At 41.7% G+C, this 57,671-nt stretch carries 54 protein-coding genes and 1 other annotated feature (2 of these 55 only partly in view); of the genes, 52 read left to right on the top strand and 2 right to left on the bottom strand.

Annotated elements, in window-relative coordinates; genetic code table 11:
• A protein-coding gene (locus tag M1D84_RS11565) for a nucleotidyltransferase (RefSeq protein WP_212048340.1) crosses the window boundary here: on the bottom strand, positions 1-865 show its 5' portion. 380 nt of this gene lie to the left of the window's left edge; only the first 865 of its 1,245 coding nucleotides appear in the window; it begins with the start codon at positions 863-865; its stop codon lies beyond the left edge, outside the window.
• Between the two features lie 206 nt (positions 866-1,071).
• Between M1D84_RS11565 and M1D84_RS11560 the strand changes: the two genes are divergently transcribed.
• The 3 genes from M1D84_RS11560 to gerR all read left to right on the top strand — a co-directional run bounded on the left by M1D84_RS11560 (position 1,072) and on the right by gerR (position 2,463).
• Complete coding sequence (locus tag M1D84_RS11560; RefSeq protein ID WP_019743276.1) at positions 1,072-1,590, top strand: YceD family protein; 519 nt, start codon at positions 1,072-1,074, stop codon at positions 1,588-1,590.
• 21 nt (positions 1,591-1,611) lie between these two features.
• The gene (gene rpmF / locus M1D84_RS11555; protein ID WP_008354700.1) at positions 1,612-1,785 is read left to right on the top strand and encodes a 50S ribosomal protein L32; all 174 of its coding nucleotides are present in this window, start codon (positions 1,612-1,614) and stop codon (positions 1,783-1,785) included.
• A gap of 138 nt (positions 1,786-1,923) precedes the next feature.
• On the top strand, positions 1,924-2,463 hold the full coding sequence (gene gerR, locus M1D84_RS11550) for a sporulation-specific transcriptional regulator GerR (protein ID WP_024426922.1): 540 nt from the start codon (positions 1,924-1,926) through the stop codon (positions 2,461-2,463).
• A 45-nt stretch (positions 2,464-2,508) separates the two neighbouring features.
• Here the strand turns inward: gerR and M1D84_RS11545 are convergent, their stop codons facing one another.
• Entirely contained in the window at positions 2,509-2,988 is a 480-nt protein-coding gene (locus M1D84_RS11545; RefSeq protein WP_007499784.1) for an N-acetyltransferase, read from the bottom strand.
• A 184-nt stretch (positions 2,989-3,172) separates the two neighbouring features.
• Here M1D84_RS11545 and M1D84_RS11540 point away from each other — a divergent pair, with 184 nt between their 5' ends.
• The 49 genes from M1D84_RS11540 to M1D84_RS11300 all read left to right on the top strand — a co-directional run.
• Entirely contained in the window at positions 3,173-4,072 is a 900-nt protein-coding gene (locus tag M1D84_RS11540; protein ID WP_234107762.1) for a 2-dehydropantoate 2-reductase, read from the top strand.
• Positions 4,073-4,137: 65 nt separating this feature from the next.
• A complete protein-coding gene (gene bshC, locus M1D84_RS11535; RefSeq protein ID WP_406846143.1) occupies positions 4,138-5,757 on the top strand; it encodes a bacillithiol biosynthesis cysteine-adding enzyme BshC in 1,620 nt (539 codons plus the stop codon).
• Between the two features lie 128 nt (positions 5,758-5,885).
• Positions 5,886-6,317, top strand: coding sequence for a division/cell wall cluster transcriptional repressor MraZ (gene mraZ / locus M1D84_RS11530; protein WP_003211163.1), 432 nt, complete (start codon positions 5,886-5,888; stop codon positions 6,315-6,317).
• A 66-nt stretch (positions 6,318-6,383) separates the two neighbouring features.
• Complete coding sequence (gene rsmH, locus M1D84_RS11525; RefSeq protein WP_024426925.1) at positions 6,384-7,316, top strand: 16S rRNA (cytosine(1402)-N(4))-methyltransferase RsmH; 933 nt, start codon at positions 6,384-6,386, stop codon at positions 7,314-7,316.
• Between the two features lie 37 nt (positions 7,317-7,353).
• On the top strand, positions 7,354-7,701 hold the full coding sequence (ftsL, locus tag M1D84_RS11520; RefSeq protein ID WP_073205092.1) for a cell division protein FtsL: 348 nt from the start codon (positions 7,354-7,356) through the stop codon (positions 7,699-7,701).
• A gap of 7 nt (positions 7,702-7,708) precedes the next feature.
• Complete coding sequence (locus M1D84_RS11515) at positions 7,709-9,859, top strand: penicillin-binding protein (protein WP_056766876.1); 2,151 nt, start codon at positions 7,709-7,711, stop codon at positions 9,857-9,859.
• 128 nt (positions 9,860-9,987) lie between these two features.
• Positions 9,988-11,907, top strand: coding sequence for a stage V sporulation protein D (locus M1D84_RS11510; RefSeq protein ID WP_024424263.1), 1,920 nt, complete (start codon positions 9,988-9,990; stop codon positions 11,905-11,907).
• A 211-nt stretch (positions 11,908-12,118) separates the two neighbouring features.
• Complete coding sequence (locus tag M1D84_RS11505) at positions 12,119-13,594, top strand: UDP-N-acetylmuramoyl-L-alanyl-D-glutamate--2,6-diaminopimelate ligase (RefSeq protein WP_024424262.1); 1,476 nt, start codon at positions 12,119-12,121, stop codon at positions 13,592-13,594.
• 135 nt (positions 13,595-13,729) lie between these two features.
• Positions 13,730-14,704, top strand: coding sequence for a phospho-N-acetylmuramoyl-pentapeptide-transferase (gene mraY, locus M1D84_RS11500; RefSeq protein WP_003211854.1), 975 nt, complete (start codon positions 13,730-13,732; stop codon positions 14,702-14,704).
• A gap of 9 nt (positions 14,705-14,713) precedes the next feature.
• On the top strand, positions 14,714-16,060 hold the full coding sequence (murD, locus tag M1D84_RS11495) for a UDP-N-acetylmuramoyl-L-alanine--D-glutamate ligase (RefSeq protein ID WP_415475391.1): 1,347 nt from the start codon (positions 14,714-14,716) through the stop codon (positions 16,058-16,060).
• A gap of 59 nt (positions 16,061-16,119) precedes the next feature.
• Positions 16,120-17,220: a stage V sporulation protein E gene (gene spoVE, locus M1D84_RS11490; RefSeq protein ID WP_024424259.1), complete on the top strand. Its 1,101-nt coding sequence runs from the start codon at positions 16,120-16,122 to the stop codon at positions 17,218-17,220.
• A 196-nt stretch (positions 17,221-17,416) separates the two neighbouring features.
• On the top strand, positions 17,417-18,511 hold the full coding sequence (gene murG / locus M1D84_RS11485; RefSeq protein ID WP_332284435.1) for an undecaprenyldiphospho-muramoylpentapeptide beta-N-acetylglucosaminyltransferase: 1,095 nt from the start codon (positions 17,417-17,419) through the stop codon (positions 18,509-18,511).
• Positions 18,512-18,542: 31 nt separating this feature from the next.
• On the top strand, positions 18,543-19,454 hold the full coding sequence (murB, locus tag M1D84_RS11480) for a UDP-N-acetylmuramate dehydrogenase (protein ID WP_034623687.1): 912 nt from the start codon (positions 18,543-18,545) through the stop codon (positions 19,452-19,454).
• A gap of 125 nt (positions 19,455-19,579) precedes the next feature.
• A complete protein-coding gene (locus tag M1D84_RS11475; RefSeq protein WP_024424256.1) occupies positions 19,580-20,359 on the top strand; it encodes a cell division protein FtsQ/DivIB in 780 nt (259 codons plus the stop codon).
• Positions 20,356-21,045, top strand: a complete 690-nt coding sequence (locus M1D84_RS11470) for a DUF881 domain-containing protein (RefSeq protein ID WP_024424255.1) — start codon at positions 20,356-20,358, stop codon at positions 21,043-21,045. The genes M1D84_RS11475 and M1D84_RS11470 overlap by 4 nt, the downstream gene beginning before the upstream one ends.
• Before the next feature lie 20 nt (positions 21,046-21,065).
• On the top strand, positions 21,066-21,791 hold the full coding sequence (locus M1D84_RS11465) for a DUF881 domain-containing protein (RefSeq protein ID WP_151863087.1): 726 nt from the start codon (positions 21,066-21,068) through the stop codon (positions 21,789-21,791).
• On the top strand, positions 21,791-22,159 hold the full coding sequence (locus M1D84_RS11460) for a small basic family protein (protein ID WP_003210988.1): 369 nt from the start codon (positions 21,791-21,793) through the stop codon (positions 22,157-22,159). Before M1D84_RS11465 ends, M1D84_RS11460 begins: the two co-directional genes overlap by 1 nt.
• A 159-nt stretch (positions 22,160-22,318) precedes the next feature.
• Positions 22,319-23,641, top strand: coding sequence for a cell division protein FtsA (ftsA, locus tag M1D84_RS11455; RefSeq protein ID WP_024424253.1), 1,323 nt, complete (start codon positions 22,319-22,321; stop codon positions 23,639-23,641).
• A gap of 33 nt (positions 23,642-23,674) precedes the next feature.
• Positions 23,675-24,820 carry a cell division protein FtsZ gene (gene ftsZ, locus M1D84_RS11450; protein WP_024424252.1) on the top strand — a complete coding sequence of 382 codons (1,146 nt, stop codon included), beginning with the start codon at positions 23,675-23,677 and terminating at the stop codon, positions 24,818-24,820.
• A gap of 302 nt (positions 24,821-25,122) precedes the next feature.
• Positions 25,123-29,439 carry a S8 family peptidase gene (locus M1D84_RS11445; RefSeq protein WP_257802867.1) on the top strand — a complete coding sequence of 1,439 codons (4,317 nt, stop codon included), beginning with the start codon at positions 25,123-25,125 and terminating at the stop codon, positions 29,437-29,439.
• Positions 29,440-29,688: 249 nt separating this feature from the next.
• Positions 29,689-30,618 (top strand): sigma-E processing peptidase SpoIIGA, encoded by a 930-nt coding sequence (spoIIGA, locus tag M1D84_RS11440; protein WP_332284431.1) that lies wholly within the window; start codon positions 29,689-29,691, stop codon positions 30,616-30,618.
• Positions 30,619-30,676: 58 nt separating this feature from the next.
• Complete coding sequence (sigE, locus tag M1D84_RS11435) at positions 30,677-31,396, top strand: RNA polymerase sporulation sigma factor SigE (protein WP_007499746.1); 720 nt, start codon at positions 30,677-30,679, stop codon at positions 31,394-31,396.
• Between the two features lie 143 nt (positions 31,397-31,539).
• Complete coding sequence (gene sigG, locus M1D84_RS11430; RefSeq protein WP_024424250.1) at positions 31,540-32,319, top strand: RNA polymerase sporulation sigma factor SigG; 780 nt, start codon at positions 31,540-31,542, stop codon at positions 32,317-32,319.
• Positions 32,320-32,470: 151 nt separating this feature from the next.
• Positions 32,471-33,409, top strand: coding sequence for a sugar-binding transcriptional regulator (locus M1D84_RS11425; protein WP_216100349.1), 939 nt, complete (start codon positions 32,471-32,473; stop codon positions 33,407-33,409).
• A 244-nt stretch (positions 33,410-33,653) separates the two neighbouring features.
• On the top strand, positions 33,654-34,898 hold the full coding sequence (locus M1D84_RS11420; RefSeq protein ID WP_024426935.1) for an NAD(P)H-dependent oxidoreductase: 1,245 nt from the start codon (positions 33,654-33,656) through the stop codon (positions 34,896-34,898).
• A gap of 12 nt (positions 34,899-34,910) precedes the next feature.
• Positions 34,911-35,342, top strand: a complete 432-nt coding sequence (locus M1D84_RS11415; RefSeq protein ID WP_024424247.1) for a transcriptional regulator GutM — start codon at positions 34,911-34,913, stop codon at positions 35,340-35,342.
• A gap of 18 nt (positions 35,343-35,360) precedes the next feature.
• Positions 35,361-35,891 (top strand): PTS glucitol/sorbitol transporter subunit IIC, encoded by a 531-nt coding sequence (srlA, locus tag M1D84_RS11410; protein ID WP_024424246.1) that lies wholly within the window; start codon positions 35,361-35,363, stop codon positions 35,889-35,891.
• A gap of 13 nt (positions 35,892-35,904) precedes the next feature.
• A complete protein-coding gene (gene srlE / locus M1D84_RS11405) occupies positions 35,905-36,915 on the top strand; it encodes a PTS glucitol/sorbitol transporter subunit IIB (RefSeq protein WP_024426936.1) in 1,011 nt (336 codons plus the stop codon).
• A 26-nt stretch (positions 36,916-36,941) separates the two neighbouring features.
• The gene (locus M1D84_RS11400) at positions 36,942-37,298 is read left to right on the top strand and encodes a PTS glucitol/sorbitol transporter subunit IIA (protein WP_007499733.1); all 357 of its coding nucleotides are present in this window, start codon (positions 36,942-36,944) and stop codon (positions 37,296-37,298) included.
• A 129-nt stretch (positions 37,299-37,427) separates the two neighbouring features.
• On the top strand, positions 37,428-38,204 hold the full coding sequence (locus M1D84_RS11395) for an ABC transporter ATP-binding protein (RefSeq protein WP_024424244.1): 777 nt from the start codon (positions 37,428-37,430) through the stop codon (positions 38,202-38,204).
• 79 nt (positions 38,205-38,283) lie between these two features.
• Positions 38,284-38,520 (top strand): YlmC/YmxH family sporulation protein, encoded by a 237-nt coding sequence (locus M1D84_RS11390; protein ID WP_008344958.1) that lies wholly within the window; start codon positions 38,284-38,286, stop codon positions 38,518-38,520.
• 211 nt (positions 38,521-38,731) lie between these two features.
• Entirely contained in the window at positions 38,732-39,595 is an 864-nt protein-coding gene (gene pgeF, locus M1D84_RS11385; RefSeq protein ID WP_073205108.1) for a peptidoglycan editing factor PgeF, read from the top strand.
• 6 nt (positions 39,596-39,601) lie between these two features.
• Positions 39,602-40,291 (top strand): YggS family pyridoxal phosphate-dependent enzyme, encoded by a 690-nt coding sequence (locus M1D84_RS11380; RefSeq protein ID WP_034623709.1) that lies wholly within the window; start codon positions 39,602-39,604, stop codon positions 40,289-40,291.
• 1 nt (position 40,292) lies between these two features.
• Positions 40,293-40,751 (top strand): cell division protein SepF, encoded by a 459-nt coding sequence (gene sepF / locus M1D84_RS11375; protein ID WP_024424241.1) that lies wholly within the window; start codon positions 40,293-40,295, stop codon positions 40,749-40,751.
• Positions 40,752-40,757: 6 nt separating this feature from the next.
• Positions 40,758-41,039 (top strand): YggT family protein, encoded by a 282-nt coding sequence (locus M1D84_RS11370; RefSeq protein ID WP_073205111.1) that lies wholly within the window; start codon positions 40,758-40,760, stop codon positions 41,037-41,039.
• Positions 41,040-41,092: 53 nt separating this feature from the next.
• Entirely contained in the window at positions 41,093-41,869 is a 777-nt protein-coding gene (locus M1D84_RS11365; RefSeq protein ID WP_073205114.1) for a YlmH family RNA-binding protein, read from the top strand.
• Between the two features lie 26 nt (positions 41,870-41,895).
• Positions 41,896-42,390 (top strand): DivIVA domain-containing protein, encoded by a 495-nt coding sequence (locus M1D84_RS11360; RefSeq protein WP_008344947.1) that lies wholly within the window; start codon positions 41,896-41,898, stop codon positions 42,388-42,390.
• A gap of 59 nt (positions 42,391-42,449) precedes the next feature.
• Positions 42,450-42,687, top strand: a binding site (T-box leader).
• A gap of 59 nt (positions 42,688-42,746) precedes the next feature.
• Positions 42,747-45,512 (top strand): isoleucine--tRNA ligase, encoded by a 2,766-nt coding sequence (gene ileS, locus M1D84_RS11355; RefSeq protein ID WP_044330750.1) that lies wholly within the window; start codon positions 42,747-42,749, stop codon positions 45,510-45,512.
• 160 nt (positions 45,513-45,672) lie between these two features.
• Positions 45,673-46,047: a TraR/DksA family transcriptional regulator gene (locus M1D84_RS11350; protein WP_024424237.1), complete on the top strand. Its 375-nt coding sequence runs from the start codon at positions 45,673-45,675 to the stop codon at positions 46,045-46,047.
• Positions 46,048-46,141: 94 nt separating this feature from the next.
• Complete coding sequence (gene lspA / locus M1D84_RS11345; protein WP_024424236.1) at positions 46,142-46,609, top strand: signal peptidase II; 468 nt, start codon at positions 46,142-46,144, stop codon at positions 46,607-46,609.
• The gene (locus M1D84_RS11340; RefSeq protein WP_024424235.1) at positions 46,606-47,520 is read left to right on the top strand and encodes an RluA family pseudouridine synthase; all 915 of its coding nucleotides are present in this window, start codon (positions 46,606-46,608) and stop codon (positions 47,518-47,520) included. Before lspA ends, M1D84_RS11340 begins: the two co-directional genes overlap by 4 nt.
• A 170-nt stretch (positions 47,521-47,690) precedes the next feature.
• Complete coding sequence (pyrR, locus tag M1D84_RS11335) at positions 47,691-48,233, top strand: bifunctional pyr operon transcriptional regulator/uracil phosphoribosyltransferase PyrR (RefSeq protein WP_024424234.1); 543 nt, start codon at positions 47,691-47,693, stop codon at positions 48,231-48,233.
• A gap of 155 nt (positions 48,234-48,388) precedes the next feature.
• Positions 48,389-49,717, top strand: coding sequence for a solute carrier family 23 protein (locus M1D84_RS11330; RefSeq protein ID WP_025092549.1), 1,329 nt, complete (start codon positions 48,389-48,391; stop codon positions 49,715-49,717).
• Between the two features lie 130 nt (positions 49,718-49,847).
• A complete protein-coding gene (locus M1D84_RS11325; RefSeq protein WP_024424232.1) occupies positions 49,848-50,771 on the top strand; it encodes an aspartate carbamoyltransferase catalytic subunit in 924 nt (307 codons plus the stop codon).
• Entirely contained in the window at positions 50,755-52,041 is a 1,287-nt protein-coding gene (locus tag M1D84_RS11320) for a dihydroorotase (RefSeq protein WP_185854389.1), read from the top strand. Before M1D84_RS11325 ends, M1D84_RS11320 begins: the two co-directional genes overlap by 17 nt.
• Positions 52,038-53,132 carry a carbamoyl phosphate synthase small subunit gene (locus M1D84_RS11315; RefSeq protein WP_185854390.1) on the top strand — a complete coding sequence of 365 codons (1,095 nt, stop codon included), beginning with the start codon at positions 52,038-52,040 and terminating at the stop codon, positions 53,130-53,132. Before M1D84_RS11320 ends, M1D84_RS11315 begins: the two co-directional genes overlap by 4 nt.
• A complete protein-coding gene (carB, locus tag M1D84_RS11310) occupies positions 53,117-56,332 on the top strand; it encodes a carbamoyl-phosphate synthase (glutamine-hydrolyzing) large subunit (protein WP_034623677.1) in 3,216 nt (1,071 codons plus the stop codon). Before M1D84_RS11315 ends, carB begins: the two co-directional genes overlap by 16 nt.
• Positions 56,329-57,105: a dihydroorotate dehydrogenase electron transfer subunit gene (locus tag M1D84_RS11305; protein WP_024424228.1), complete on the top strand. Its 777-nt coding sequence runs from the start codon at positions 56,329-56,331 to the stop codon at positions 57,103-57,105. The genes carB and M1D84_RS11305 overlap by 4 nt, the downstream gene beginning before the upstream one ends.
• A protein-coding gene (locus M1D84_RS11300) for a dihydroorotate dehydrogenase (protein WP_024424227.1) crosses the window boundary here: on the top strand, positions 57,099-57,671 show its 5' portion. Its footprint extends 360 nt past the window's final position; only the first 573 of its 933 coding nucleotides appear in the window; the start codon lies at positions 57,099-57,101; its stop codon lies beyond the right edge, outside the window. The genes M1D84_RS11305 and M1D84_RS11300 overlap by 7 nt, the downstream gene beginning before the upstream one ends.

Raw genomic sequence — 57,671 nt, 5'->3', positions numbered from 1 at the left:
TGGACGCATGTGTGATCGCCTTTTGCATGCGGTGTTCGATGCCTTCTTCAATTTCATAGATGCCTTCTAGTTCTGCTGTATCCATTGTGTGAAACACATGTTTTAAGAAGCTGAAATAGTCTTCTTGCGTATGTAAAAGACCATAAGAAGAATAATAGTCATGTAATTGCTTAAGCGAAGCTTCCGGGAGATAAGAGGCGACAGTTTCAAATGACCCGTTCTCTTTTAAGGCTTTTCGGATGCTTGTCGCGCTTGCAATTTTCTGATGTTTAGGAAGCTCTTGATCATGATAACCGGATGCAATTCTTTGAGAGGTAAAGGGCTCTATGTGAGGAGATCTCTCTAAGATGGCTTTGACATAATGGAAGCCTAAAATGTTATTGGGCTTAGACAGATCCAGTAAGTGTTTAGGATCAATGACTTCCTGAAACGCAGCGGCAGAAGCTGCCGGATAACTAAGCCCTTCTTTGACCTTTGCTTTTGTGAAAAGGTCAATTTCTTCTTTTTTTTCATGCCAAGCGTGAGCTGTTCGTTCAAATGCTTTAATGTCCCCATCCTCGCTTCCGAAAAAAAGGGAGCGGCATTTTAAAGCGTCTAAAATAGACACAGCGCCATTTGCAAAGGTTTCTGCCTTTTGCACTGCATAGATGTATGGAAGCTCACATACGATGTCTACACCGTTTTGCAATGCCATTTTTGTACGTGCCCATTTGGAGACGATAGCAGGTTCTCCGCGCTGGAGGAAAGATCCGCTCATGACGGCAATGGCTACATCTGAGGAGGTATGTGTTTTCGCCTGGCGAACATGATAGGCATGTCCATAATGAAATGGATTGTACTCGACAACGACTCCTGTTGCTTTCAATAGATGTTCCGCCTTTCTTGCTATGGTTAAATGGTCTATGCTACAGTAGCATAAGGGAAAAATGAAGCCCATTTTTTTCAGTGTAGGCATTCCGTGAATTGATGTCAAACAACGCTCTGACATCACAAAGGACTGTAAAGAAAAAATATTGACAAATAGCATGATGAAAGCTATAATCATGTTTGTTGCTCTTAGAGGTGATACAATTGAAATGGACAGTTTATCAGTTACATCAAAAAGCTAAAAACAGCTTCGATTTTCATGAGACGGTTGACTTAAATGAACTTACTAGCCTTCATTCAGATATACGTCGCATTTCACCAGTAGAGGTGAAAGGGACTGGAGTGATCGAATCAAAGCAAGTCGCATTTGATTTAACCATCACAGGTGAAATGACATTGCCTTGTTCAAGAACGCTTGTTGATGTAAATTATCCATTTGCGATTTCAACGAAAGAACTATTTGTACTTCATAAGACAGACGATATAGAAGATGAAGACGTATCTGTTGTAGAAGACGATATCATCGACTTAACGCCTATAGTCAAGGAAGAAATTCTTCTTGAAGTGCCGATGCAAATCTTTTGCGACCAAACAGACGTAAAAGGTGCTGCACCACAGGAAGGGAATGACTGGGCTGTCATTTCGGAAGATGCACATCAAAACCGAATTGATCCGCGTCTGGAAGGCTTGAAGAAGCTCTTAGAAGAAAATAATGAATCTTAACTCTTTAAGGAGGTGGGAATAATGGCTGTACCTTTTAGAAGAACTTCTAAAATGAAAAAAAGATTGCGTCGTACGCATTTCAAACTACAAGTACCTGGTATGGTAGCTTGCCCAGAATGCGGTGAAATGAAAATTTCTCATCGTGTCTGCAAATCTTGCGGAACATACAAAGGCAAAGACGTAAAAAGCAACTAATGCTTGATAAAAAAGCGTAAGGGAATCTTCCCTTGCGTTTTTTTATTTGTCTATTTTTTAGGTTTCTCTCCTGCAAATAGTCTATCTACTCTAGTAAGCGCATATGATGTGGTATTCAGATTCAGGGGGGATGATCAATTGACGATTACAAGGCAGGACGCATGGACGCAAGATGAAGATTTACTTTTAGCAGAAGTCGTCTTAAGACACATTCGAGATGGAGGAACGCAGCTTTCCGCATTTGAAGAAGTCGGAAAAGCGTTGTCAAGAACGGCTGCAGCATGTGGATTCAGGTGGAATTCATACGTCAGAAAACAATATCAGGCAGGCATTGAGCTGGCGAAAAAACAGCGGAAAGAACTGCGTAAAAAGATTGGGATTCATTCCTCGGGTTTACCACAAAATACGTTAACGATAGAAGAAAAGGCAACTTCAGTTCAGGCTGAATTGACCTTGCGAGAAGTGATTCAGTTCTTAGAGCAGCTTGAAAAAGAACCTGCTGGCTCTGCTGATTTACGCGAAGAACTAGCGGACACGCAGCATCAACTGAAGTCGCTCACGGAAGAAAATGAACACTTGAAGCGGCAATTAAAAATGACAGAAGAAGATTACCGGGCACTCATTGGGATTGTTGAAAGAGTCAAACAGAATATCAACTTAAAAGAATATGCTAAATAAGAAAACGCCCCTCACAGAGAAAGGAGGGGCGTTTTGCCATCAGTATTAAGCAGATTCACCTGTATTTTTTTGGATATGGGCAGGTTCCCAGATGAGTGGATTTTCACCTTTGTCGCGTTCCATATCATATTTGACCGCTTCAAAGCCCATTTTATCCCAAAAACCGGCAGATTTGACGCGAGGATTGGTCCGGATTGGCAATCCGAAAGATTTGGCGAAATCAACAAGTGCCTCACCGTACCCTTTACGCTGATACCCAGGAAGCACTTCCAGCTTCCACAGCTCTAAATAATCATGATTGTGGTCAAAATACGTTGTCGTCGAGCCATCCACTTGATAAAGGCTCATACGTGCGACCAGCTTATCTCCAAAATAAATCCCGTAAAATGGAGAATTACTGTCATTTTCAATCATATTACTTTCAAGGTCTTCAAGCATGGATAGTTCTTGTATGCCATATTCTTTAAATTGTTTAAATTCCTCTAAAGTTTTGTAATTGATTAGAAGTCGTTTTACTTGTGTCATATGATCTTCCCCCTTACACACATAATGTCGACAGTGATGTCATTGAAGGCGTTTTCATCCCATCCGCCTTAAAAAGTTTTTACACTTATTATTATAGTTTTTAAATTAAAAAAATTCAATCGCGGCGCGAAACTGTTAAAATGGTTGATATGATGAAGTAAACAGAAAAAGGGAAGTGCGGCAGTTGAACATTGGAATCATTGGCGGCGGTGCGATTGGTCTGCTTTGTGCCAGTTATTTATCACAGCATCATGACATCACTGTTTTGACAAGAAGAAAAGAACAAGCAGAGGAGATTCGAACATCAGGAATTAAGCGAACGGTAAAAGGAGAGACATTCCGAGCGTCTGCGGAGGCAAGGGCAGGGATTACAGGAGTATTTGATCTGCTGATTGTGACAGTGAAATATCACCATCTGCAAGAAGTGCTTGATGAACTATCAACATTACCTCGTCAGCGAATCTTATTTTTACAAAATGGCATGGCCCACTTATTAGATTTAGAAAAATGGGACACGTCGCATTCGATATATATAGGTGTCGTAGAGCACGGCGCCATGAAGGTATCAGACCATGCAGTGAACCATACAGGGATCGGTGTCATCAAGTGGGGAGCTTTTCATCCTGAGGATACAGCTGATGTGAGAAATGCTTTGTATGAAACGCCGGCTCATTTTCAGATGATTTATACGGATGAATGGAAAAGAGTGCTGGAAGAAAAACTGCTAGTTAATGTTTGCATTAACCCGCTCACGGCTTTATTGCATGTGAAAAATGGAGAATTGATCGCAAATCCTGCATATGAATACATGATGAAATGTGCATTTGAAGAAGCATTGTCCATTCTAGGTCTGGCTGAAGAAGAGCGTCTCTGGTCACACGTCGTTTCAATTTGTAAAAAAACGGCCGCCAATCAATCGTCAATGCTTCAAGATATCGTCAAAGGCCGTGAAACCGAAAGAAAAGCCATCGTTGGCTATCTTTTAAAAAAGGCTCAAGCTCAAGAGATAATGACGCCACATCTTACTTTCTTTAATCGAAGCTTGGAAGTATTGGAAAAAAAGCAAACAAAATCTTTTGAGTGAGCTCATTTACATGCTATACTTTTTTCGGGAAACTAACTATTTATTGAAGAAAGGAAGTTCTAAACATGCAATTGACTGAACTTTCCATCCGAAGTCAGAATTTATTCATACGTGATTATATAGAAGAAAAAAAAGAGATGACTGCTTTTTTTGATTATGATATACATTCTGAAGACACATGGAAAAAAAGATACGACGATCTCATGGAAATGAGCTTCCCGCGCGAGGCTTTAGCGGATTATATGAGCACATACCACGCAAAGTTTGAATCGGCAGCGATGCGTCAGAACATTGAAAAGATCCGTGATGAACGGAGTGTCATGGTGGTTGGAGGACAGCAGGCAGGCCTACTGGCAGGACCGCTTTATACCATACATAAAATCATATCCATTATTCAGTTCGCAAAAGAAAAAGAAACAGCGCTTGGCGTTCCTGTGATTCCAGTCTTTTGGGTAGCAGGTGAGGATCATGACGTAGATGAAATTAATTTTGTCTACACATCCGGCGGAAAAGGTCCAGTCAAGCAAAAGCTGCCATTACATAACGTCAAAAAAACTGCGGCCAAAAGAACACCTCTGCATCAAGAAAAAACAGAAAAATGGCTCCGCGATGTGTTTTCAACGTATGAAGAATCTGCGTATACTAATGACTTGCTTGATCAGCTTCTTCGATGTTTACGCAAATCACAAACATTTACGGATTTCTTTGAATGGATTGTATGCGACCTTTTTGAAGAAGATGGACTGCTTCTATTTAATTCAGGAGACTTAGGCGTCAAACCACTTGAGCGTACGTTATTCAAGCACATTGTCGAGACAAATGATGCAGTCACAGCTCGTTTGAATGAAACGCAGGCTGCCATGAAACGAGCGGGATATCAGCCGATCATTGAAGCTGGTGACAATCAGGCGAATCTGTTTTACGAATATGATGAAGAGCGTTTCCTTATTGAAAAAGAAAACGGCCAGTTTTCTATATCAGAAGTGGGGCTTACGTGGACAAAAGAAGAGCTTTTGCAGGAAATTGAGGAGCACCCAGAACGGTTCAGCAACAATGTGGTGACGCGTCCCTTAATGCAGGAAACCCTTCTCCCGACACTTGCTTTTATGGCAGGACACGGTGAAGTCAACTATTGGGGAGAACTGAAAGGAATCTTTGAGCATTTTAAATTAAAGATGGCACCTGTTCTTCCAAGACTGCACGTGACCATCCTTGAAAGACACATCGACAAGAAGCTGCCTGTCAGAGAACTTTCTCTAGAAGAAGTGCTCACAAACGGAGTAAAAGAAAAGAAAGAGGCTCACTTTGAGCAAAGCCTTCCAGACAGCTTTGTTCAAGCCGTTGATCAAGCGAAACGTGAATTAGCGAATGTTCATGGTGTATTAAGGCAAGAAGCACTGAAGGTTGAACCAAACTTCGAGCAGCTGCTAGATAAAAATGCCAAATTTATCGAAGATCAGCTTCAATTTGTTTATCAAAAGGTGGCGCAGCGTGTGGAAGAAAAGGAAGGTTATATCCTTCGAGATTTTGAACGGATTGAAAACAGCTTAAAACCATTAGATGCCCCACAAGAAAGAATTTGGAATATCATGTACTTTTTAAACAAATATGGTCCAGAATTCTTCAAAACGTTCAAAAATCTGCCATTTTCATTTCAAAACAAGCAGCAAATTGTCAAACTTTGAAATAAAGTTTTAATGAACCCTGACTAGTTCAGGGTTTTTTTTTATGTAGAAACAGTGTAAAATAAGTTTTGTGGAGAGAAGTGGTGGATAGTGGAGAGTAAGGGTGAGAAAGTGGGGCTCTGATTATCATGTTCATGGGTGAATACCAACATACGATTGATACAAAAGGGCGCATGATCATCCCTGCTAAATTTAGAGACGGTCTCGGAGAACAGTTTGTGCTGACGAGAGGGCTTGATCAATGTTTATTTGGCTACCCTATGAGTGAGTGGAAACTAATTGAAGAGAAACTCAAAGCACTGCCGCTAACGAAAAAAGATGCACGTGCGTTTACCCGGTTCTTCTTCTCCGGCGCAGTTGAATGCGATCTGGACAAGCAGGGGCGCATTAACATCGCATCAAACCTACTCCAATATGCAAAACTCGAAAAAGAATGTGTGGTCATCGGCGTTTCAAATCGAATTGAGTTGTGGAGTAAGTCGATCTGGGAACAATATACAGAAGAGCAAGAAGATTCTTTTGCTGAAATTGCTGAAAACATGATTGGGTTTGATATATAATAATCCCTTGTGCAGCAAGCTTTCTACACATTCATTTCTATTTGAAAAAGGTGGGACCATAACATCATGTTTCAACATGAGACAGTATTATTAAAAGAAACAGTTGACGGTTTAAACGTCAAAGAAGACGGTACATATGTAGACTGCACGCTGGGCGGAGCAGGTCATAGCTCATATTTACTATCTCAACTATCAGAAAAAGGTACATTGATTGGATTTGACCAAGACGATGCTGCACTGGATCATGCACGAGAGAAGCTCGCAGATTCAAAAGCGAACATTCTTTTCATAAAGAGCAACTTCCGATATTTAAAAGAACGTCTGAATGAACAAGGCATTACAAGCGTAGACGGTGTGATTTTTGACCTTGGGGTTTCATCTCCTCAGCTCGACACACCAGAGAGAGGCTTTAGTTATCACCATGATGCACCTCTTGACATGCGAATGGATCAAACAGCCGCATTGTCGGCAAAACAAGTGGTGAATGAATGGCCATTTGAAGATCTAGTTCGGATTTTCTACAAATATGGGGAAGAAAAATTCAGCAAGCAAATCGCACGCAAAATTGAAGAAGCTAGAAAAAAAGCGCCAATTGAAACAACAGGTGAGCTTGTCGACATTATCAAAGAAGGAATTCCCGCACCTGCAAGACGAACAGGCGGACATCCAGCAAAAAGAGTGTTTCAAGCGATCCGAATTGCTGTCAATGATGAATTAAAAGTTTTTGAAGAAGCACTAGAACAAGCAATAGAGTTACTCAATCCGAAGGGGAGAATTTCTGTCATTACATTCCATTCACTTGAAGACCGGATTTGTAAAAGTACATTTAAAGAAATGTCTTCTCTTCCAGAACTTCCGCACGGACTACCAGTGATTCCAGAAGGACTTGAACCAAAGCTGAAGCTGATCACGAGAAAACCAATCGTTGCATCAGAACAAGAGCTGGAACATAACAACCGTGCCCGTTCAGCGAAGCTCCGAATTGCAGAAAAAAAGTAAAACGACACCATAGATGATGATAAAAAGGAGGTTTCTTATGAGTAATTTGGCTTACCAAAGAGAAGTAAAACAATATCAAACAGAGCAGCAAGGCCAATCGGTTGTTATTAAAAGAAGAGGTTCTATCACACTTGGTGAAAAAATCTTACTTGTCATGTTTGTCATGGCTCTTATGTGCAGCTCCATTCTCATCATTTCTAAAGCCTTTGCTGTCTATCACGCCAATATCGAAGTCCAGAAATTAGAGCAGCAAGTATCTTTAGAATCGAAGAAGATCACTGAGCTTCAAAAAGAAAAAGACTTGCTGAGTGAACCAGAGAGAGTCATTGATACTGCGAAAAAAGCAGGCTTAAGAATTTCGAAAGATGTTAAGAAGGTCGATTAAGATGGCGATGCCTAAAAAGAATAAAATGATGAACAGAGGCGCGGCAATTGCGAGTATTTGCTTCGCCCTGTTTTTCTTTATCATCCTTGCACGTTTTATCTATATTCAGATTACAGGAACGGTCGATGGCCAAGTGTTAGCCGCAAAGGCAAATGAACAATATCAATCGAAGAAAACACTTGAAGCGAAAAGAGGGTCTATTTTAGACCGAAATGGGAATGTGATTGCCGAGGATACGTCTGTCTATAAGCTCATTGCGATCATGAGCAAGAAAATGACGGTCGATCCAAAGCACCCAATGCATGTCGTTGACAAAGAAAAGACAGCAAAAGAGCTGTCAAAAGTCATTGATATGAGTGAAAGCGAAATTTTAAAGCGTCTGAATACTAAAGGTGCGTTCCAAGTGGAGTTTGGTAAAGCTGGGAAAGACATCAGTTTTTCAACAAAGGAAAAAATTGAAAAGCTAAAGCTTCCAGGGATCGCATTTGAAAAAGACACGAAGCGATATTATCCAAACGGCATGTTTGCATCGAATCTGATCGGTTATGCAAGATTAGATGAGGCAACGAAGGACATGTCAGGCGCGATGGGACTTGAGAAGGCGCTGAACAAATTTTTAAAAGAAAAAGACGGCTATGTGACATATAACAGTGACAGAAGCGGATGGGCTCTTCCAAATAGTAAAGAAGACATTGTCGCTCCGAAGGATGGAAAAAATGTCACGCTGACCATCGATCAAAAAATCCAAGCGTTCCTTGAAGAAAGTATGACGCAGGTTGCCAAAAAATATAAACCGAAGAAAATCATTGCCACAGTCGTTGATCCAAAAACGGGAAAGGTGCTCGCGATGGGACAGCGGCCAAGCTTTAATTTAAATGAATTAGACATTACGAATTATAACAATGATGTCATTTCATATGCGTTTGAACCAGGTTCAACGATGAAAATCTTTACACTTGCTGCGGCAATCCAAGAAGGGGTCTATCAAGGCAATGATAAATATCAATCTGGTACTTATAAAGTAGGAGGCGGCCTTGTAAGAGATCACAACAATGGAAATGGCTGGGGAAAAATTGACTTTCATGAAGGGGTTCTCCGTTCGTCTAACGTAGCTTTTGCAAAGCTGGCAAAAGAAAAATTAGGCTTCACGCGCTACGAACAATATTTGCAGAAGTTCCATTTCTATGACAAAACAGGTATTGACTTACCGAACGAAGCGTCTAGTAAAATCAATTACAGATACGAATATGACAAAGCATCGACGGCTTACGGTCAAGCGTCTGCCATTACACCGATTCAACAAATCGAAGCAGCGACAGCGATAGCAAACGGCGGAACGATGATGAAGCCATATGTCATTGATCATATTACAGACCCGAACACAAACAAAACGATTTTACAGCACGAACCAACAGTAGCTGGAAAACCAATTTCCTCTGATACAGCAAAGCAAGTCCGTGACATTTTAGGTGAGGTGGTTTCCTCGAAGATTGGAACAGGCCAGCCTTACCAAATCAAAGGATTTGATGTTGCTGGGAAAACAGGAACAGGACAAATTGGCGGTGCCGGCGGTTATCTCAAAGGAAGAAACGATTACGTCTTTTCATTTATGGGAATGGCGCCAAAAGATGATCCGAAGCTGCTCGTTTATGTAGCTGTACAGCAGCCGCAGCTGTCTGATACAGAAACTGGCTCTGCCCCAGTTGCACAAATCTTTAACCCAGTGATGAAAAATAGTCTGCTATATTTAAATATTGCACCAACAAAAACAGACGATAAAAAATCAGGCGAACAAAAAGTGAAGCAAGAAACAATGCCTTCATTCTTAGATTTAGAAGTGAAGCAGGCGGAAACAGAAGCCAAAAACAAAAACTTAACGCCTGTTGTCATCGGCGACGGCCTCTCCATTAAACGACAGTGGCCAAGTGCAGGCTCTGAATTCTCTGAAAGCCAGAAAGTTTTCTTGAAAACAGCAGGAAAAACGATAAAAATGCCTGATATGACAGGCTGGTCGAGACGGGAAGTCCTTCAATATGCATCCATTTCCGGTGTGCATATCGAAACAAAAGGACAAGGATATGCTGTCAAACAAAGTGTGAAAAATGGAGCGGAGATTTCAGATAAAGTCGTCACTGTGACATTTAAAAGCCCGAATTAACTGCAAAACCTAGCAAACGACTTGCTAGGTTTTTTCTTTTGCCGAGCGGGATAGACGAGACGTTCTACATAAGGACGGGCCTGCATATGATGGAAACAAGCCATATGTATGTAAGGAGTGAACCGGGCGTGCGAGTATCAAGTGTAACAGTGAGAAAACGATTGCTTTTCGTGCTGCTGTTTGGGGTGATCATTTTTTTCATCATAGATACTAGATTAGGATATGTACAGTTTATTATGGGCGAGAAGCTGACAAGCTTAGCAAAAGATTCATGGAGCCGGAACCTCCCGTTCGAACCAGAAAGGGGAGATATTTTGGACCGAAATGGGGTAGAGCTTGCGACGAACAAAAGTGCCCCATCTATATTGGTCGTCCCGCGGCAAATTAAAGATCCGGCAGAAACAAGCAAGAAACTGGCGGCAGTACTGAATATGTCTGAAGAGAAAGCGTACAAGCACGTCACAAAGAAAACATCCATCGAACGAATTTCTCCAGAAGGCAGAAAAGTATCTCATGAAAAAGCAAAAGAAGTCAGAGAGCTTGATTTAGATGGCGTTTATGTTGCGGAAGACAGCATCAGACACTATCCGTTTGGCAGTTTTCTTTCTCATGTGCTGGGCTTCGCTGGAATTGATAATCAAGGGTTACTTGGACTGGAAGCCTATTATGATGATGACCTTAAAGGTGAAAAAGGCTCTGTCAAGTTCTATTCCGATGCAAAAGGGCAGAAAATGCCAGATGAAGCAGATGATTATACACCACCTAAAGATGGTCTTGATATGAAGTTAACTGTCGATGCGAAGGTGCAAACCATTATAGAACGGGAATTAGACAATGCGCAGGCAAAATATAACCCAGATGGGATGATTGCAATTGCGATGAACCCGAAGAACGGTGAAGTGCTTGGGATGTCGAGCAGACCGGATTTTGATCCAGCGGATTATCAATCAGTTGACTCGAAAGTGTTTAACCGAAATCTACCGGTGTGGAGCACATATGAGCCAGGTTCAACGTTTAAAATTATTACGCTTGCAGCAGCACTAGAAGAGAAAAAAGTCAATTTAAAACGCGATCATTTTTTTGACAGCGGATCTGTGACAGTTGATGGTGCAAGACTTAGGTGCTGGAAAAAAGGCGGACACGGATCACAGTCATTTTTAGAAGTGGTTCAAAACTCCTGTAACCCCGGCTTTGTTGAACTAGGCGATCGTCTAGGAAAGGATAAATTATTTTCCTATATTAAAAATTTCGGATTTGGCCAAAAAACAGGAATCGATCTTCAAGGGGAAGGGCGAGGCATTTTATTCCCGCTGGACCGAGTTGGCCCTGTAGAGCAGGCGACAACTGCCTTTGGTCAAGGTGTATCTGTTACGCCGATACAGCAAGTAGCTGCCGTAGCAGCTGCGGTAAATGGCGGAACACTTTACACGCCTTACATTGCAAAAGAATGGATAGATCCAATCACAAAAGAGGTAGTGAAAAAGCAATCACCGATTGCCAAAAAGAAAGTGATTTCAGCAGAAACATCCAAAGAAATCAGGTATGCGCTTGAAAGTGTAGTCGCTCAAGGAACTGGCCGAAATGCATTTGTTGAAGGATATCGAGTTGGCGGAAAAACAGGGACAGCACAGAAGGTAAAAGACGGCAAGTACATGGAAAATAACCACATTGTGTCATTTATCGGGTTTGCGCCTGCTGATGATCCAAGTATCGTTGTATATGTGGCGGTAGATAACCCGAAAGGCACTATTCAATTTGGCGGGACAGTTGCTGCACCAATTGTGGGTCATATTATGCGGGACAGCCTGCCTGAGATGGGTGTGAAAAAAAGAAAAGGACAAATTGAAAAGAAGTACCAGTGGCTGGACACAAAAACCATTGAAGTACCGAATCTTGTAGGGGGATCTGTTTCAGACCTTGAATCCTTACTCATTAACCTTAAGATCGATGCTTCTGGAACTGGCAGTAAAGTGGTGAAGCAATCGCCTGCTGCCGGGACAAAAGTCAAAGAAGGCTCCACCATCAGATTATACTTAAACGATGAATAATAAAGAATGAACAGAGGGTAGCCGCACTCATTCGGCTGCCTCTTTTTGTTGAAAGAGAAGGTCTGTTTGAAAAAAAGAGCCCAAAGTGTGTTTTTTCCAAGAGAAACTTAAGGAATACGCTGGATGTATCCCTTTTTTTACGATAAAATATAGACTGTGTGTTTTTTTCACAAGACATGCACGTGAACGAATTTGAGAGGTTTGATATGAAATGAAATTACAAGAACTCCTTACATATTTTAAAAGTGAAAACAACGAACTAATAAACGAAAATCCTGATATCACTTCCATTGAAATGGATTCAAGAGAGGTGAAAAAAGGAAGCCTTTTTGTCTGTATAAAAGGCTATACAGTAGATGGACACGATTATGCTGAAAAAGCGGTGAAAAGCGGGGCTGCAGCGATTGTAGCAGAACACCCTCTTAACATATCAGATGTACCAGTCATTATTGTAAAACACTCTCAAAGAGCTCTTGCAAGAATAGCTGATGCGTTTTACGAGCAGCCAACTCATAAGCTGAATCTCATCGGGATCACAGGAACAAACGGAAAAACTTCGACAACACACATGATTGAACAAATGATGAGAAAAGCCGAAAAGAAAACTGGCTTAATCGGTACGATGTATATGAAGGTGAATGATGACATTCTCGATGTGAAAAACACCACACCTGAAAGTGTCACACTTCAGAAAACTTTTAAACAGATGCTTGACCAAGATGTAGACACAGCCATTATGGAAGTATCATCACATGCACTGCATCTTGGCAGGGTACATGGATGTGATTATGATATTGCCGTTTTCACAAACCTTTCGCAGGACCATCTTGATTACCACAACACAATGGAAGAATATAAACATGCGAAAAGCTTGCTATTCTCACAGCTTGGCAGTGCCTTTCATCACGATAAGCCGAAGCATGCAATTTTAAATGCAGATGATGACGCTTCGAGTTATTATGAAAAAGTGACAGCTGCTGAAGTCATGACATATGGCTTAGAGCAAAAAGCAGATGTAATGGCAAAGAATATTCAAATCAAACCGAAGGGAACTCAGTTTGATTTGATCACTCCAATTGGCACAAAAAATGTGACAGTTGCCCTCATCGGTAAGTTTAATGTGTACAACATCCTAGCAGCTGTATCAGTAGGGATCGTATCTGGCTTAACATTTGAAACGATTGTAAGTGCTATTGAAGAGCTGGAGGGAGTCAAAGGCCGATTTGAACTTGTGAACTGTGATCAAGATTTCCCTGTTATCGTCGATTACGCCCATACACCTGACAGCTTAGAAAATGTCCTGACAACGTGTAGAGAATTAACAGAGGGCAAAATTTTCTGTGTGATAGGCTGCGGCGGCGACCGTGATAAAACAAAGCGTCCTCAAATGGCCCAAATCGCTGTGAAGTATGCAGATGAACCTGTATTTACTTCAGACAACCCAAGAAGCGAAGATCCTTCAGCTATTTTAAAGGATATGGAAAATGGGGTGCCAGACGCATATTATCATAGTTTTGTGAATCGCAAACAAGCCATCTTTTTTGCAATTGCCAATGCGAAAAAAGGCGATACAGTCTTAATAGCGGGTAAAGGTCATGAGACATATCAAATCGTCGGCGATCAAGTTTACGATTTTGATGATGCAAAGGTTGCTATGGACGCTATTTTAGATCTAAACAAATCTTAAAATGATGAAAAGAGTGTAATGAAATGAAGCATTTTGTACAAAAACAACATACGAAGAACGCGAATGAATACCTTAATAATGAATGTGATTTTCTGATGGAAAACGGCTTTGGAAATTCGGAAGGAGTAAAGAACGATGCTTGAACAGGTGATATTGTTTACAATCATAATGGGATTTTTAATCAGTGTTCTTTTATCCCCGATTTTTATTCCGTTTTTAAGAAGGCTTAAATTTGGTCAAAGTATTAGAGAAGAAGGACCACAGTCTCACCAAAAGAAATCAGGTACTCCGACAATGGGCGGAATTATGATTATCTTTTCTATTACCATTACAACGATTGTGATGATCAACAAATTTTCTGAGATTAGTCCAGAAATGTTTTTATTGTTATTTGTTACGCTTGGCTACGGTCTATTAGGATTTTTAGATGATTATATTAAAGTAGCGATGAAACGAAACCTAGGTTTAACATCGAAACAGAAATTAATTGGTCAAATTGTGATCGCAGTGATTTTTTATGCAGTCTTCCATTATTATCAGTTTGCAACGACGATTCGCATTCCAGGAACAGATGTGAGCTTCGATTTAGGATGGGCTTACTTTATCCTTGTCGTTTTCATGCTTGTCGGAGGTTCTAATGCCGTGAACTTAACGGATGGACTGGATGGTCTATTATCTGGAACCGCGGCTATTGCCTTTGGAGCCTTTGCTATATTGGCTTGGAATCAATCACAGTACGATGTAGCGATCTTTTCAGTAGCTGTTGCTGGAGCCGTTCTTGGGTTTCTTGTGTTTAACGCGCATCCTGCAAAAGTATTTATGGGTGATACAGGGTCGCTTGCTTTAGGCGGAGCAATTGTAGCAATTGCGATTTTAACAAAGCTTGAAATTTTACTTGTCATTATTGGAGGAGTATTTGTTGTCGAAACGTTATCCGTTATTCTTCAAGTGATCTCCTTTAAAACAACTGGAAAAAGAATCTTTAAGATGAGTCCGCTTCACCACCACTATGAGTTAGTTGGCTGGTCTGAGTGGAGAGTAGTTGTCACCTTCTGGACAGCTGGTTTATTACTTGCTGTTTTAGGAATTTACATCGAGGTGTGGTTATAATTGAATAAGATGCAAATGTTAAAAAACGAACATGTACTAGTATTAGGTCTTGCAAAAAGCGGATATGCGGCAGCTTCAATTCTTCATGAGCATGGAGTAAATGTCATAGTAAATGACCAAAAGCCGTTTGAAGAAAATGAACCTGCTCAGCTTCTTTCTGAAAAGGGGATTGATGTCATTTGCGGCAGCCATCCTCTTCGTATGTTCGATGATAAAGAAATTACGATTTTGATTAAAAATCCAGGAATTCCATATGAAAATGTGATGGTTCAAGAAGCGCTTCGCCGACGAATTCCAGTTTGGACGGAAATAGAATTAGCTTATCATTTAACCTCAGCTCCTTTTATTGGGATTACTGGATCAAATGGAAAAACCACTACCACGACTTTGATTTATGAAATGTTGAAACAAGACAGTCAAAAAACTTTAGTGGCAGGTAATATTGGCACAGTTGCCAGCGAAGTCGCTGCAAAGGCAGCTGGCGATGAGTGGATCGTAACTGAACTCTCTTCTTTTCAGTTAATGGGAACAGTTGATTTCAGACCTAAAATCAGCTTAATATTAAATATTTTTGATGCACATTTAGACTATCACCACACTCGTGATGAATATGAAAAAGCAAAGCAGAAAGTATACGCACATCAACTTGAAGATGACATAGCTGTTATTAACCTCGATGATCCATCAGTCGTAAAACTGGCTGAAGCTTCAAAAGCAAAAAAAGTGTTTTTCTCAGTGAAAGAGCAAGTAGAACATGGTGCGTATATTAAAAATGGTGCGATCTACTACATGAATGAACATATCATCGATTTAAAGGATGTTGTTCTTCCTGGTGAGCATAACCAAGAAAATATTTTGGCAGCTATTTGTGTCGTGAAAAATGCAGGCTGTTCAAATGAAGCAATCGCACACGTTCTTACGACATTTAGTGGAGTGAAGCATCGTCTGCAGTTTGTAGATACAATTCAAAGCAGAAAATTCTATAACGATAGTAAAGCCACCAATATACTGGCAACAAGTAAAGCATTATCAGCTTTTAATCAGCCGACCATTTTACTAGCTGGCGGGCTTGATCGCGGCAATGAATTTGATGAATTGAAACCTTTTATGAAAAATGTAAAAGGAATTATCACATTTGGTGAGACGGCACCTAAGTTTGTAAAGCTTGGTGAAGAACTGGGAATACATCACGTAAAACATGTCGATAATGTTGAACAAGCAGTACCTGCGGCGTTTAACATTTCTGAAGAAGAAGACGTGATTTTATTATCTCCGGCTTGTGCAAGCTGGGATCAACATAAAACATTTGAAGAACGTGGAGACATGTTTGTAAACGCCGTGCATATGCTTAAATAAGGGCTTGTCTCTCGTATGACTGACAGCCCAAATGAAATTATGCTTGGGGTGTCGGTCTCTTGACGAATAAGAAAACTTCTCCGGACTTTTTGCTTGTTGTCATTACGTTACTTTTATTGACGATTGGTTTAATTATGGTGTACAGCGCTAGTGCTGTGTGGGCATCGTATAAATTTGATGATTCGTTTTATTTTGCAAAAAGACAGCTTTTGTTTGCCGGAATCGGAGTTATCGCGATGTTTTTCATTATGCGAGTCGATTATTGGACGTGGCGGACTTGGTCAAAGATATTGATTGCTGTTTGTTTTCTCCTTTTGCTGCTTGTACTTATTCCTGGTATCGGTATGGAGAGAAATGGATCAAGAAGCTGGATCGGTGTCGGTGCGTTTAGTATTCAGCCCTCTGAATTTATGAAGCTTGCGATGATTGCGTTTCTTGCAAAATTCTTATCTGAAAAACAAAAAAATATCACATCCTTTCGTAAAGGTTTCGCACCAGCATTAGGCATTGTATTTTCTGCATTTGCCATCATCATGCTGCAGCCAGATTTGGGAACAGGGACGGTAATGGTTGGAACCTGTATTATTATGATATTTGTTTCAGGTGCGAGAATTGCTCACTTTATATTTCTCGGTCTTTTAGGGCTCAGCGGATTTGCTGCACTAGTCTTATCAGCGCCCTACCGCATAAAACGAATTACATCGTACTTAAATCCTTGGGAAGATCCACTAGGCAGTGGGTTTCAAATTATTCAATCCTTATACGCTGTTGGTCCAGGCGGTCTGTTCGGAATGGGTCTCGGTCAAAGTAGACAAAAATTCTTTTATTTACCTGAGCCTCAAACAGACTTCATCTTTGCAATATTGTCTGAAGAGCTCGGCTTTATAGGAGGATCACTCATTTTGCTGCTCTTTAGTGTTCTATTATGGAGAGGCATACGAATAGCACTTGGAGCCCCAGACTTATATGGAAGTTTCCTAGCAGTTGGTATTATTTCAATGGTTGCCATTCAAGTGATGATTAATATCGCAGTTGTTACTGGACTTATCCCTGTGACAGGTATCACGCTCCCATTCCTAAGTTATGGCGGCTCATCACTGACATTAATGCTGATGGCAATTGGCGTACTCTTAAATGTAAGCAGGTACGCTAGATATTAGTGCTGCTAGTTCATGAAACCATGATGACATTTATTTTGCAAAAGTACAAAAAAATGATTTGAAGAGTAGAAATGACAGATTTTGTATTGGAAACATGTTTTTTGACTCTTCTTTACAGGTTTTAACGGAGCCCTGTTGTTTAAAACAGGGTTTATACTTTGTTCAGAGCAGAAAAAAATTGAGGGGAAATGGTATAATGCGTATAGTAATCAGTGGAGGCGGAACAGGCGGACATATTTATCCAGCCTTAGCTTTTATTAAAGAAGTGAAAAGACTGCATCCTGATGTAGAATTTTTATATATTGGTACTGAAAATGGACTTGAAAAGAAAATTGTAGAAAGAGAAAATATCCCTTTCAAGTCCATAGAAATTTCAGGTTTTAAAAGAAAGCTTTCCTTTGATAACGTAAAAACGGTGATGAGATTTCTAAAAGGCGTTCAAAAAAGCAAATCTTACTTAAAGGAATTAAAGCCAGATGCGGTCATTGGAACAGGTGGTTATGTGTGCGGCCCTGTCGTTTATGCAGCTTCTAAGCTGAAAATCCCGACCATTATTCACGAACAGAACAGCCTGCCTGGTATCACAAATAAGTTTCTAGCAAGATATGTTGATAAGGTAGCCATCTGCTTTGAAGAAGCAAAGGCACATTTTCCTTCTGAAAAGGTTGTATTTACGGGAAACCCTAGAGCCTCTGAAGTCGTCTCTATAAAAGAGGGGAAATCTCTGAAGGAGTTTGGACTGGATGAAACGAAAAAAACGGTTCTTATTTTTGGCGGAAGCCGGGGGGCTGCGCCAATTAATAGAGCAGTTATTGACATGCAAGATGGATTAAAGGCTAAGAACTATCAGCTTTTATATATCACGGGTGAGGTTCATTATGAAAAAGTGCTGAACGAACTAAAGGAAAAAGGTGCAGCACCTAATATGATCACAAAGCCTTTCTTGCATCAAATGCCGGAGTACTTGAAATCGATTGATGTGATTGTTGCAAGAGCCGGTGCCACAACGATTGCTGAAGTAACAGCCCTTGGAATTCCAACTATTTTTATTCCAAGCCCATACGTGACGGCAAATCACCAGGAAATCAATGCAAGATCACTAGAAAAGCATGACGCTGCAATCGTTTTAAGAGAATCAGAGCTTTCTGGAGAAAGCCTCCTTCATGCCATTGATGAAATTGCTGGTAATGAAGAAAAATTAAACGAAATGAGCCGTTTAACAAAAGAACTTGGAGTACCAGATGCGGCTGGACGTTTATATAATGTATTAAAAGAAATTACGACTACATGATGGAATGATATTAGGTAAGGCGGAGGGTAATATGGAGAACTTGAAGAATGAATTATTAGAAGCGCAAGTCGGTAAAGTGCTTGAAAATGAGCCGCTTGCAAATCATACGACAATGAAAATAGGCGGGCCGGCAGATCTATTGATCGTTCCTAAAGATATCGATTCAGTTAAAACGATCATGGATCAGATAAAAAAACACCACGCGGACTGGACGGTTATTGGAAGAGGGTCAAATTTACTCGTACTTGATAAAGGAATACGTGGCGTCGTCCTGAAGTTAGGCGCTGGACTTGATCACTTAACTGTAAATGATGAAGAAATTACAGTTGGCGGCGGCTACTCTGTTGTAAGGCTTGCAACGTCTCTTAGTAAGCAGGGTCTTTCAGGGCTGGAATTTGCAGCTGGTATCCCAGGGTCTATTGGCGGCGCTGTTTATATGAACGCAGGTGCGCACGGATCTGATATCAGTAAGATTCTTGTGAAAGCGAGAATCTTATTTGAAGATGGAAGCATCGAGTGGCTAACAAATGAACAGATGAACTTTAGCTATAGAACGTCTGTCCTTCAAAAGGAACGACCAGGCATTGTTCTCGAGGCCGTGTTTAAGCTCAAACAGGATGATCGCGAGAAAATCACAAAGAAAATGCAGCAAAATAAAGACTATCGCAAGGAAACACAGCCTTATAATCGACCATGTGCCGGAAGTATTTTTCGAAATCCGCTGCCTGAATATGCAGGACAGCTTGTAGAAAAAGCGAATTTAAAAGGGTACCAAATTGGTGGAGCAAGAATCTCTGATATGCATGGCAACTTTATTGTGAACGCTGGCGGGGCAACTGCTCAAGACGTGCTGGACTTAATCCAGTACATCCAAAAGAAAATTAAAGATGACTACAATGTAGAAATGCATACAGAAGTAGAAATTATCGGTGAAGCAAAATAAAAGCAAGTCTTATGAATGATGGCATCACAGGAAAACAAACGGCATGAAAGAATGCCGTTTGTTTTCTCATCAAAAGATGACCCAAAGGTGTGGACAAGCAGCTTTGAATGGGGTGAAGAATATATATGCGGCCTGATCATGAAAATGAAAAGATCGTCAATATAGAAGAACGAATTCCTAAAATTAAAGAACAAAGGAAGCAGAAAGCGAATCGGAGACTAATCTCTTTTATTCTACTGTTTTTTATCATGGTTTTAATCATTATTTATTTGCAGACACCAATCAGTAAAATTTCTTCTTTAACTATTACGGGTAATGAGCATGTCCCTACAAAACAGCTTGTGAAACTTTCCCAGATTAAAGAAGGCGAAACAGAGTTTTGGAATTTAAATAAAGATTTAACAGCAGATCATATTAAGCAAAACAAACTGATTAAAAGTGTCAGTATCAAAAAACATTTTCCAAATAAGGTTAGTATTGCTGTCAAGGAATATGCCAATATTGCGTATCTTCAAAAGGGAAATTTATACTATGAGCTTCTTGAAAATGGGACAGCATTACCAGAAGAAGTCACACCAAGTCATGCAGGACCTATTTTTGTTGATTGGGACAATAAAGAGAAGCTGAAGCAAACGGTTAGATCTTTAAATCAGCTGCCAGCCTCTATTCAGGAACTCATCTCAGAAATATATTATGTGCCAACAAGCTCAAACCAGTGGCTCGTTAAATTTTATATGAATGACGGGAACACCGTGATTGCATCAATTAAAACATTCGCTGATAAAATGAAAACCTATCCTGCCATTGTAAAAGAACTTTCGCCATCTGAAAAAGGCACAATCCATATGGAAGTCGCGACGTATTTTGAAGCGTTTAAATCTAAGAAAAAGGAAGATGAACGTTGAGAGGCAAAACAGTTATATTCTCAATTGTCATGCTTGTTCTTGGTTTTCTGATTTCTTTTTCATACCAATATACTAAGCAGCATCAGGCAGATGTCATTCGAACAGAGCAATGGAAAAAAGAATACTCCTTGAAAAGTCAGCTGACAAAGCAAGAAAAGGCGAATCAGAAACTTGAAAAAGAATTATACAGTCTTCAATCACAGGTTCAAGCCACTGAGTCCAATTTGAAAAATGAAAAAGAGCAGTATTTTAATGTATTGGAAGATGTTGAGAAATACAGGATGTTTACAGGAGAGATCGGTGTAAAAGGAAAAGGGGTAAAAGTATCCCTTGAAGATGCATCTTATATCCCGAGTGGACAAAATGTCAATAATTACATTGTTCATGAGAGCCACATTTTTCATGTGATAAACGAACTGTTTATATCAGGGGCCTCTGCCGTATCTATTAATGGACAGAGAATTACACACCAATCATACATACATTGTAACGGCCCAGTTGTCACAGTTGACGGTGTTCAGCATCCAGCGCCATTTGTTATTTCTGCTATTGGTGATCCGGCTGTGTTAATACCTGCATTAAATATTGCAGGAGGAGTAGTCGATCAGCTGACAAGTGATCACATTTCGATGACGATTGAAAAAAAGGATATTCGTATGAATCCTCTTTTAAAACACAAAGATTAAAAGTGAAAAGGTGAGTGGTGTTGAGGAAAAAGAAGCCTTTACTTAGTTTGACAGCCTTAATGGTGATATTCGGCATCATGGTCTCCATCCAATTTAATTCATTGCAAAAGCCCGAAGTTCGTGATACTCGCGATGTGTGGGAGCTAAGAGAGGATTTATCTGCATCTAAAAGTAAAGAATTGGATTTGCTGAAAGAAATTGATAAATACGATGAAATGCTGAAAAAGTATGGTCATCAAGGAGATCAATCAAAAGAAGCTCAACTAACTAAAACATTAAAAGATTTAAAAGAAAAGGCTGGTTTTACAGAAGTGACAGGGGAGGGAATTGAAGTTGACATCTCTCAGCTCTTCTCCAAGGATCTGACCGGGGAAGAAGTGAAAAATATCCCCCCTGATCTTCTGAAAAAGCTAATCAACGAAGCCAATATGTATGGGGCAAAACATATTTCCATTAATGACCACCGTGTGATTAATACAAGTGTGATTCGAGATATTAATGGCACGACGAAAATGGATGGCTACAGCTTAGATGGTGATGAAGTGACCATCAAGATGATCAGCGACCAGGCCGACAAATTATACAGCCGTTTAAATGTATCAGATATTGGTGATTTGTTTGCTCAGGAAAATTTCGGCTTAAGTATTAGCCAGCCGAAGCAGCAAATTCAATTAAAAGCATATGACGGTGCAATTCAGTTAAACGAGTTGAAGCCTCTTGACGATGTAAAGGAGGGAAAATCTTAATGTGGCTTCCTGTACTTGGCTTAATCATAGGAGTTGCGATCGGTTTCTTAACAAATTTTACGATACCGAATGAGTATTCTAATTATCTTTCCCTCGCTGTACTTGCTGCGCTTGATACATTGATTGGTGGAATCAGGGCACATCTGCAAGGGGCATACGATGAACTAGTGTTTGTATCAGGCTTTTTCTTTAATATTATACTTGCAATAAGTTTAGCTTTTCTGGGCGTCCATCTTGGTGTAGACTTGTATTTAGTCGGAATGTTTGCTTTCGGCGTTAGATTGTTTCAAAATATAGCAGTTATTCGAAGAATTCTACTAACAAAATGGACAATTTCTAGAGAAAAAAAGAAAAAAAGTGAGTCATAAAAAAGGATATACATATGATGTAACGAATATTTTCAGTAATCCTAATAAAAAATGTTGATTTTTTAAGTTTTGTTACACACTTGTAAAAACACATTCATTGTATTGTTGTTCAGCAAATAATAGAATAGAAAGTATTGATATGTGAGGAGGTGCCATAGAATGAACAACAATGAAATTTACGTCAGCCTTGACATCGGTACATCCAATATAAAAGTCATCGTCGGAGAAATGGCGGATGATTCGCTTAACATTATAGGTGTTGGAAATGTCCCTTCAGAAGGGTTAAAAAAAGGATCGATTGTTGATATAGATGAGACAGTTCATTCTATTAGACAAGCATTTGAACAGGCTGAGAGAATGGTAGGTTTTCCTTTACAAAAGGCGATTGTCGGAATTAACGGAAACCACATTCATATTCAGAATACGAGCGGCGTGGTCGCAGTATCTAGTGAAAACAAAGAAATACATGCTGAAGATGTGAGACGTGTCTTAGATGCTGCACAGGTAGTATCTATTCCTCAAGAACATCTCGTCGTAGACGTCATCCCGAGACAATTTATCGTCGACGGAAGAGATGAGATCACTGATCCGAAAAAAATGCTTGGTGTTCGGCTAGAGGTGGATGGATCGTTAATTACAGGTTCTAAAACGATTCTACATAACTGGCTCCGATGTGTAGAAAGAGCTGGAATTGAAATTATGGATATTTGCTTGCAGCCGCTCGCATCGGGCTCAGCAGCATTATCGAAAGATGAAAAAAATCTAGGGGTAGCTCTCGTCGATATTGGCGGCGGATCTACAACGATTTCCGTATTTGAAAACGGGCATCTCTATTCTACTCACAGTATCCCTTTGGGCGGAGAGAACATTACAAAAGATTTGTCTATAGGACTTAGAACTTCTACTGAAGAAGCTGAACGAATTAAAAAACAATTTGGACATGCGTTTTATGATGAGGCATCGTCTGAGGAAACATTTGAAGTTTCTGTCATCGGTACCGATCAGAAACAGACGTATACACAGCTTGAGGCGGCTAATATCATCGAGGCTCGGCTGGAAGAAATCTTGCTCTTTGTGGCAGAGGAATTAAGAAATATGGGTGTCCATGATTTGCCTGGCGGATTCGTTCTAACAGGTGGACAGGCAGCTATACCAGGTATCCTTTCTCTTGCACAAACGGTCTTGCAAAACAATGTTAGAATTGCAAGTCCAAATTATATTGGGGTGAGAGAACCTCAGTATATGACAGGAGTGGGTCTGATCCACTTTGCTTATCGCAATGCAAAGATTCAGGGCAGACAAGTTGGATTCCAAATGCCGGATGAGGCGTTTCATGAAGTAGGCGCATCCATGGAGCCGGTTTCTTCTGCACCACAAGTGAAAGAAGCGCAGCCAAGACCGAAAGTAAAACAAAAAGCACAAGAAGAGACAAATAAAAAACCGGGCAAAATGAAAAAACTATTTAATATGTTCTGGGAATAGAATTAGATTTTCGACGGATTAGGAGGATTCAGCATGTTGGAGTTTGAAACAAATATAGACGGCCTAGCATCAATTAAAGTAATCGGAGTAGGTGGAGGCGGAAATAACGCAGTCAACCGAATGATCGAAAATGACGTACAAGGTGTCGATTTCATTGCAGTCAACACAGATGCACAGGCGTTAAATCTATCAAAAGCAGAAACGAAAATGCAAATCGGTGCTAAGCTGACAAGAGGGCTTGGAGCAGGTGCGAATCCTGAAGTCGGTAAAAAAGCTGCTGAGGAAAGCAAAGAACAGATTGAAGAAGTATTAAAAGGCGCAGACATGGTCTTTGTTACTGCTGGTATGGGCGGTGGAACTGGTACGGGTGCTGCACCTGTCATTGCAAAAATCGCAAAAGATTCTGGTGCATTGACAGTTGGAGTCGTGACTCGTCCTTTCACATTTGAAGGAAGAAAGCGTCAGCTTCAAGCAGTCGAAGGAATTGCTTCTATGAAAGAAGCAGTTGACACTTTAATTGTGATTCCAAACGATCGCTTGCTTGAAATTGTTGATAAAAACACGCCAATGCTTGAAGCATTCCGTGCAGCAGATAACGTGCTACGACAAGGTGTTCAAGGGATCTCAGATCTTATTGCTACACCAGGTTTAATCAACCTTGACTTTGCTGACGTGAAAACAATCATGTCCAATAAAGGTTCTGCTCTTATGGGTATCGGTGTTGCGACTGGTGAAAATCGTGCCGCTGAAGCTGCGAAGAAAGCTATTTCTTCACCACTTCTAGAAACGGCAATCGACGGTGCACAAGGTGTCATCATGAATATTACTGGTGGTACGAACCTAAGTCTTTATGAGGTACAAGAAGCAGCGGACATTGTGGCTTCTGCATCTGATGAAGATGTAAACATGATTTTCGGTTCTGTCATTAATGATAACTTGAAGGATGAAATTGTGGTAACTGTTATCGCTACTGGATTTATTGAGCAAGAGCCAGAAGTGACAAAACCACAAAGAAATCCATTAGGACAAGGATTAAAGCAAAATCAATCCATTCCTCAAAAGCGTGAAGTAAAACGTGAGGAACATCAGCAGCCATCATCTCAACCGAGACAAAATACACAATCAAGTGATGATACGCTGGATATCCCAACGTTCTTGCGCAACCGTAATAAACGCTAATCGAGTATCTCTCATCCCCTTCCACCGGAAGGGGATTTTTTCATGTCCAATATATAAAGAAACCCGCATCACTACTAATCAAAAAGTCTTAAATGTGTCTGGGTTACTTTATCCAACATATGTATTTCGACTTAGAGTGATTAAGTAAAAAGAATCATTTTTAAATCCTATTACAAAAAGCGACAAAATGATGAACTTTATTTGACTACATTAAATAGAACACCATGAATCTTGTCATGAACAAAGGAAAGGGAGGAGTTAAACCCATACACTGTTTGACCATTTGAGGAGGAGGGATTTGATTGAAAGTGAAGTTTCGCAAAACCGCCGGCTATCGTTTGATGAGTCTTTTGGTGATTGGTACTTTAATGATGACAAGCTTTGGGATGGTTCAAGCAAAATCGACTTCTACCTCATATCAAGAGGAAGCTGTTTCCTCCAAGAAAACAAAAGCAAAGATCTCATCTAGATTAATGAAACAGTTTCAACAAGAAGACAAGGTGACCTTTTTAGTCAAAATGAAGGAACAAACCAATGTCAAAAAAGTGGCGAAGGATGCTGTGTCAAAAGCCAAAAAACAAAAGTTAACAGCTGCTAAAACGCAGTACACAAAAAGATCAGCTGTCGTATCAGAACTAAGAGCGACGTCTGAAGAGACGCAGGAAGCGCTGCTTGCTTATTTACAAAAAGCCCAGAAGAAAAAGCAAGTGAAGGATATTCATTCGTACTATATTGTGAATGGTCTCGCTGTGACGGGAACGAAAGAAGTCATGGAAAAGATAGCTTCCTTCCCAGAAGTAGATCAAGTGCTGCCAAATGAAATCCGTCAAATCCATCGTCCTGTTGATTTGAAGACTTCAAAGAAAAACAAACAAATCAAAGCAGCAGATGGAATCGAGTGGAATATTTCTCAAGTTCATGCCCCAGAAGCGTGGGCTTTAGGCTATGACGGAACTGGTACCGTTGTGGCAAGTATTGATACAGGTGTGGAATGGGATCATCCTGCATTAAAAGAAAAATACCGCGGATTTGACCCTGCACGTCCGAATGAACCTTCTCATGAATTCAATTGGTACGATGCAACGACAGGTTCTAAAGCGCCATACGATGATTTAGAGCATGGTACACATGTAACGGGAACGATGGTTGGCTCTGAGCCAAATGGAGAGAATCAAATTGGAGTCGCACCAGGTGCAAAATGGATCGCGGTGAAAGCTTTCTCAGAAGATGGTGGATCAGATGCTGATCTGCTTGACGCAGGTGAATGGATTTTAGCTCCAAAAGATGAAAACGGAACCCCTCATCCAGAAAAGGCGCCAGATGTGGTCAATAATTCTTGGGGCGGTGGGCCTGGTCTTGATGATTGGTATAAAGATGTGGTCAATGCTTGGAGAGCAGCGGACATCTTCCCAGAGTTTTCAGCTGGTAATACGGATTTATTTAACCCTGGCGGTGAGGGATCTATTGCAAATCCTGCGAACTATCCCGAAGCCTTTGCGACGGGTGCAACAGATCAAAACAACAAACTGGGTTCTTTCTCTTTGCAAGGCCCCTCTCCATATGGGGTCATGAAACCAGATATTGCGGCTCCAGGGGTAAATATTCGTTCTTCTATTCCTGGGAAAGGATATGAGGATGGCTGGAATGGAACCTCGATGGCAGGTCCGCATGTTTCAGCTGTTGTGGCTCTTCTGCGCCAAGTACAGTCAGATCTGTCTGTTGAAGAGATCGAAGAAATTCTCATTGATACTGCAAAACCGCTGACAGATCAGCAATTCCCGGAATCCCCTAACAATGGCTATGGGGCAGGATTAGTTGATGCAAAAGAAGCCATCACAGCATTAACAGATGGAATTGGCAAGATTGAAGGACAGGTAACAAAAGAAGGAGAAGATACAGAACCACCTGTTTTTTCTCATAAAGGACCGAATGAAATTTTTGCCTCTACGCCAACACCTCTAAGTATTACAGCAGAAGATGAAGTAGCTGTGACAAATGTCTCCTTGACTTATCAAGTGGATCAAGGGAAAAGGGAGACGCTGCAAGCAAAGCGAACGGATGGAAATCATTTAAAAGGGACATATGTTGTTCAGCTCCCAGAACTTGAGGGAGAAAACGTCACGTACCGATGGATTGTGAAAGATTTTGGAGAAAATGAAGCTGCATCAGAACCGTATACGCTTCCGATTAAAACATCCATCACGACTGGCTACTCGCAAGATTTTGAAGCTTGGCCAAGTGGATGGTTCAGTGGTGGAACAAAAGATCCTTGGCAGTGGGGGAAGCCGACCACCGGTCCGAAAAAGGCCTTTACTGGAGATCATGTCTATGCTACAAACCTAGACAGTCCTTATGAAAATCAAACAGATGCTCATTTATCTATGCCGATGATTGCTGTACCTGAGTCAGGCTCCGCCTTTTTACAATATCAATACTGGCATGACCTTGAAGCAAATTATGACTATGTGCATATTCATGTGCAGCCTGAGGGGGAAGATGCTGTCCAAGTGGCAGCCTACACAGGCAAAACAAGTGGATGGACAAAAGGAGAAGTAGATTTATCTGCTTACAAAGGTCAGAACGTGAGAGTTATTTTTCAGCTAAGAACGGATGGCAGTGTGACAAAAGACGGTTTTTATTTAGATGATGTGAAAATAACAGATCAAGCCTTGCCTCAAAAGGCAAAGAAACAGCTTGGCGTCATCAAAAAAGAAAAGCCAGCACAGGAGCAGAAGAAACCCGTCGATCCGAAAAGCGCAAAGCCTGCTAAAATAAAAGAAAAACATGTCCAGATGAAAAAGGAAAAAAGCTTAGATGCCCCATCTATCAAAGCTCTTCCGATGAAGGCAGAAATCAGTGTTCTTGAAAGCGGCAAGTCCACGTACACAGATGAAGCGACAGGGAGATATCAGCTTTCTCATGGTGCAGGGGAATTTACAGTGAAAGCTGAAGCATATGGCTTTGAATCACGCACACAAAAAGTCAATATTTCTGCAAATGATCAAGCAGAGGCAAATTTCTCGTTACAGCCACTAGAAAAACGAACGATATCTGGCACAATTGTCAATGAAACAACGGGTGAAAAAGTAAAAGATGCTACGGTTTATCTTGTAGAGGATGCGAAAATTGAGCCGGTGAAAACAGATGAATCTGGCGAGTTTTCTCTAGAGGCATTGAGCGGTGTGTATACAGTCAAAGTATTTGCGAAAGGGTTTAAAGGATATTCGTTTACAGCCGATGTGACAGAAAAGCCGCTTGAAAAAGCAATCAAGCTGGAACCTTTCATCGGTTTTGCTAGCGAAATTGGCTACGATGACGGAACAGCTGAAAATGCACGGGCGTTCTATGATCCTGGTAATGGCTGGGCGGTGAAATTTTCATTAGAAAAAGGGAAGAAACAAGCACAGGTCACAGGGGGGCTTTTCCGTTTCTGGACAACAGAGTGGCCAGCCCCTGGCGGGAATGAATTTGCGGTTGAAGTGTATGATGCTTCTGGGAAGGACGGCGCTCCAGGTGAGAAAATTGCGGGACCTTTTAAAGCGAATGCGCTGCGTAATGGTGAATGGACAAAAGTAGATTTAGAAGATCAAGCCATTACGGTGGATGGAGATTTCTATCTTGTCTATATTCAAACGAAAAAGAATACGGAATCTCCAGGCCTTGCAACAGATGAAGATGGACCAAATGCTGAAAGAAGCTGGCAGCTGACAAGCGGTGCCTTTTCTCCTTCTCCAAAAGAAGAGGGAAATTATATGATTCGTGCGCTTGTCCAATATGAAGCAGATGTGCCAGAAATAACATCTCCAAAGGCTGGAACGATCACGAACAAAGATGAACTGGAGATTGAAGGGAAAGCCTCTCCAGGGCTTGATGTAGCGATCTATCAAAACGATAAAGAGATTGCTAAAGTGAAAGCAGATCAGTCGGGTGCTTTCAAAGAGAAGGTTACAGTGTCAAGCGGAGAGCATGTATTCACGGCTGCTACTGTTACGGATAAAGGCGCAACGAAAAAGTCCAAATCAGTCAAGGTGATCATTGATCAAACAGCCCCAGTGTTAACGATAGATACACCAAAAAAAGGGGAAAAGTCTAACAAAGAATCACTCACTGTAGAAGGAAAGGTATCGGATGATCATCTTGATCAAGTCACTGTGAATGGAAAAAAAGCAGCAATAAAAGATGGGAAATATTCTGCAAGAATCTTGCTTGAAAACGGGAAAAATACGATCAAAGTAACAGCAAAAGATGCAGCAGGAAACAAAACGACTAAAAAAGTCGATATCGATGTTCAATACGAAGCGCCTGAGATTTCTGAGCTGACACCAGCAGAGAATGTCAATCTATCATCAGGTGAGTCTGTTAAAATTTCATTTAACAGCAGAGAAAAGCTAGACGCAACGTTTGTCATTCACATGCCGCTGACAAACGCGAGATCAAAGCTGCAAAATACAACAGAGCTGCCGCTTCGCGAGGTAGCCAAGGGAACATATGAAGGTTACTGGACAGCTACTTCTACCGCCAAAGCAAAAGGTGCAGTCATTGAAGTGATTGTGCGGGATGATTATGGAAATGTTACTCGACAAAAGGCCCCAGGCACATTAAATATCAATGTAAAATAACACTTAAAAAAGGCACGACTCCTTGGAGCGTGTCTTTTTCGTTTCGAATGATTGTTTGTAAGCTTGTCCGGAAGCACACTCTCTTTCTTTGTGCTCTCATTCCTCGACAAAAACAATAACAATCCACCAAAAGTTCTCTATCATCCCCAACAAGAATTGACAGACTTCCATCTCTTGGCTGTTTTATACTGGTACAAACAAGTGCAAGTACTGCTTTTGATTCTTTGTTTCAGATGAAAGGAGCAGAAGGTGGTCATTTATTTAGATGTGATTTGGCTGTTAAACTTTTGTTTTGATCTATTGCTTCTCTTACTCACTGCATTTATTCTCAAACGACAAGTAAAAAAACGGCGATATATGTTAGGAGCTCTGATTGGATCGAGCATTGTTCTCTTGCTCTTTACACCATTTGCAATGTTTGTGTCACACCCTCTAGGCAAACTGCTTTTTTCTGTCTTGATCGTGCTTGCAACTTTTGGATTTCAAAGATTTCGATTCTTTTTTCAAAACCTGTTTGCTTTTTACTTTGTCACATTTTTGATGGGAGGAGGCATGATCGGGGTTCATTCGTTTTTACAAACCAATACTGTTATTCAAGACGGGCTGCTGATTTCACAAAATGATGGCTTTGGTGATCCCATTAGCTGGCTTTTCGTTTTAACCGGCTTTCCTGCGATTTGGCTGTTTTCAAAGAAACGATTAGGAGAGGTCGGTGCGAAAAAAAGACAGTTTGATGAACAAGTCCTTGCGGAGATACACATTCAAGGAGAGACCATCCGCTTAAAGGGACTCGTCGATTCTGGCAATCAGCTGTATGATCCTATGACGAAAACACCTGTGATGATCGTTCAAGCAGATCAACTCATGTCCATTTGCGGAGAGCCATTTATAGAGCTTATGAAGCAGTCTCATCCTGTTGAAGTGATGCAAAAGCTCAATGATCAATTTCCGCTTCTTGACCGTTTAAGACTTGTTCCATATCGAGCGGTCGGTCATGATCACGGGTTTCTTCTATGCTTAAAACCAGATACGGTCATCATTTATTCAAAAACGCATATGATCCAGCCAGCCAAGTGTTTTGTAGGCATGAGTCTGAGCGGTTTATCAGCAGATCAGGAATTTCAATCCATCATTCATCCAGATATGTTAGACGGAAAAATCATCCAAGGGGTGTCTTAAGTTTTGGTGATGTCTTTTATCTTACGAGGTCAACTTGACATTTAGAAGGGAGAAGAAGATGAAAAAATTAAAATTTAAACTCACTTACTACTGGTATAAACTCCTCATGAAGCTAGGTCTTAAGAGTGATGAGATTTATTATATTGGTGGTAGTGAGGCGCTGCCGCCGCCATTATCAAAGGATGAAGAGCAGGAACTGCTTGTCAAATTACCAAAAGGTGATCAAACAGCAAGGGCTATCCTGATTGAAAGAAATTTGCGGTTGGTGGTCTACATCGCAAGAAAATTTGAAAACACAGGGATTAATATTGAGGATTTAATTAGTATTGGAACTATTGGTCTAATTAAGGCAGTCAATACATTTAACCCAGAAAAAAAGATCAAGCTTGCGACATATGCTTCGAGATGTATTGAAAATGAGATTTTGATGTATTTGCGCCGAAATAATAAAATTCGTTCAGAAGTGTCGTTTGATGAGCCGCTCAACATTGATTGGGACGGAAATGAACTGCTTTTATCAGACGTACTTGGAACAGATGATGATATTATCACACGGGATATTGAAGCAAATGTAGATAAAAAACTTTTGAAAAAAGCGCTGGAACAATTAAATGACCGCGAAAAGCAGATCATGGAGCTTAGATTCGGCTTGGTTGGCGGTGAGGAAAAAACCCAAAAAGATGTCGCTGACATGCTAGGAATTTCTCAATCGTATATTTCGAGGCTTGAAAAAAGAATTATTAAACGATTACAAAAAGAATTTAACAAAATGGTCTAAAAAAATTTTTTTGAAAGCTCTGTCCCTTTGCTGTCAAAGGAATCAACTTCTTTTCTCATGATTCTCATCATCACTCGTGCATATTTTTCCATCCCAAGGAGATACTGAACTTTGTACAACAGCTCCTGTAGGGAGGGAAAAAAGTGTCCAGAAATAAAGTGGAAATCTGCGGAGTCGACACCTCCAAACTGCCTGTTCTGAAAAACGAAGAGATGAGAAAATTGTTCAGACAGCTGCAAGATGAAGGTGACGATACAGCAAGAGAAAAGCTAGTCAATGGCAATTTGCGGTTGGTTTTAAGTGTGATTCAGCGTTTTAACAACAGAGGCGAGTATGTGGATGATCTCTTCCAAGTAGGCTGTATCGGATTAATGAAATCAATTGATAATTTTGATTTAAGCCACAATGTCAGATTTTCAACTTATGCGGTCCCTATGATCATAGGAGAAATCCGTCGATACTTGCGTGATAACAACCCGATTCGGGTGTCTCGTTCACTAAGAGATATTGCCTATAAAGCGCTTCAGGTCCGTGAGAGGCTGATTAGTGAGACAAGCAAGGAGCCAACGGCAGAAGACATTGCCAAAGTGCTGGAAGTGCCTCATGAGGAAATTGTCTTTGCCCTAGATGCGATTCAAGATCCTGTTTCTTTGTTTGAACCGATTTATAATGACGGAGGAGATCCGATTTATGTGATGGATCAAATTAGTGATGATCGGAACAAAGACACACAATGGGTAGAGGAATTAGCCTTAAAAGAGGGAATGCGCCGATTGAATGATCGAGAAAAAATGATTCTCCGCAAACGTTTCTTCCAGGGAAAAACGCAAATGGAAGTCGCTGAAGAGATCGGGATTTCTCAAGCACAAGTCTCAAGACTTGAAAAAGCAGCCATCAAACAAATGAATAAAAATATCTTTTAAAGCCGCCGCTTCATGTGCGGCTTTTTTCATTCTTGTGAGAGAGCACGTCTCTAGTATTGACTCTGTTATTTTTTTCATTTAATCTGTTTTTAACAAATGTTATTTTAGATATCATTTGTTAGGGAACACTTAAGCGGAAAGAAGGGTTATTATGACATTCCATGATGAAAGAAGGCTGCTCATAAAGGTTGCGCATATGTATTATGAAGAAGGCGCCACTCAATCTAAAATAGCAGAAGCTGTTGGGGTTAGCCGTTCGCTCATATCGAAATATTTGGCAAAAGCACGTGAAGCAGGAATCGTGGAAATCATTATTCATGATGAAGTGAATCAACAATATGGATCATTAGAAAGAAAAATAGAGCGGAAATATGGGCTGCGAGAAGTCGTCTGTGTGGAAACGCTCAGCCAAGAAACAACCAAAAGCCGAATCGGCGCTGCGGCGGCAGGCTTTTTATTAAAAGTCATGAAGGATGGACAAGTCATCGGTTTTTCCTCAGGAACGACTTTGCATGAAATGGCGAAAGCGCTTACGTCAGTTCAGCACTACCCATCCGTGACATTTGTTCCGCTTGTCGGGGGTGTGGGAAACGAAGATGTTGATATCCATGCCAATTATATTATTGCGAGATGCACAGAGGCACTCAAATCTAAATGTGAGTTTTTACATGTGCCTGTCATGCTTGATACGAAAGAAGCGAAAGATGTACTGATACGGCAGCCGTCAATCAAAAAAGTGATTGAATTAGGAGAAACATCAAATATTGCGGTTGTCGGGATTGGCGGAGTTCCGCAGCATTCAACGATGGTGAAATCTTATATGACAAGCGGTGAGGAGGATATTCTTCAAGCGAAGGATGTAGCGGGTGACATTTGCTATAACTTTATTGATCACCAAGGAGAAGTGTATCCCCACCCATGGAACGACAGGGTAATGGGCATAAGCCCGCAAAAGTTGAAAGAAATCCCGCTAGTCATTGGTGTCGCTGGAGGAGAAGAAAAAATTGAAGCGATCCGGGCAGCATTAGAAGGTGGATTAATTCATGTATTAATTACGGATGAACGAACAGGAGATGCCTTATTAAAGTAACTACCTAATATGATTAGGTAGTTTTTTTGAGTCTTTAGACTCAAAAAGATTGAAAATTTTATCGATTTTATCTTGACACAAAGTTGACACATCATATAAACTAAGTTCATAACAAATGATAAATAAAATAACAAATGTTACAAGAAACAGATTTTTGTTAATTTTTATAACATTTGTTAAAAGTTTCAGATTATTTTTCTAGCAATCTACGCGAGAAGCAAGAAAACCTGAAAGGATGATTTAGATGTCAATCTATCAACAGTTGTTAGCTCGAGAACGCAGTGGAGATCCAATCAAAGTAGGAATTATTGGGGCAGGCCAAATGGGCTTTGGACTTATTTCACAAATTTCTAAAATTCCAGGCATGATTGTAGCAGGTGTTTGTGATATTCACCTTAGTGCAGCAGAGAAGGCAGCGAATTTTTACAAGCAGCATGCGAAGCCGCATCAAATGGTCGTCACAAATGATTATAGAGAAGTGATTCAATCAGATTTTGTGGAAGTTGTCGTAGATGCAACAGGAGTGCCAGAGGTCGGAGCAAACATATCTTTGGAAGCGCTTAATTCAAAGAAACATCTCGTTCTTTTAAATGTAGAAGTTGATATTACCATTGGTTTGGTGATGCATAAATTATTCACAAATGCAGGACTTGTTTATTCTGGATCAGCTGGAGACGAACCGGCAGCAACACTAGAATTATATGAATTTGCAAAAACAATGGGACTTGAGGTGCTCGTTGCTGGGAAAGGCAAGAACAACCCATTCTTCCCAGAAGCAAATCCAGATACGTGTAAAGCAGAAGCAGATAGTAAACATATGAGTGCACATATGCTCGCTGCCTTCCAAGACGGAACAAAAACAATGGCAGAAATGAACTTATTAAGTAACGCGACAGGGCTTTTGCCAGATAAAGTCGGTATGCACGGAGTCGAAGCAAATTTAGAGAATGTAGCAGATAAATTGAATCAAAAACAACAAGGCGGCGTGCTCGATAACTTCGGAGTCGTTGAATATGTAAATGGACTTGCTCCAGGCGTATTCGTTATCGTCAAGAGTGATCTAGAGCCAGTAGATGAAGAGCTTCGTTACTTAAAAGTTGGAAAAGGTCCTCACTACACGCTTTACCGTCCTTTCCACTTAGCGAGTCTTGAAACACCTGTTACCATCGCAAAAGCGGTCTTACAGCATGATTCATCGATCCACCCGATTGGTGTACCAGTGTCAGAAACAGTCGCTGTTGCGAAAAGAGATATTAAAGCAGGGGAATCACTTGACGGAATTGGCGGATACTCCGTAAGAGGTGTACTTGAAACGCATCAAGACATGAAAACGAACGGTCACATTCCAATTGGCTTAATCAGCGGAAAAGTCGTAGCGAAAAAAGACATCAAATTAGGACAGTTCCTGACTCATGATGATGTAGAGCTTGATTCAAACACAACCGTCTGGAAGCTGCGTTCATTACAAGATCACTTATTTCAATCATAAGGACGTGAAGCTATGGAAAAATTAGCAATCGTACTTTGTATCATTCTCATCGTGCAGTATGGGTTATCTTTTATTCAAATCAAGTATTACCGCAAAAGCATGGACTCACTGATTGATGACTACAGAGGGAAACAAGGCTATCACTTATTTTCAGGAATGGAACGGCGCAAAGTTGGCCCTGGGGCCATTGCGCTCATCATTGTGGATGAATCCTATATCATTCAAAAATGCCATGTGCTTGGCGGCGTGTCGATCTTATCTAAATTTAAAGAAGTCCCTGCATATGAAGGCAAGCATGTAGGGGCTGTGCTGGACGAGCACCACATGATGAAGAAAACGTTGAAAAAGCGTAAAAAGGCGCCAGCTGTCATGCAAGCACTTTCCATGGCGGCTGAGCAGGCACTTGTCTCGATTTCGAAAAAAAATATAACAAATGTGAACTAAAGAAAGGGGAGATGAAACATGGAATGGATTCAATGGTTTGGAGAGCACTTTATCGGAATGTTTGAAGCCGGCGGAAAGCAGTTCATGGGTCTGATTACAGGTATCGTTCCAACGCTTGTTGTGTTACTTACTTTCACTTATGCTGTCATGAAATTTATTGGAGAAGAGCGAGTGAATAGAGCCATTCAGTTTGCAGCGAAATATACCATTTTGCGCTACACGTTAATGCCGATCTTATCTGTACTTATTTTGACAAACCCAATGGCTTATACGTTTGGCCGCTTCTTACCTGAAAAACAAAAACCAGCATTCTATGATTCAGCTGTTTCATTTGTTCATCCGGTGACATCACTGTTCCCGTATGCCAACGCAGGAGAACTATTTGTCTACTTAGGAATTGCGAACGGGATTAAAGAAGCTGGATATTCAATGTCAGAGCTTGCTGTTCGTTACTTCTTAGTCGGGATCGTCGTCATTTTACTTCGCGGAATCATTACTGAATGGATTACAAAATATTTAGCAGGAAAAATGAAAGCGAATTCACAATAGGGGAGGGTTAGACATGACAAACCACAAAGTATTTGTTGCAAAAGGTGCTGGCGGATGGGGAGAAGGCTTAGAGCTTGAACCAACTGGTAAAAGAAGAAAGGTCGTTTCCATTACAGGGGGAGGCATTCACCCGGTTGCACGTAAAATTGCAGAAATGACAGGGACAGAAGCATGTGACGGCTTTAAAAACTCTATACCAGAAGATGAAATGATGTGTGTTGTCATTGACTGCGGGGGAACAGCGCGAATTGGACTTTATCCAATGAAACGCATTCCAACTGTAGACGTTTTGGCATCCTCTCCTTCTGGGCCGCTTGCTAAACATATTACAGAAGATATCTTCGTATCAGGCGTAACAGAAAAAGATATTTCCTATGCAGAAGCATCTGATGGTGAGGCGAAAGCAGAAGGTCAGGAAAACAGTGAGTCGATTGATAAAGAGAATTTCAAAGAAACGTATGCAAAGCTGAAAGAGGAAAATATTGAGCGGCAGGAAAAAGGCAATTTCCTGATGAGATTCTCACGCGGAATCGGGAAAGTCACCGGTACGTTCTACCAGGCTGGCCGTGATTCTGTTGATATGCTTTTGAAAAACATTATTCCATTCATGGCATTTGTCAGTATGTTAATTGGAATTATCAATTATACAAAAATCGGTGATCTGATTGCCCATTTTCTATCACCTTTGGCAGGATCTCTTTGGGGGCTCTTACTGCTTGTTGTGGTCTGTACACTGCCGTTCCTATCACCTGTCTTAGGACCTGGAGCAGTCATTGCCCAAGTCATCGGTGTTCTGATTGGTAGTCAAATTGCACTAGGTAACATTCCGCCTCAATTTGCACTTCCTGCACTATTTGCCATCAACGGTCAAGTAGGGTGTGATTTTATTCCAGTGGGGCTGTCACTTGGTGAAGCGAAGCCGGAAACGGTACAATATGGGGTACCAGCTGTTTTGTATAGCCGTCTTATTACAGGGGTTCTATCTGTTGTGATCGCATACGTTGCCAGCTTCGGTATGTATTAAACGTATTAAAGGAGGAATCGAGATACATGGTAACACAATCTGTCGTAAAAGAAATTGGGATCTTAGTCCCGCAATTTAAAGAAGATAAGCTGATTGTTTTATTTGGACCCGCAGCGCCGCAGGAATTAAGAGATATGTCTGTCATTCATGAGTTCGAACATCTAGAAGAAGAGCCGCTGAAGCTAGGCGGAACCATTCAAGTGGGCGATCAAACGTACACGATCACAGCCCTAGGCAATAAAGCAAATGACAACTTTAAAGAGCTCGGCCATATTTCGATCTACTTCCAAGAGCCGTTTGATGATGTATTACCAGGAGCTGTATTTGCATCCCCGCACACGTTTCCTGATATAAAAGAAGGCGTACGAATTGAAATTTCGTAACCTTGTAAAAAAGCTGTTCCTAAATTGGAGCAGCTTTTTTATATGAGGTTTACCAGAAAGAGCATTTACGATATGCTGTAAACATTCATTATTTGTATATTCAGAATTTTTACTCAGGAGGAAGTTATGGTGTCACTTGAATTGAAGAATGTTTCATTAAAAAGAAATGGGAAATGGCTGCTGCAGTCTGTTGACTGGCAGGTAAATAAGCAGGAACACTGGGTGCTTTACGGTTTAAATGGTGCGGGGAAAACCGCTTTATTAAATATGCTCTGCTCCTATTATTTCCCCACGTCAGGCGAGATGACAGTGCTGGGGCATGTCTTTGGCAAGGAAGCTCTTGGTGAAAAGCTCAGGAGGAAAATTGGTCTCATCTCAGCGGGACTTGAAAAGAAATTGCACAGAGACGACAATGCTTTTGAAATTGTTTTAAGCGGCGCATTTGCTTCTATCGGGCTTTATGAAACCCCGACAGATGAAATGAGAGAGAAAGCCATTGATCTATTAAAAGCGTTTGGTTCATTCAAATATGCCAACAGAACATATGAAACCCTCTCACAGGGAGAGAAGCAAAAAGTCTTGATTGCGAGGGCTTTAATGAATGATCCGCAGCTCTTGATTTTAGATGAACCTGTGACGGGTCTTGATTTTTTAGCAAGAGAGCAAGTGCTGGAGACCATCTCATTTATTGCAGCTAAACCTGATGCGCCTACTTTGCTCTATACGACCCATCATGCAGAGGAGATTCTGCCTGTTTTTCAGCATACCTTATTATTAAAAAATGGATCGGTTTTTGATCAAGGAGAAACAAAAGAGATGATGACAAGCGGCCTGCTTTCTTCTTTTTTTGAATGTCCGGTAGATGTCATGTGGAGAAATGGCCGTCCGCATTTAAGCAAATTGTAGATAAAAGAAACTATTGGTCTGCGTCCCTGCTTTTCCATCATACATATTATAGTAGAAAACGAAAGGCGGGGAAGGACAGATGATCAGTATTTCTGAATTCCAAATCAAGGATGTCGTCGATGTATCCAGCGGGAAAAAACTAGGCACCATTGGGGACATTGATATTAATGTCACAAGCGGTAAAATCCAAGCGATTATTATTGGCGGCACAGGTAAAATGATGGGATTTTTCGGAAAAGAAGAGGAAATGATTGTCCCATGGCGAAATATAGTAAAAATTGGCGAAGATGTGATACTTGTCCGCTTGTCTTCTTAATTCGTATAATTCCTCAATGAATCATTCAATTTTTCCTTAAAACAAACTCTTCATTCTTAGCAAACAATGTCTTTTTCGGGTAAAAAGATTACGTTTTCATATCAATTTGTAAAAAAACCTGCAGAAAGGGCACATTTGAGTGTAATATTTAATGAATCCCACTAACTGTCTATGCATGTCTTGTGGTAAAATAGGAGCGAAATAAAGAGAGATGAATGAAAGGTGGGAGGCAGCTTTGACATACAAATATGACCCCTTTCAGCAGAAATCACCATATGCAATGACCATTCATGATTGGACGAACATGACATGTTCTGGTAAAGAGGTATTGGCCGGGTTTACCACAAAAAACGGCGGCTTCAGCCTACCTCCATATCAATCATTGAACACTGGACTCCATGTAGGAGATGATGCTTCTAGTGTTCAAATGAATCGTCAAGTCATAGCAGATGCTGCTGCTGTGCCGCTCTCTGATTGGGTGTTTGCAGACCAAACACACGAGGATCGCATCCTGAAAGTCACCAAGGAGCAAAGAGGAAGAGGAAGTCTTCATTATCATGAGGCACTGCCTGGTACAGACGGTTTATATACGTCTGAGACAAACATGATGCTCGCTCTTTGTTTCGCTGATTGTGTTCCGCTTTATTTTCTAGCTCCGCAAAACGGATTAATTGGAACGGCTCATGCCGGCTGGAAAGGAACCGTCAAGCAAATTGGTGCAAAGATGGTTGATGTATGGGTCAGCCAAGAAGATGCCAAGGCCGATCATATTCAAGTCGTCATTGGACCATCCATTGGCAGCTGCTGCTACATAGTCGATGACGCAGTCATGGATCAAGTGAAACAGCTTCCTTTTTCAACAGAGGATGTGTATTCCGAGATTTCACCAGGACAATATAAAATTGATTTGAAAACATTAAACAAAAACGTATTGCTTCATGCAGGAATAAAGGAAGAAAACATACATGTCAGTTCGATGTGCACAAGCTGCAATGATCAGCTTTTCTTCTCACACCGGCGTGATCAAGGGAAAACAGGACGTATGATGTCTTTTGTCGGGTTTAAGGAGGCATAAGTGCAATTGAATGTACGAGAGAATCTCAGACAAATAAATGAACAAATAAACGAAGCATGTAAAAGAGCCGGTAGACAACCAGCAGATGTATCGGTCGTCGCTGTGACAAAGTATGTCTCAATTGAACGAGCACAAGAAGCCAAGGAAGCAGGAATTATGCACTTTGGTGAAAATCGCGACCAAGGGTTACTTGAAAAGCAGGCGGCCATAACCGATGAAAACATTAGCTGGCACTTCATCGGCAGTTTACAGACGCGAAAAGTGAAATCTGTCATTCAGTCAATTGACTACTTACATTCGCTCGACAGGATGTCTCTTGCGAATGAAATTGAAAAAAGAGCGGATCACACAGTTCGCTGTTTTGTACAAGTGAACACATCACTTGAGGAGTCAAAACACGGCTTGAAAAGCGAAGACGTCATTCCATTTGTAAAGCAGCTAGCTGATTTCAAACAGATTGAAATTGCTGGACTGATGACGATGGCTCCATTTACAGATGATCACACTGTGATTCGCAACTGTTTTAAAACATTAAAAAATCTTCAAGAAGAAGTAAAACATCTTAACCAAGTAAATGCACCTTGTCAGCATTTATCGATGGGCATGTCAAATGACTTTGAAATCGCAATTGAAGAAGGTGCGACATTCGTTCGGATTGGCTCTTCACTTGTTGGAAATGAAACAGGAGGTGCGTGACATGAGCATAAAAAATAAGTTTAAAAGCTTTTTCACTCTCGACGATGAAGAGTATGAGTACGAATATATTGATGAAGAAAGAGAACCCGTTCAAGAAGAAAAAGGAACGAAGGACAAAGCAGCATTTCAAGATCGCCCGCAGACAGGAAAACAAAATGTCGTCAGCTTGCAAAGCGTGCAAAAATCCTCTAAAGTGGTGTTAAGTGAGCCGCGTGTTTATGCAGAGGCGCAGGAGATTGCAGACCATATTAAAAACAGACGTGCGGTCGTCGTGAATTTGCAGCGCATTCAGCATGATCAAGCAAAGCGAATCATTGACTTCTTAAGCGGAACCGTTTATGCAATCGGTGGAGACATCCAGCGTATTGGCTCGAATATATTCCTCTGCACACCTGATAATGTAGATGTATCTGGTACAATATCAGAGCTATTGACAGAGGAAGAACCTCAGAGGTGGTAAATCATAGTGATTCTATATTACATTTTCCAGTTTTTACAGACTGTATTAACGATTTACTCATTCGCAATTATTATTTACATCTTTATGTCATGGGTGCCATCTGCAAGAGAAACTGTGATTGGCCGTTTTCTGACAAATATTTGCGAACCGTATTTAGAACCATTTCGTAAAATTATTCCGCCAATCGGCATGATTGACATCTCGCCGATTGTGGCATTGCTTGTGATTCGTTTTGCATCATCATATGGACTAACGGGTCTTTACAATATGATTGTGCGCTTCATGTAAACAGGCTGCCGGGCTTGGCACTGCCAGGCTCTTTTACATAAGAGGGGAACAAAATGAGCGATATCTATCAGCATTTTAGAAAAGACGAACAGCCATTTGTCGACCAAGTGTTAGGCTGGAAAAAAATCGCACTCGACCAATATCGAATGAAATTAACAGATTTCCTTGATCCGCGTGAGCAATTTATTACTGAGTCCGTCATCCAGCATGGCGAAGAACTTGGGATCATGTTTTTTGGCGGGTATGAGGGAGCTGAGCGCAAAAGAGCCCTCATTTATCCTGATTATTTAGAACCTTCAATTCAAGATGTTGAGCTGTCATATTTTCAGGTGAACTATGCGAAAAAGTTTATTTCCTTAGAACACCCGAAGCTTCTCGGCTCATTGATTGGGACAGGCTTGAAGCGTCAAAAATTCGGAGATCTATTATTTTCAGAGGAAGATGTGCAGTTTATTTGTACAAGTGGTGTCGCCGATTTTGTGCGGGCGCAGCTGACACATGTCGGCAGAGCAGCCGTTTCATTAGAGGAAATCACGCAGGCAGAAATAAAGCCAGTGATCACGAAGACTGATATCAAAGAAGATACCATTTCTTCACTTCGGCTTGATGCTGTATGTGCTGCTGTCAGCCGTCAGTCTCGGCAAAAAGCACAGCTTTTAGTCAAAAATGGGCTTGTCAAAGTCAATTGGAAAGTCACAGAGGACCCTTCCTTTACAATCGGTGAAGGCGATCAGCTCTCTGTTCGGGGATTTGGCCGCTTTAGCCTCAAAACGATTGATGGGAAGACCAAAAAAGATAAATTCAAAGTAACATTTGAGCTTCTGACATAACGAACTTGAATCTGGAGGTGGCGAGGTTGCCATTAACACCTAATGATATTCATAATAAAACGTTCACAAAAAGCTTTCGCGGCTATGATGAAGATGAAGTAAACGAGTTTTTAAGCCAAGTACGTAAAGACTATGAGATCGTACTTCGTAAAAAGAATGAGCTTGAAGACAAAGTAAACGAGCTTGACGAAAGACTAGGTCATTTTGCAACAATTGAAGAGACATTAAACAAATCGATTCTTGTGGCGCAGGAAGCAGCAGAAGACGTAAAGCGCCATTCGGATAAAGAAGCAAAATTGATTATTCGTGAAGCAGAGAAAAATGCAGACCGTATTATCAACGAAGCGCTGTCAAAATCAAGAAAAATTGCAATGGAAATCGAAGAGCTGAAGAAACAGTCGAAGGTCTTTAGAACACGTTTCCAAATGCTCATCGAAGCGCAGCTTGATCTTCTGAAAAATGACGATTGGGATCATTTACTGGAATATGAAGTAGACGCTGTCTTTGATGAAAAAGAATAAGCGCATCATCTTGACATGACGTGCTCATGTTGCATATAATACCATCATAAATTAACAAGAGATAAACGTTTGAAAGGGACACTCGCAGCTGTCACATGCGTAATAAAGCGAATCAGGGATGGTGGAAGCCTGACATTACGAGACGCTGCAATGAGATCACCCCTTTAGTTCCTTTTCTGAAAAAAACCAGTAAGAAAAGGCGTCTGATCACGTTACGATTTTAGAGTGGATAAGCGGTTCTTTCATATCGCTTGTCTAAAAGGGTGGTACCGCGAGACAAGCCTTCTCGTCCCTTATGGGATGAGAGGGCTTTTTTTATTGTTTTTTAATCAGAATTTGCATGTGGAGGAATGGGTATGAACTACAAAGACACCTTATTAATGCCGAAAACAGAATTCCCGATGAGAGGGAACTTGCCGAACAAAGAGCCTGAAATCCAAGAGGAGTGGGCAGAGAAAGACATCTATCAAATGGTTTTAGAGCGGACTAAAGGACGCCCGACGTTTATTTTGCATGATGGACCTCCATATGCGAATGGTGACATTCATATGGGGCATGCACTCAATAAAATCCTAAAAGATTTTATCGTCCGTTTTAAATCAATGAACGGGTATCATGCACCGTATGTTCCGGGCTGGGATACACACGGGCTGCCAATTGAAACAGCTCTCACTAAAAATAAAAAAGTCAAACGCAAAGAAATGTCTACAGCAGAATTCCGCAAACTATGCGAGGAGTATGCTTGGAAGCAAATTGAAGGTCAGCGCAGCCAGTTTAAGCGATTAGGCGTCAGAGCAGACTGGGACAATCCATATGTCACATTAAAGCCTGAATACGAAGCGCAGCAAATCCTTGTCTTTGGTGAAATGGCGAAGAGAGGCTATATCTATAAAGGATTAAAGCCTGTTAACTGGTCTCCTTCAAGTGAATCAGCCCTCGCTGAAGCGGAAATTGAATATAAAGACAAACGTTCACCATCGATTTACGTTTCGTTTAAAGTAAAAGATGGCAAAGGCGTTCTTGAAAACGGCGAACAATTCATTATCTGGACAACAACACCTTGGACGCTTCCTGCAAACCTTGGCATTTGTGTTCATCCAAACTTAGAGTACAGTGTTCTTCAAGTCGGTGCTGAGCGTTATGTCGTTGCATCTGAACTGGTTGAACAAGTAGTAAAAACACTCGGCTTTGAAGAATACGAAGTTGTGAAAACATTAAAAGGTAAAGAATTAGATAAAATCGTTGCAGCACATCCAATTTACGATAGAGATTCTCTTGTGATGCTTGGCGATCACGTGACAACTGATGCGGGAACTGGCTGTGTTCACACAGCACCAGGCCACGGGGAAGATGACTTTATTGTCGGTATGAAATACGGTCTTGATGTGCTCTGTCCAGTAGATGAAAAAGGTGTGATGACAGATGAGGCGCCTGGTTTTGAAGGACTATTCTACGAGGATGCCAATAAAGCCATCACAGAACAGCTTGAAGCAAAAGGTGCGCTGAAAAAGCTCGACTTTATCACGCACTCCTACCCGCATGACTGGAGAACGAAAAAACCAACGATTTATCGTGCGACAGCTCAGTGGTTTGCATCCATTAAAGATTTTAGAGAAGCGTTATTAGACAATATTAAAGAAACAAAATGGGTTCCAGCATGGGGAGAAACACGCCTGTTCAATATGGTGCGTGACAGAGGTGACTGGTGTATTTCAAGACAGCGTGTATGGGGCGTTCCAATTCCGGTCTTTTATGCGGAAAATGGTGAGCCGATCATCACGGACGAAACCATTCAGCATGTATCTCAATTATTTAGAGAGCATGGCTCGAATATTTGGTTTGAAAAAGAAGCAAAAGAGCTATTGCCAGAAGGCTTTACACATCCAGGCAGCCCGAATGGTGAATTCACAAAAGAGCAGGATATCATGGATGTATGGTTTGATTCCGGTTCTTCTCACCAAGCCGTTTTAGAAGAAAGAGACGACCTAGTCCGTCCGGCAGATCTTTACCTTGAAGGCTCTGACCAATATCGCGGCTGGTTTAACTCCTCTTTATCAACAGCAGTTGCTGTCACTGGAAAAGCACCTTATAAAGGTGTCCTAAGTCATGGCTTTACGCTTGATAAAGAAGGACGTAAGATGAGTAAATCATTAGGCAACACGATTGATCCAACGAAGGTTGCGAAGCAGCTTGGTGCAGAGATTCTAAGACTTTGGGTATCTTCAGTCAACTATCAAGCCGATCATCCAGTATCTGATGATATTTTGAAACAAGTAGCAGAAGTCTATCGTAAGATCCGTAATACCTTCCGCTTCCTGCATGGGAACCTATTTGACTTTGACCCAGCAGTTAATGCTGTGCCGGTAGAAGAGCTTCGCGAAGTCGATCAATACATCATGATCAAATTAAACAAATTGATTGATAAAGTGAAAAAAGCCTATGATGATTACGAATTTGCGGTCGTGTATCATGCGATTCACAATTTCTGTACGATTGAGCTCAGCTCTTTCTACCTCGATTTTGCAAAGGACGTCGTCTACATTGAGCATGCCGATCATCCAGACCGCCGCAGCATGCAGACTGTCTTCTATGAAACGTTAATGGCATTAGTGAAGCTGACTGCACCAATTCTTCCGCATACCGCAGATGAATTATGGAGCCACTTAAGCTTTGTTGAAGAGCCAAGTGTTCAGTTAACAGATATGCCAGAAGGTGCGCTAGTTCCTCAAGCTGAAGCGACAGAAGCGAAATTTGACCGCTTTATGGAAGTACGTGATGATGTGCTAAAAGCGCTGGAGATTGCGCGTAACGAGAAAGTCATCGGACGTTCACTTGAAGCAAGTGTGACGCTTTATGCGACAGATGAAGTGAAAAACCTTCTTGCATCCATTAAAGAAGATGTGAAGCAGCTCTTTATCATCTCTGAATTAACGGTAGAAGATGAGCAGCATGCAGATACATCAGCGCCTGAATATGCATCAGGACGAATTGTGGTTCAAAAAGCAGAAGGAGAACTGTGCGAACGTTCCCGCATTATTTCAAAAGACGTTGGTGCAAATCCGAAGTACCCAACATTGTCGCTGAAAAATGCTGAAATCGTGGAGAAATATTACCAAAATTAACAATGCGATATCACAAGCTAGCGCCCCGTCATATGCGGGGCGTTTTCTTTTATGAGAAAATGACAGCGTTTAGAACGAAAGGAAAAATCTTATGGCTTTAAAGTGACCAGGCGGGGCAACAATATGATTATCACGACAGGGCAGGAGTTGAAATAGCGACATGAATGGCGATCTAGAGACGATTTACACGGAACTCCTTCAAATGAAAGAAGAGCTGCAATCTAAACTGTTTGAATACGCATCATTTCGTTCACCCGCTGAGCATGTCACATTGAATGAGGTCAAAACGACCACGCTTCTTTATCACATCAAAGAAGAGCTGCAAGATGTGTCTCTCGCTATTGCAAAAATCGAACAAGGAACCTATGGCATATGTGAGGCAACAGGAGATGTGATTCCGCTTGAACAAATGAGTATTCTTCCTACCGCCCGCACGGCTGACGACTTTTTATATCATAAGCAATACGAGAAAAAAGCATTCACTCCTTATCCTTACGAATCAAATGATTCTCATTTTGAAGCCTTCCACATGTAGGGAGGTTTTTGTCTGTCAACTAAAGTTTCTTTACTCCTTCCTGTTTTCTTGATAAAATGCTTAAAGATCAAAGTATGAAGATGGAGGAACGTGTGTGTTCTATTACATAATCGCATTCGTTATCATTTGTTTAGACCAATTAACAAAATGGCTCATTGTCAAAAATATGATGCTCGGTGATTCTGTTCCAGTCATTGATGGATTCTTTTATATCACGTCTCACCGTAATTCAGGAGCCGCATGGGGAATTCTCCAAGGGCAAATGTGGTTTTTCTATGTGATCACACTCGTTGTTATTGCGGGAATTGTTTATTACTTACAAAAACATGGACAAAAGGACAAGCTGCTGGGAGTAGCGCTGGCCTTAATGCTTGGCGGAGCGATCGGAAACTTTATCGACCGTATTTTCCGTCAGGAAGTGGTTGATTTTGCTCATTTCGTATTTGGGGATTATCACTACCCAATCTTTAATATTGCAGATTCTTCTCTCTGTGTAGGGGTTATTCTGCTCTTCATTCAAATGCTGTTAGATGGAAAGAAAAATAAGGAGTCAACTACATGAATCAAGTAAATATTGCCGTTTCAGAAGAACAAACGAGTGAACGGCTAGATAAATTTCTAAGCACGACAGAACCAGAATGGTCAAGAACCCAAGTCCAGCAATGGGTAAAAGATGGGCTGATCGAAGTAAACGGGAAACAAGTAAAGGCCAATTACAAAGTACAAGCTGGAGATCAAATCAAAGTGGAGATTCCAGATCCGGAAGCGCTAGATGTAGAAGCAGAACCAATGGATCTTGATATTTATTATGAGGATGCAGATGTGTTAGTCGTAAATAAACCACGGGGAATGGTCGTTCACCCAGCGCCAGGTCATGTGTCAGGAACGCTTGTAAATGGTCTGATGGCACATTGCAAGGACTTATCAGGGATTAACGGTGTGATGCGTCCTGGAATTGTCCACCGAATTGATAAAGATACGTCTGGGCTGTTAATGGTCGCTAAAAACGATATGGCACATGAGTCACTCGTCAATCAGCTGGTGGCTAAAACTGTCACAAGAAAGTATACGGCTGTTGTCCACGGTATTATCCAGCATGATACAGGCACAATTGATGCACCAATTGGCAGAGACAAAAAAGACCGCCAAAGCATGACGGTCACAAAAGAAAATGCAAAACAAGCCGTTACTCACTTTGATGTGATTGAACGCTTTAAAGACTTCACAGTTGTCGAATGCCGCCTTGAAACAGGAAGAACACACCAAATTCGTGTTCATATGAAATATATCGGCTACCCTCTTGCAGGAGATCCGAAATATGGGCCGAGAAAAACAGTCGATTTTAATGGACAGCTGCTGCATGCAGGTGTTTTAGGATTTGATCATCCTAGAACAGGAGAATATATCGAGTTCACAGCACCAATTCCAGCTGATATGCAGGGCTTTATCGATTCATTAAGAAATAACGATTGACAGGCCGTTCTTTTTTTGAAATAATAAACGAAGAAATTGAGATTCTTTAAAACAGTCCAGAGAGGCTGAGAAGGATAACGGATCAATTTGTGCACGCGTACGCACAAATGAACGCCCCTCTCTGCCCTTTGCAGAAGGGGCTTTTTATTTGTCAAAAAGAGGTGTAAAAGATGGAACAAAAAGCAGTCATTCTTGATGAACAAGCGATCAGACGAGCGCTTACCCGAATTGCACATGAAATGATTGAGCGCAACAAAGGGATGAAGGATGTTATCCTTGCCGGGATCAAGACAAGAGGCATACATCTTGCAAAGCGCCTTGCAGAGCGCATCGAGCAAATTGAAGGGAATCCAGTCACTGTAGGTGAACTTGATATTACGCTATACCGTGATGACCTGACAAAAAAGACAGACAACCAAGACCCGCTTGTAAAGGGTGCAGACATACCAGCTGACATTAATGACAAAACACTTATTGTTGTTGACGATGTCCTGTTTACAGGCAGAACCGTGAGAGCAGCTATGGATGCCCTTGTGGATGTAGGAAGACCATCTTCCATTCAGCTGGCTGTGCTCGTCGACCGGGGACACCGGGAGCTGCCGATCCGAGCGGATTATATCGGGAAAAACATCCCGACTTCAAAAGCAGAGACAGTCATGGTTCAGCTCAATGAAGTAGATCAAAACGACCTTGTCGCTATATATGAAAAATAACCTTTTTAAATGCATTCCAGAGAGTTTGCAAAGAGGGCAATAATAGAGACACCGAGCACACGGCCAACATGACGTGTCCGGCTTATCTAGGCCTCTTTGCGCATACTCGCAAAGAGGCTTTTTTAATGAAAAAGGACACATCTAGGAGGAAAATCATGAGTCAGCAAAAAGCCAATTTAGGCATTCGAGATATCCCAAAACCATTCACATGGCTGTCACTTAGCCTGCAGCATTTGTTTGCGATGTTTGGTGCGACCATTCTTGTACCAAAAATCATTGATATGAGTCCAGCCGTCGCACTCATCTCAAGCGGAGTGGGAACGATTGTTTACTTAATCATCACAAGAGGACAAATTCCGGCGTATCTTGGATCGTCCTTTGCCTTCATCGCCCCCATACTGAATGTGAAAGCAACAGGCGGCCCTGGAGCCGCAATGGTTGGCGCCTTCATGGCGGGTGTCGCTTATGCACTCATCGCCCTATTCATTAAATGGCTCGGCACAGGCTGGCTGATGAAGCTTCTGCCGCCGGTGGTCGTAGGACCAGTCATTATGGTCATCGGACTCGGACTCGCTGGAACAGCAGTCAACATGGCGATGTATGTTGATCCGAATGCAACCGAGCTTGTTTACAGCCTCAAGCACTTAATGGTCGCTGGCTTCACACTGGCTGTCACCATTATCAGTATGATTTTCCTAAGAGGATTCCTTAGCTTAATCCCAGTATTAATCGGCATCATCAGCGGCTATCTCTTTGCCTTAACACAAGGCATCGTGAACTTCCAGCCGGTCATTGACGCAAAATGGTTTGCTGTACCAGACTTCGTCGTGCCATTTGTCGACTATACACCTGCTGTGACCTTAAGTATTCTCACAGTGATGGTGCCGGTAGCCTTTGTCACAATGTCTGAGCATATCGGCCACCAAGTGGTGTTAAGTAAGGTCGTAGGACAAGATTTTATTAAAAAACCAGGTCTTCACCGTTCCATTTTAGGAGACAGTGCGGCGACGATCTTCGCTTCACTTATTGGCGGACCACCAACAACAACTTATGGAGAGAACATTGGCGTACTAGCCATCACAAGAGTGTTTAGTATCTTCGTCATCGGCGGAGCAGCCGTGTTTGCGATCTGCTTCGGTTTTGTAGGAAAAATTTCAGCATTAATCAGTACAGTGCCGTCCGCGGTGATGGGAGGCGTTTCGTTCCTGCTCTTTGGAATCATTGCTTCAAGCGGCTTGAGAATTCTGATTGATCATAAAGTGAATTTTGAAGAAAAGCGTAATCTCATTATCGCATCAGTCATCCTAGTCATTGGGATTGGCGGGGCATTCATTGAGGTGAAACAAATCAATCTCACCCTATCTGGAATGGCACTTGCTGCGATTACGGGTGTCCTGTTAAATCTGATCCTGCCGCATCAAAAAGCAGAAGATGACAACTCAAATGAATCAAATACAGAAAACCTTTTAAAAGAAGTCCAGTGAGGCTGACAAGGGTTCTAAATGGAGCAGAATGCACAAAAGTGCCGCTGCTTCTTTTGGAGAACCCTAAGCTGCCGAGGCTTAGGGTTTTTTTGAACCTGAAAGTGATGAAAAACTAGAGGGGGAAGAAAAAATGAATGATTTATCGACAATGAGCAGCTTATCAAAAGAAGAGATTTTACAGCTGATTGAAGAAGCAGCTGCACTCAAAAAGGGGAAACAAGAACATGGATTAGCCGGAGAATTTGTGGCAAACCTTTTCTTTGAACCAAGCACAAGAACACGTTTTAGCTTCGAAGTAGCCGAGAAGAAACTAGGGATGAATGTCCTAAGCTTAGATGCGGCAAGCACCTCCGTTCAAAAAGGCGAAACACTTTACGATACGGTAAAAACACTCGAATCGATCGGAGTAAAGGCATGTGTGATCAGAGACAGCACCGATGAATATTATAACGAGCTGATCGGGAAGGTTGGAATTCCGATCATCAATGCAGGAGATGGCTGCGGACAGCATCCAACCCAATCACTGCTTGACCTCATGACCATCTTTGAAGAGTTTGGCGGCTTTGAAGGCTTAACGATTTCGATTCATGGAGACATCAAACATAGCAGGGTGGCAAGATCAAATGCTGAGGTTCTCTCAAGGCTGGGAGCGACAGTCCTCTTTTCAGGGCCTGCTTCCTTCCAGGATGAACAAAACCCTCACGGAACGTATGTCCAAGTAGATGAAGCCATCGCACAATCTGATGTGGTGATGCTGCTTAGAATCCAGCATGAACGGCACGCTGAAAAAATGGGCAGCGAAGATTACTTATCAACTTATGGATTAACAGTAGACAGAGCAAACAAAATGAAAGAACGCGCGATTATTATGCATCCAGCACCAGTAAACAGAGGTGTTGAAATAGATGATTCACTAGTAGAGTCCAAGCAGTCTAGGATTTTCAAGCAAATGGAAAATGGTGTTTATATCCGAATGGCCGTATTAAAAAGAGCTTTTCAAAATAGCACACTACATCAAAAAGGGAGAGATTCTGTCTATGTCATATCTCATTAAAAACGGGTTTATCTTAACAAGCACAGGTGAAAGAGTGCAGCAGGATATTAGGGTAAAAGGAAAAGTGATTCAAGCGATCGGTCACCTAGAAAGAGAAGACGGAGAAGAGGTTATTGATGCAGCAGGGCTATTTGTGTCACCAGGCTTGATCGATCTGCATGTGCATTTAAGAGAGCCAGGCGGAGAGAAAAAGGAAACGATTGAAACAGGCTCTAAAGCAGCCGCAAGAGGCGGATATACGACGATTGCAGCGATGCCGAATACAAGGCCGGTTCCAGATACAAAAGAGCAAATGGAATGGCTGATGAATCGAATCGAAGAGACCTCATCTGTGAGAGTGCTGCCATACGCCTCCATCACAACGAGACAAATTGGGGAAGAGATGACGGATTTTGCAGCACTAAAAGAAGCAGGCGCCTTTGCTTTTACAGATGACGGTGTCGGTATCCAAACAGCAGGCATGATGTACGAAGCGATGAAACAGGCAGCAAGTCTTGATCAAGCGATTGTGGCACACTGTGAAGATAACTCGCTCATTTACGGCGGATGCGTTCATGAAGGAGAATTTTCAAAAGCAAATGGGTTAAACGGAATACCGTCAATCTGTGAATCGGTGCATATTGCAAGAGATGTTCTTTTAGCAGAAGCAGCGAACTGTCATTATCATGTATGTCATATCAGTACGAAAGAATCTGTGCGGGTCGTACGCGATGCAAAAAAAGCAGGCATCCGTGTGACGGCTGAGGTGTCACCGCATCACCTGCTGTTGTGTGATACGGACATTCCGGGTCTTGATACAAATTATAAAATGAACCCGCCGCTCAGAGGAACAGAGGATCGCGAGGCATTGATCGAGGGACTGTTAGATGGAACGATTGATTTCATCGCAACAGACCATGCGCCGCATACAGAAGAAGAAAAGAACGAAACCATGCAGCGTGCCCCGTTTGGAATTGTGGGACTTGAAACAGCGTTTCCGCTTCTGTATACACGATTTGTCAAAACAGGCGAATGGACATTAAAAGAACTCGTTGATTATATGACAATTAAACCAGCAGAAGCATTTTCTCTTCCATACGGAAAGCTTGAAGAAGGGCACATAGCTGATATCACACTTATTGATTTAAACAAAGAAATGGCAATCGATAAAACAAGCTTCTTATCTAAAGGGCAAAATACACCGTTTGACAAATTGACTGTATCAGGATGGCCGGTCATGACACTTGCATCTGGGAAAGTCGTTTATGAAGAGGGGAGACTAGTAAAATGAAGAGACGCTTAGTGCTAGAAAACGGAACAGTATTCGAAGGAACAGGCTTTGGCAGCTTAGAACCATCAGTCGGAGAAGTCGTCTTTAATACAGGGATGACGGGCTATCAAGAAATTTTATCTGATCCATCATACTGCGGACAAATTGTCACACTGACTTACCCGCTTATCGGCAACTATGGCATTAACCGTGACGATTTTGAATCGATCACACCGTTTGTGAAAGGGCTGATTGTGAAAGAGCTTTGTGAAAAGCCCTCAAACTGGCGCTCTTCATATTCACTCGATGAATATTTAAAAATGAAAAACATTCCGGGGCTGAGCGGAATCGATACACGGAAGCTGACTAGAATGATTCGAAGTGCAGGGACTTTAAGAGGGGCATTTGCAGGACCTGATGAACAATTAGAAGACGTTGTCCGCCGCCTTCAAACATTGCAGCTGCCAACAGATCAAGTGAGTCAAGTATCTGTGAAAAATGCGTACCCAAGCCCAGGCAGAGGAAAAAGAATTGTCCTTGTCGATTTCGGCATGAAGCACGGCATTTTGCGCGAGCTCAATAAACGTGACTGCGACGTCATTGTGGTGCCATACAACGTCACTGCAGATGAAGTGCTGCAGCTAAAGCCTGATGGCATCATGCTTTCAAACGGACCTGGAGATCCTGTGGATGTACCGGAAGCCGTTGAGATGATTCAGCAATTGATTGGAAAGGTGCCGCTCTTTGGTATATGCCTCGGACATCAATTATTTGCTCTAGCGTGCGGTGCAAGCACAGAAAAAATGAAATTTGGCCACAGAGGATCAAACCATCCGGTGAAAGAACTAGCAACTGGCAAGGTGACACTGACGTCTCAAAACCATGGCTACACGGTTAGCAGTATTAACGAAGACGTGCTCGAAGTCACACATATTGCCCTAAACGACAATACGATTGAAGGATTAAAACATAAAGAAGCACCAGCATTCACTGTTCAGTACCACCCAGAAGCATCACCGGGTCCAGAAGATGCAAACTACTTATTTGACCAGTTCATGGAAATGATTCATACGACTGAGAAAGAAGGGGAAGAAGTATGCCAAAACGCGTAGACATCAAAAAGATTTTAGTAATCGGATCAGGTCCTATCATCATCGGTCAGGCAGCGGAGTTTGACTATGCAGGTACACAGGCTTGCTTAGCGCTAAAAGAAGAGGGCTATGAAGTCGTTCTTGTGAACTCTAACCCTGCGACCATCATGACAGATACAGAAATGGCTGATAAGGTATACATCGAACCACTGACACCAGAATTTTTAACACGAATCATTCGAAAAGAACGCCCTGATGCGATCTTGCCAACACTTGGCGGGCAAACTGGATTAAACCTTGCTGTTGAATTGTCAGAGCTTGGCGTATTAGCTGAATGCGGCGTTGAAGTACTCGGTACAAAGCTGTCAGCCATCCAAAAAGCAGAGGATAGAGATTTATTCCGTAATTTAATGAATGAACTAAATGAGCCAGTACCAGAAAGTGAAATCATTCATAACCTGGAAGAAGCGATGGCGTTTACAGATCAAATCGGTTTCCCTGTCATCGTCAGACCAGCCTATACATTAGGCGGAACAGGCGGCGGAATTTGTACAAACGAGCAAGAACTGAAGGAAATCGTTGAAAACGGTCTGAAGCTAAGCCCAGTCACACAATGCTTACTTGAAAAAAGCATTGCAGGCTTTAAAGAAATTGAATATGAAGTCATGCGAGACAGCGGTGACCATGCAATCGTTGTTTGTAACATGGAAAACTTTGACCCTGTCGGCATCCATACTGGTGACAGTATTGTTGTAGCCCCAAGCCAAACGTTAAGTGACCGTGAATATCAGCTGCTTCGAAATGTGTCGCTTAAGCTGATCCGTGCACTTGGCATTGAAGGCGGCTGTAACGTTCAACTGGCACTTGATCCAAACAGCTTTCAATACTATATCATCGAGGTAAACCCGCGTGTGAGCCGTTCATCTGCGCTTGCGTCAAAAGCGACAGGCTATCCAATTGCCAAATTGGCAGCGAAAATTGCTGTCGGCTTAACGCTTGATGAAATGATGAACCCAGTCACAGGTAAAACCTATGCAGCTTTCGAGCCGGCACTTGACTATATCGTTTCAAAAATACCGCGCTGGCCGTTCGATAAATTTGAATCTGCGAACAGACGTCTTGGTACGCAAATGAAGGCAACTGGTGAAGTCATGGCAATCGGCCGCACATTAGAAGAGTCTCTTCTAAAGGCTGTACGTTCACTTGAAGCCGATGTGCATCACATTGAATTAAAAGATGAAGCAGATATCACAAATGAAGTGCTTGAAAAACGGATTATCAAAGCGGGAGACGAACGATTATTTTATATCGCTGAGGCGCTTAGAAGAGGCTATACAGTCGAACAAATACATGAATTCTCAAAAATTGATTACTTCTTCCTTCATAAGCTGGAAGGCATCATTGCCTTTGAGAAGACATTAAAAGAAAACAAAGGCAATACAGATGTATTAAAAGAAGCAAAAGAGAAAGGCTTCTCAGATATCTACATTAGCCGCGAGTGGAAGATGAACGAAGCGGATGTCTACAAGCTAAGACAAGAAGCAGGCATTGTACCTGTATACAAAATGGTGGATACATGTGCGGCAGAATTTGAATCAGAGACACCTTATTTCTACAGCACATATGAAGATGAAAATGAATCAGAACGTACAGACAAGAAAAGCGTTATCGTATTAGGTTCAGGTCCTATCCGAATTGGACAAGGGGTTGAATTTGATTATGCGACTGTTCACTCAGTGTGGGCAATTAAACAAGCAGGCTATGAAGCGATCATTATAAACAACAACCCTGAAACGGTTTCAACAGACTTTAGTATTTCAGATAAGCTCTACTTTGAACCACTCACTGTAGAAGATGTCATGCATATCATCGACCTTGAACAGCCTGAAGGAGTCGTCGTTCAGTTCGGTGGACAAACGGCGATCAACCTAGCAGATGAATTATCAAATAGAGGGGTTAAAATTCTTGGAACTTCTCTAGAAGACCTAGACCGCGCAGAAAACCGGGACAAGTTTGAACAAACGTTAGAAACACTCGGCGTGCCCCAGCCGAAAGGGAAAACAGCAACGTCTGTGCCTGAAGCAGTAGCGATTGCCAATCAAATCGGCTACCCAGTCCTTGTCCGTCCTTCCTATGTATTAGGCGGCCGCGCGATGGAAATTGTGTATCAAGAAGCTGAGCTTCTTCACTACATGGAGAATGCGGTGAAGGTCAACCCGCAGCATCCAGTGTTAATTGACAAGTATTTGACAGGAAAAGAAATTGAAGTAGATGCCGTGTCTGATGGAGAAACTGTCGTAATCCCAGGCATTATGGAACACATTGAAAGAGCCGGAGTTCACTCTGGTGACTCGATTGCGGTCTATCCGCCGCAAACATTGTCTGAGGATATCAAAGCGAAGATCGCAGAGTACACGATCAAGCTTGCAAAAGGACTCAACATTATTGGGCTTTTGAACATTCAGTTTGTCCTATCAAAAGGTGAAGTGTATGTCCTTGAAGTGAACCCGCGATCAAGCCGGACAGTTCCTTTCTTAAGTAAAATTACGGGCATTCCGATGGCCAACCTTGCGACAAAAGTCATCTTAGGAGACAAGCTCAAAAATTATGGCTACGAAGAAGGCCTTCACACAGAGCAAGAAGGGGTGTACGTCAAAGTTCCAGTCTTCTCTTTTGCAAAATTAAGAAGAGTGGATATTACACTCGGGCCTGAAATGAAATCAACAGGCGAAGTCATGGGGAAAGATGTCACGATCGAAAAAGCCCTTTATAAAGGATTGATTGCATCAGGCATTCAAATCCCTAATGACGGAACAGTTCTTCTGACAGTGGCTGATAAGGATAAAGAAGAAGGACTTGAGATCGCAAGAAGATTCCATTCGATCGGCTATCATATTTTAGCAACAGAAGGAACGGCGAATTATTTAAAACAAGCCTCCATTCCATCAAGTGTGGTCGGCAAAATTGGAGAAGAAGGCAAAAATCTTCTTGATGTCATTCGAAACGGGGAAGCCCAATTCGTGATCAACACATTAACAAAAGGAAAACAGCCGGCAAGAGACGGCTTTAGAATTAGACGTGAATCTGTTGAAAACGGAGTGGCTTGCTTAACGTCACTAGATACAGCAGAAGCCATTTTAAGAGTGCTTGAGAGCATGACATTTAGAGCGGATGAAATGCCAGAAGTGAAAACGAATGCTGAGGTGACAGTAACGATATGAAAAAAGCATACTTGACGGTCGTCTCGAACCGAGAGATCGCTGATCATATTTACGAAATGACATTACAAGGTGACCTTGTGGACTCCTTTCAAACGGCTGGACAATTTCTTCATCTAAAGGTCAGTGAATCGATGACACCGCTGCTGAGAAGACCGATCAGTATTGCCAACATTCATGCCGAGCAAAAAGAAGCAACCATCATTTACCGCGCAGAGGGAGAGGGCACAAAGCTCCTCTCCCAAAAGCGGGAGGGAGAATCAGTCGATGTATTAGGGCCGCTTGGAAACGGGTATGATCCTTCAGTCGTCAAGCCCGGAGAGACGGCATTACTAGTCGGCGGCGGAATTGGCGTACCGCCTCTATATGAGCTGTCTAAGCGTTTAACGAAAAAAGGTGTCATCGTAAAGCATGTCCTCGGCTTTCAGTCGAAAAAGGATGTATTTTACGAGGAAAAATTTCAAGCACTCGGCGATACGTTTATTGCAACGGTTGATGGCACATACGGTGCTAAAGGCTTTGTAACAGATGTGATAAAAGAGCAAAACCTGAGCTTTGATGTGCTGCTTTCCTGCGGTCCAACACCTATGCTAAAAGCGCTGAAAGACACGTATCCTGATAAGCCTGTCTACATTTCGATGGAAGAACGAATGGGCTGCGGGATTGGTGCCTGCTTTGCATGTGTCTGTCATACCGATCAGCTCGACAAACCTTACGTCAAAGTGTGTCTTGATGGACCTGTTTTTAAAGCAGAGGAGGTGGCATTGTCATGCTAAACGTTGAGTTACCGGGATTATCTTTAAAGAATCCAATTATCCCTGCATCAGGCTGCTTTGGATTCGGGAGAGAATTTGCATCCTTATATGACCTGTCATTGCTGGGCGGTATCATGATCAAAGCCACAACCCTTGAACCGAGATTTGGCAATCCGACTCCAAGGGTTGCTGAGACAGGAGCTGGTATGCTCAATGCAATCGGCCTTCAAAATCCAGGTCTAAAAGGCGTGCTTGAAAATGAGCTGCCTTGGCTTGAGCAGTTTGATACGCCAATTATCGCAAACGTTGCTGGCTCACAGGTGGATGATTATGTTGAAGTAGCCAAGCAAATCAGCCAAGCAAAAAATGTTCATGCCCTTGAACTGAATATTTCTTGCCCAAATGTGAAAACCGGCGGAATCGCCTTTGGTACAGATCCAAATATGGCAGCATCATTGACAAAAGCAGTCAAGAAAGTCTCTTCCGTACCTGTCTATGTCAAGCTGTCACCTAACGTAGCCAATATTGTAGAAATTGCTCAAGCGATTGAAGCTGCTGGAGCGGATGGACTCACCATGATTAACACA

Source organism: Bacillus sp. PK5-006 (assembly GCF_054161415.1).
The sequence above is the reverse complement of the archived record's forward strand: the minus strand, read 5'-3'. Positions and strand labels throughout refer to the sequence as shown.

Excerpts from the sequence above, each read along its gene's own strand:
- rpmF (WP_008354700.1), top strand. The coding sequence starts at position 1,612 with ATGGCTGTACCTTTTAGAAGAACTTCTAAAATGAAAAAAAGATTGCGT.
- M1D84_RS11545 (WP_007499784.1), bottom strand. The coding sequence starts at position 2,988 with ATGACACAAGTAAAACGACTTCTAATCAATTACAAAACTTTAGAGGAA.
- bshC (WP_406846143.1), top strand. The coding sequence starts at position 4,138 with ATGCAATTGACTGAACTTTCCATCCGAAGTCAGAATTTATTCATACGT.
- mraZ (WP_003211163.1), top strand. The coding sequence starts at position 5,886 with ATGTTCATGGGTGAATACCAACATACGATTGATACAAAAGGGCGCATG.
- rsmH (WP_024426925.1), top strand. The coding sequence starts at position 6,384 with ATGTTTCAACATGAGACAGTATTATTAAAAGAAACAGTTGACGGTTTA.
- ftsL (WP_073205092.1), top strand. The coding sequence starts at position 7,354 with ATGAGTAATTTGGCTTACCAAAGAGAAGTAAAACAATATCAAACAGAG.
- M1D84_RS11515 (WP_056766876.1), top strand. The coding sequence starts at position 7,709 with ATGCCTAAAAAGAATAAAATGATGAACAGAGGCGCGGCAATTGCGAGT.
- M1D84_RS11505 (WP_024424262.1), top strand. The coding sequence starts at position 12,119 with ATGAAATTACAAGAACTCCTTACATATTTTAAAAGTGAAAACAACGAA.
- mraY (WP_003211854.1), top strand. The coding sequence starts at position 13,730 with ATGCTTGAACAGGTGATATTGTTTACAATCATAATGGGATTTTTAATC.
- murD (WP_415475391.1), top strand. The coding sequence starts at position 14,714 with ATGCAAATGTTAAAAAACGAACATGTACTAGTATTAGGTCTTGCAAAA.
- murG (WP_332284435.1), top strand. The coding sequence starts at position 17,417 with ATGCGTATAGTAATCAGTGGAGGCGGAACAGGCGGACATATTTATCCA.
- murB (WP_034623687.1), top strand. The coding sequence starts at position 18,543 with ATGGAGAACTTGAAGAATGAATTATTAGAAGCGCAAGTCGGTAAAGTG.
- M1D84_RS11475 (WP_024424256.1), top strand. The coding sequence starts at position 19,580 with ATGCGGCCTGATCATGAAAATGAAAAGATCGTCAATATAGAAGAACGA.
- M1D84_RS11460 (WP_003210988.1), top strand. The coding sequence starts at position 21,791 with ATGTGGCTTCCTGTACTTGGCTTAATCATAGGAGTTGCGATCGGTTTC.
- ftsA (WP_024424253.1), top strand. The coding sequence starts at position 22,319 with ATGAACAACAATGAAATTTACGTCAGCCTTGACATCGGTACATCCAAT.
- ftsZ (WP_024424252.1), top strand. The coding sequence starts at position 23,675 with ATGTTGGAGTTTGAAACAAATATAGACGGCCTAGCATCAATTAAAGTA.
- sigE (WP_007499746.1), top strand. The coding sequence starts at position 30,677 with ATGAAAAAATTAAAATTTAAACTCACTTACTACTGGTATAAACTCCTC.
- M1D84_RS11425 (WP_216100349.1), top strand. The coding sequence starts at position 32,471 with ATGACATTCCATGATGAAAGAAGGCTGCTCATAAAGGTTGCGCATATG.
- M1D84_RS11420 (WP_024426935.1), top strand. The coding sequence starts at position 33,654 with ATGTCAATCTATCAACAGTTGTTAGCTCGAGAACGCAGTGGAGATCCA.
- M1D84_RS11415 (WP_024424247.1), top strand. The coding sequence starts at position 34,911 with ATGGAAAAATTAGCAATCGTACTTTGTATCATTCTCATCGTGCAGTAT.
- srlA (WP_024424246.1), top strand. The coding sequence starts at position 35,361 with ATGGAATGGATTCAATGGTTTGGAGAGCACTTTATCGGAATGTTTGAA.
- srlE (WP_024426936.1), top strand. The coding sequence starts at position 35,905 with ATGACAAACCACAAAGTATTTGTTGCAAAAGGTGCTGGCGGATGGGGA.
- M1D84_RS11400 (WP_007499733.1), top strand. The coding sequence starts at position 36,942 with ATGGTAACACAATCTGTCGTAAAAGAAATTGGGATCTTAGTCCCGCAA.
- M1D84_RS11390 (WP_008344958.1), top strand. The coding sequence starts at position 38,284 with ATGATCAGTATTTCTGAATTCCAAATCAAGGATGTCGTCGATGTATCC.
- pgeF (WP_073205108.1), top strand. The coding sequence starts at position 38,732 with ATGAATGAAAGGTGGGAGGCAGCTTTGACATACAAATATGACCCCTTT.
- sepF (WP_024424241.1), top strand. The coding sequence starts at position 40,293 with ATGAGCATAAAAAATAAGTTTAAAAGCTTTTTCACTCTCGACGATGAA.
- M1D84_RS11365 (WP_073205114.1), top strand. The coding sequence starts at position 41,093 with ATGAGCGATATCTATCAGCATTTTAGAAAAGACGAACAGCCATTTGTC.
- ileS (WP_044330750.1), top strand. The coding sequence starts at position 42,747 with ATGAACTACAAAGACACCTTATTAATGCCGAAAACAGAATTCCCGATG.
- M1D84_RS11350 (WP_024424237.1), top strand. The coding sequence starts at position 45,673 with ATGAATGGCGATCTAGAGACGATTTACACGGAACTCCTTCAAATGAAA.
- M1D84_RS11340 (WP_024424235.1), top strand. The coding sequence starts at position 46,606 with ATGAATCAAGTAAATATTGCCGTTTCAGAAGAACAAACGAGTGAACGG.
- pyrR (WP_024424234.1), top strand. The coding sequence starts at position 47,691 with ATGGAACAAAAAGCAGTCATTCTTGATGAACAAGCGATCAGACGAGCG.
- M1D84_RS11330 (WP_025092549.1), top strand. The coding sequence starts at position 48,389 with ATGAGTCAGCAAAAAGCCAATTTAGGCATTCGAGATATCCCAAAACCA.
- M1D84_RS11325 (WP_024424232.1), top strand. The coding sequence starts at position 49,848 with ATGAATGATTTATCGACAATGAGCAGCTTATCAAAAGAAGAGATTTTA.
- M1D84_RS11320 (WP_185854389.1), top strand. The coding sequence starts at position 50,755 with ATGTCATATCTCATTAAAAACGGGTTTATCTTAACAAGCACAGGTGAA.
- M1D84_RS11315 (WP_185854390.1), top strand. The coding sequence starts at position 52,038 with ATGAAGAGACGCTTAGTGCTAGAAAACGGAACAGTATTCGAAGGAACA.
- carB (WP_034623677.1), top strand. The coding sequence starts at position 53,117 with ATGCCAAAACGCGTAGACATCAAAAAGATTTTAGTAATCGGATCAGGT.
- M1D84_RS11305 (WP_024424228.1), top strand. The coding sequence starts at position 56,329 with ATGAAAAAAGCATACTTGACGGTCGTCTCGAACCGAGAGATCGCTGAT.